The sequence below is a fragment of the Modestobacter italicus genome, assembly GCF_000306785.1.
Lineage (GTDB): Bacteria > Actinomycetota > Actinomycetes > Mycobacteriales > Geodermatophilaceae > Modestobacter > Modestobacter italicus.
This window is the reverse complement of the sequence record NC_017955.1, coordinates 4207469-4263519: the sequence shown is the minus strand read 5'-3', so window position 1 is coordinate 4263519 and position 56051 is coordinate 4207469. Positions and strand designations below refer to the sequence as shown.

General features: G+C 76.5%; 52 protein-coding genes and 2 pseudogenes (1 of these 54 cut by a window edge). 30 read left to right on the top strand and 24 right to left on the bottom strand.

The features are described from left to right. Positions 1-34 carry the end of an SRPBCC family protein gene (locus MODMU_RS20215; protein WP_014742239.1) on the top strand. Its footprint begins 455 nt before the window's first position, so the window shows 34 of its 489 coding nt (coding positions 456-489); its start codon lies off the left edge, out of view; the stop codon is at positions 32-34. Between the two features lie 38 nt (positions 35-72). Here MODMU_RS20215 and MODMU_RS20210 read toward each other — a convergent pair whose 3' ends face one another. Then, positions 73-825, bottom strand: a complete 753-nt coding sequence (locus MODMU_RS20210; protein ID WP_014742238.1) for a DUF4389 domain-containing protein — start codon at positions 823-825, stop codon at positions 73-75. A 231-nt stretch (positions 826-1056) separates the two neighbouring features. Between MODMU_RS20210 and MODMU_RS20205 the strand changes: the two genes are divergently transcribed. After that, positions 1057-1887: a DUF817 domain-containing protein gene (locus tag MODMU_RS20205; protein WP_014742237.1), complete on the top strand. Its 831-nt coding sequence runs from the start codon at positions 1057-1059 to the stop codon at positions 1885-1887. Positions 1888-1893: 6 nt separating this feature from the next. Here the strand turns inward: MODMU_RS20205 and MODMU_RS20200 are convergent, their stop codons facing one another. Next, positions 1894-2283, bottom strand: coding sequence for a VOC family protein (locus MODMU_RS20200; RefSeq protein WP_014742236.1), 390 nt, complete (start codon positions 2281-2283; stop codon positions 1894-1896). A gap of 76 nt (positions 2284-2359) precedes the next feature. On the opposite strand from MODMU_RS20200, the gene MODMU_RS20195 reads away from it, so the two are divergent. Together MODMU_RS20195 and MODMU_RS20190 are read left to right on the top strand one after the other, a co-directional pair. After that, positions 2360-2950, top strand: coding sequence for a hypothetical protein (locus MODMU_RS20195; protein ID WP_014742235.1), 591 nt, complete (start codon positions 2360-2362; stop codon positions 2948-2950). A 109-nt stretch (positions 2951-3059) separates the two neighbouring features. Then, positions 3060-3791: a hypothetical protein gene (locus MODMU_RS20190; protein WP_041795485.1), complete on the top strand. Its 732-nt coding sequence runs from the start codon at positions 3060-3062 to the stop codon at positions 3789-3791. A 3-nt stretch (positions 3792-3794) separates the two neighbouring features. On the opposite strand, the gene MODMU_RS20185 is transcribed toward MODMU_RS20190, so the two are convergent. Together MODMU_RS20185 and MODMU_RS20180 are read right to left on the bottom strand one after the other, a co-directional pair. After that, the gene (locus MODMU_RS20185) at positions 3795-4745 is read right to left on the bottom strand and encodes a S1C family serine protease (protein ID WP_014742233.1); all 951 of its coding nucleotides are present in this window, start codon (positions 4743-4745) and stop codon (positions 3795-3797) included. A 93-nt stretch (positions 4746-4838) separates the two neighbouring features. Next, positions 4839-5363: a DinB family protein gene (locus MODMU_RS20180; protein WP_014742232.1), complete on the bottom strand. Its 525-nt coding sequence runs from the start codon at positions 5361-5363 to the stop codon at positions 4839-4841. A 91-nt stretch (positions 5364-5454) separates the two neighbouring features. Between MODMU_RS20180 and MODMU_RS20175 the strand changes: the two genes are divergently transcribed. Both MODMU_RS20175 and MODMU_RS20170 read left to right on the top strand, forming a co-directional pair. Continuing rightward, positions 5455-6450: a helix-turn-helix transcriptional regulator gene (locus MODMU_RS20175; protein ID WP_014742231.1), complete on the top strand. Its 996-nt coding sequence runs from the start codon at positions 5455-5457 to the stop codon at positions 6448-6450. Positions 6451-6459: 9 nt separating this feature from the next. Beyond that, positions 6460-7269, top strand: coding sequence for an SDR family oxidoreductase (locus MODMU_RS20170; RefSeq protein ID WP_014742230.1), 810 nt, complete (start codon positions 6460-6462; stop codon positions 7267-7269). A 60-nt stretch (positions 7270-7329) separates the two neighbouring features. Here MODMU_RS20170 and MODMU_RS20165 read toward each other — a convergent pair whose 3' ends face one another. Then, positions 7330-7740 carry a hypothetical protein gene (locus tag MODMU_RS20165; RefSeq protein ID WP_041795484.1) on the bottom strand — a complete coding sequence of 137 codons (411 nt, stop codon included), beginning with the start codon at positions 7738-7740 and terminating at the stop codon, positions 7330-7332. 472 nt (positions 7741-8212) lie between these two features. Further along, complete coding sequence (locus MODMU_RS27300; protein ID WP_014742229.1) at positions 8213-9157, bottom strand: GGDEF domain-containing protein; 945 nt, start codon at positions 9155-9157, stop codon at positions 8213-8215. Between the two features lie 158 nt (positions 9158-9315). Between MODMU_RS27300 and MODMU_RS20155 the strand changes: the two genes are divergently transcribed. Next, positions 9316-10776: a benzaldehyde dehydrogenase gene (locus MODMU_RS20155; protein WP_014742228.1), complete on the top strand. Its 1461-nt coding sequence runs from the start codon at positions 9316-9318 to the stop codon at positions 10774-10776. A 67-nt stretch (positions 10777-10843) separates the two neighbouring features. Here the strand turns inward: MODMU_RS20155 and MODMU_RS20150 are convergent, their stop codons facing one another. Further along, positions 10844-12247 carry an NAD(P)/FAD-dependent oxidoreductase gene (locus MODMU_RS20150; RefSeq protein WP_014742227.1) on the bottom strand — a complete coding sequence of 468 codons (1404 nt, stop codon included), beginning with the start codon at positions 12245-12247 and terminating at the stop codon, positions 10844-10846. Positions 12248-12294: 47 nt separating this feature from the next. Between MODMU_RS20150 and MODMU_RS20145 the strand changes: the two genes are divergently transcribed. After that, on the top strand, positions 12295-13023 hold the full coding sequence (locus MODMU_RS20145) for an alpha/beta fold hydrolase (RefSeq protein ID WP_331437087.1): 729 nt from the start codon (positions 12295-12297) through the stop codon (positions 13021-13023). Here MODMU_RS20145 and MODMU_RS20140 read toward each other — a convergent pair. From MODMU_RS20140 to MODMU_RS30150, 3 genes are all read right to left on the bottom strand, one after another. Beyond that, a complete protein-coding gene (locus MODMU_RS20140; RefSeq protein ID WP_014742226.1) occupies positions 13020-13619 on the bottom strand; it encodes a hypothetical protein in 600 nt (199 codons plus the stop codon). The two genes, MODMU_RS20145 and MODMU_RS20140, sit on opposite strands and share 4 nt — an antisense overlap. A gap of 152 nt (positions 13620-13771) precedes the next feature. Continuing rightward, a complete protein-coding gene (locus MODMU_RS20135; protein WP_014742225.1) occupies positions 13772-15481 on the bottom strand; it encodes a DEAD/DEAH box helicase in 1710 nt (569 codons plus the stop codon). Between the two features lie 232 nt (positions 15482-15713). Continuing rightward, complete coding sequence (locus MODMU_RS30150) at positions 15714-16727, bottom strand: GlxA family transcriptional regulator (protein WP_014742224.1); 1014 nt, start codon at positions 16725-16727, stop codon at positions 15714-15716. Positions 16728-16798: 71 nt separating this feature from the next. Here MODMU_RS30150 and MODMU_RS20125 point away from each other — a divergent pair, with 71 nt between their 5' ends. Further along, positions 16799-18115 (top strand): MFS transporter, encoded by a 1317-nt coding sequence (locus tag MODMU_RS20125; protein ID WP_014742223.1) that lies wholly within the window; start codon positions 16799-16801, stop codon positions 18113-18115. Between the two features lie 63 nt (positions 18116-18178). Here the strand turns inward: MODMU_RS20125 and MODMU_RS20120 are convergent, their stop codons facing one another. Continuing rightward, entirely contained in the window at positions 18179-19711 is a 1533-nt protein-coding gene (locus MODMU_RS20120; protein ID WP_014742222.1) for an aldehyde dehydrogenase family protein, read from the bottom strand. Positions 19712-19830: 119 nt separating this feature from the next. Here MODMU_RS20120 and MODMU_RS27295 point away from each other — a divergent pair, with 119 nt between their 5' ends. From MODMU_RS27295 to MODMU_RS20105, 3 genes and pseudogenes are all read left to right on the top strand, one after another. After that, a complete protein-coding gene (locus tag MODMU_RS27295; protein WP_014742221.1) occupies positions 19831-22209 on the top strand; it encodes a SpoIIE family protein phosphatase in 2379 nt (792 codons plus the stop codon). 32 nt (positions 22210-22241) lie between these two features. Next, a complete protein-coding gene (locus MODMU_RS20110) occupies positions 22242-25649 on the top strand; it encodes a sacsin N-terminal ATP-binding-like domain-containing protein (protein WP_014742220.1) in 3408 nt (1135 codons plus the stop codon). A gap of 12 nt (positions 25650-25661) precedes the next feature. Beyond that, positions 25662-26942 (top strand): annotated as a pseudogene (locus MODMU_RS20105) (tannase/feruloyl esterase family alpha/beta hydrolase); the annotation flags it as partial. A 113-nt stretch (positions 26943-27055) separates the two neighbouring features. Here MODMU_RS20105 and MODMU_RS20100 read toward each other — a convergent pair. Both MODMU_RS20100 and MODMU_RS20095 read right to left on the bottom strand, forming a co-directional pair. Next, the gene (locus MODMU_RS20100) at positions 27056-27436 is read right to left on the bottom strand and encodes a hypothetical protein (RefSeq protein ID WP_014742218.1); all 381 of its coding nucleotides are present in this window, start codon (positions 27434-27436) and stop codon (positions 27056-27058) included. A gap of 216 nt (positions 27437-27652) precedes the next feature. Continuing rightward, positions 27653-27973, bottom strand: coding sequence for a hypothetical protein (locus MODMU_RS20095; RefSeq protein WP_014742217.1), 321 nt, complete (start codon positions 27971-27973; stop codon positions 27653-27655). Positions 27974-28062: 89 nt separating this feature from the next. Between MODMU_RS20095 and MODMU_RS20090 the strand changes: the two genes are divergently transcribed. The 3 genes from MODMU_RS20090 to MODMU_RS20080 all read left to right on the top strand — a co-directional run bounded on the left by MODMU_RS20090 (position 28063) and on the right by MODMU_RS20080 (position 30644). Continuing rightward, positions 28063-29187 (top strand): 5-methyltetrahydropteroyltriglutamate--homocysteine S-methyltransferase, encoded by a 1125-nt coding sequence (locus MODMU_RS20090; protein WP_014742216.1) that lies wholly within the window; start codon positions 28063-28065, stop codon positions 29185-29187. Positions 29188-29333: 146 nt separating this feature from the next. Then, a complete protein-coding gene (locus tag MODMU_RS20085; RefSeq protein WP_014742215.1) occupies positions 29334-29681 on the top strand; it encodes an STAS domain-containing protein in 348 nt (115 codons plus the stop codon). Positions 29682-29717: 36 nt separating this feature from the next. Further along, complete coding sequence (locus MODMU_RS20080; RefSeq protein ID WP_014742214.1) at positions 29718-30644, top strand: alpha/beta hydrolase; 927 nt, start codon at positions 29718-29720, stop codon at positions 30642-30644. Positions 30645-30671: 27 nt separating this feature from the next. Here the strand turns inward: MODMU_RS20080 and MODMU_RS20075 are convergent, their stop codons facing one another. The 5 genes and pseudogenes from MODMU_RS20075 to MODMU_RS28710 form a co-directional block, all read right to left on the bottom strand. Further along, complete coding sequence (locus MODMU_RS20075; RefSeq protein ID WP_014742213.1) at positions 30672-31535, bottom strand: DUF1206 domain-containing protein; 864 nt, start codon at positions 31533-31535, stop codon at positions 30672-30674. Positions 31536-31575: 40 nt separating this feature from the next. After that, the gene (locus MODMU_RS20070; RefSeq protein WP_014742212.1) at positions 31576-32412 is read right to left on the bottom strand and encodes a DUF1206 domain-containing protein; all 837 of its coding nucleotides are present in this window, start codon (positions 32410-32412) and stop codon (positions 31576-31578) included. A 114-nt stretch (positions 32413-32526) separates the two neighbouring features. Beyond that, the gene (locus tag MODMU_RS30245) at positions 32527-33000 is read right to left on the bottom strand and encodes a DUF1206 domain-containing protein (protein WP_347343755.1); all 474 of its coding nucleotides are present in this window, start codon (positions 32998-33000) and stop codon (positions 32527-32529) included. 99 nt (positions 33001-33099) lie between these two features. Continuing rightward, a pseudogene (locus tag MODMU_RS30240) lies at positions 33100-33207 on the bottom strand (DUF1206 domain-containing protein); the annotation flags it as partial. A 21-nt stretch (positions 33208-33228) separates the two neighbouring features. Next, positions 33229-33369, bottom strand: coding sequence for a hypothetical protein (locus MODMU_RS28710; RefSeq protein WP_166503559.1), 141 nt, complete (start codon positions 33367-33369; stop codon positions 33229-33231). A gap of 105 nt (positions 33370-33474) precedes the next feature. Here MODMU_RS28710 and MODMU_RS27285 point away from each other — a divergent pair, with 105 nt between their 5' ends. The 7 genes from MODMU_RS27285 (at position 33475) to MODMU_RS20030 (ending at position 42091) form a co-directional block, all read left to right on the top strand. Next, entirely contained in the window at positions 33475-34113 is a 639-nt protein-coding gene (locus MODMU_RS27285) for a hypothetical protein (protein ID WP_014742211.1), read from the top strand. 329 nt (positions 34114-34442) lie between these two features. Continuing rightward, positions 34443-35129 carry a hypothetical protein gene (locus tag MODMU_RS20055; RefSeq protein ID WP_014742210.1) on the top strand — a complete coding sequence of 229 codons (687 nt, stop codon included), beginning with the start codon at positions 34443-34445 and terminating at the stop codon, positions 35127-35129. Beyond that, complete coding sequence (locus tag MODMU_RS20050; RefSeq protein ID WP_014742209.1) at positions 35126-36679, top strand: SIR2 family NAD-dependent protein deacylase; 1554 nt, start codon at positions 35126-35128, stop codon at positions 36677-36679. Before MODMU_RS20055 ends, MODMU_RS20050 begins: the two co-directional genes overlap by 4 nt. Before the next feature lie 37 nt (positions 36680-36716). Beyond that, positions 36717-37967 (top strand): cytochrome P450, encoded by a 1251-nt coding sequence (locus MODMU_RS20045; protein WP_014742208.1) that lies wholly within the window; start codon positions 36717-36719, stop codon positions 37965-37967. Positions 37968-38022: 55 nt separating this feature from the next. Further along, the gene (locus MODMU_RS20040) at positions 38023-38814 is read left to right on the top strand and encodes an alpha/beta fold hydrolase (protein WP_041795483.1); all 792 of its coding nucleotides are present in this window, start codon (positions 38023-38025) and stop codon (positions 38812-38814) included. Continuing rightward, the gene (locus MODMU_RS20035; RefSeq protein WP_014742206.1) at positions 38805-41075 is read left to right on the top strand and encodes a SpoIIE family protein phosphatase; all 2271 of its coding nucleotides are present in this window, start codon (positions 38805-38807) and stop codon (positions 41073-41075) included. The genes MODMU_RS20040 and MODMU_RS20035 overlap by 10 nt, the downstream gene beginning before the upstream one ends. Before the next feature lie 140 nt (positions 41076-41215). Continuing rightward, positions 41216-42091 carry an endonuclease domain-containing protein gene (locus MODMU_RS20030; protein ID WP_014742205.1) on the top strand — a complete coding sequence of 292 codons (876 nt, stop codon included), beginning with the start codon at positions 41216-41218 and terminating at the stop codon, positions 42089-42091. A gap of 65 nt (positions 42092-42156) precedes the next feature. Here MODMU_RS20030 and MODMU_RS20025 read toward each other — a convergent pair whose 3' ends face one another. Further along, the gene (locus tag MODMU_RS20025) at positions 42157-44472 is read right to left on the bottom strand and encodes a HelD family protein (RefSeq protein WP_014742204.1); all 2316 of its coding nucleotides are present in this window, start codon (positions 44470-44472) and stop codon (positions 42157-42159) included. Between the two features lie 141 nt (positions 44473-44613). Here MODMU_RS20025 and MODMU_RS20020 point away from each other — a divergent pair, with 141 nt between their 5' ends. Next, positions 44614-45348, top strand: coding sequence for an alanyl-tRNA editing protein (locus tag MODMU_RS20020; RefSeq protein WP_014742203.1), 735 nt, complete (start codon positions 44614-44616; stop codon positions 45346-45348). A 26-nt stretch (positions 45349-45374) separates the two neighbouring features. Here MODMU_RS20020 and MODMU_RS20015 read toward each other — a convergent pair whose 3' ends face one another. From MODMU_RS20015 to MODMU_RS20005, 3 genes are all read right to left on the bottom strand, one after another. Then, positions 45375-45998, bottom strand: a complete 624-nt coding sequence (locus MODMU_RS20015; protein ID WP_041795482.1) for an antibiotic biosynthesis monooxygenase — start codon at positions 45996-45998, stop codon at positions 45375-45377. Between the two features lie 154 nt (positions 45999-46152). Next, positions 46153-46584: a DUF1810 domain-containing protein gene (locus MODMU_RS20010; protein WP_014742201.1), complete on the bottom strand. Its 432-nt coding sequence runs from the start codon at positions 46582-46584 to the stop codon at positions 46153-46155. Further along, positions 46581-47156, bottom strand: a complete 576-nt coding sequence (locus tag MODMU_RS20005) for a TetR/AcrR family transcriptional regulator (RefSeq protein ID WP_014742200.1) — start codon at positions 47154-47156, stop codon at positions 46581-46583. The genes MODMU_RS20010 and MODMU_RS20005 overlap by 4 nt, the downstream gene beginning before the upstream one ends. Before the next feature lie 165 nt (positions 47157-47321). Here MODMU_RS20005 and MODMU_RS20000 point away from each other — a divergent pair, with 165 nt between their 5' ends. The 6 genes from MODMU_RS20000 (at position 47322) to MODMU_RS19975 (ending at position 53052) form a co-directional block, all read left to right on the top strand. Further along, positions 47322-48755 (top strand): MFS transporter, encoded by a 1434-nt coding sequence (locus tag MODMU_RS20000; RefSeq protein WP_014742199.1) that lies wholly within the window; start codon positions 47322-47324, stop codon positions 48753-48755. Positions 48756-48765: 10 nt separating this feature from the next. Next, positions 48766-49626: an oxidoreductase gene (locus MODMU_RS19995; RefSeq protein WP_014742198.1), complete on the top strand. Its 861-nt coding sequence runs from the start codon at positions 48766-48768 to the stop codon at positions 49624-49626. 94 nt (positions 49627-49720) lie between these two features. Beyond that, on the top strand, positions 49721-50884 hold the full coding sequence (locus tag MODMU_RS19990) for an acyl-CoA dehydrogenase family protein (protein ID WP_014742197.1): 1164 nt from the start codon (positions 49721-49723) through the stop codon (positions 50882-50884). Further along, positions 50881-51396 carry a gamma-glutamylcyclotransferase family protein gene (locus MODMU_RS19985; protein ID WP_014742196.1) on the top strand — a complete coding sequence of 172 codons (516 nt, stop codon included), beginning with the start codon at positions 50881-50883 and terminating at the stop codon, positions 51394-51396. Before MODMU_RS19990 ends, MODMU_RS19985 begins: the two co-directional genes overlap by 4 nt. Next, positions 51383-52450 carry an acyl-CoA dehydrogenase family protein gene (locus MODMU_RS19980; RefSeq protein WP_014742195.1) on the top strand — a complete coding sequence of 356 codons (1068 nt, stop codon included), beginning with the start codon at positions 51383-51385 and terminating at the stop codon, positions 52448-52450. The genes MODMU_RS19985 and MODMU_RS19980 overlap by 14 nt, the downstream gene beginning before the upstream one ends. Further along, entirely contained in the window at positions 52447-53052 is a 606-nt protein-coding gene (locus tag MODMU_RS19975; protein ID WP_014742194.1) for a GNAT family N-acetyltransferase, read from the top strand. The genes MODMU_RS19980 and MODMU_RS19975 overlap by 4 nt, the downstream gene beginning before the upstream one ends. A gap of 62 nt (positions 53053-53114) precedes the next feature. Here the strand turns inward: MODMU_RS19975 and MODMU_RS19970 are convergent, their stop codons facing one another. Together MODMU_RS19970 and MODMU_RS19965 are read right to left on the bottom strand one after the other, a co-directional pair. Next, positions 53115-53738 carry a hypothetical protein gene (locus tag MODMU_RS19970; RefSeq protein WP_014742193.1) on the bottom strand — a complete coding sequence of 208 codons (624 nt, stop codon included), beginning with the start codon at positions 53736-53738 and terminating at the stop codon, positions 53115-53117. Between the two features lie 188 nt (positions 53739-53926). Continuing rightward, positions 53927-55246 carry an alkaline phosphatase gene (locus MODMU_RS19965; protein ID WP_014742192.1) on the bottom strand — a complete coding sequence of 440 codons (1320 nt, stop codon included), beginning with the start codon at positions 55244-55246 and terminating at the stop codon, positions 53927-53929. Between the two features lie 126 nt (positions 55247-55372). On the opposite strand from MODMU_RS19965, the gene MODMU_RS19960 reads away from it, so the two are divergent. Beyond that, positions 55373-55960, top strand: a complete 588-nt coding sequence (locus tag MODMU_RS19960) for a TIGR03086 family metal-binding protein (protein ID WP_014742191.1) — start codon at positions 55373-55375, stop codon at positions 55958-55960. The last annotated feature ends 91 nt before the right edge of the window (positions 55961-56051 follow it).

Sequence of the window (56051 nt, the reverse complement as noted above, 5' to 3'; positions counted from 1 at the left end):
GGCGGCGGCCCAGACGGGCGCTGCGTTCAGCTGACACCCGGGGCGGCGCCGGGACCGGCGCCGCCCCGGAGTTCAGCCCGGGGCGCCGACCGGCGGCGGGGTCACCGGCGTCCCGCGAGGAGCCGGCGGGACCGGGACGGCCGGCGTCCCGCCCGGGTCGTCACCGCCCAGGTCGAGCCGGAACGGTGGGTAGCGGTCGGTCATCAGCCCCGCGTAGGCGGCGACCCGGAGCACCCACCGGTCCATGCCCATCACGAAGTCGTACAGCGGCCGGGGGTAGCGGCCGGTGATCAGCAGCACGATGGCGGCGATCAGCACCAGCAGCCCGACCAGGCCCCCGCCGGCGGTCCAGCTGTCGTCCCACCCGTCGGCACCGCCGGTGCCCAGCCACCACCCACCGCCGATGAAGACGGCGAGGACGAGGTAGTGCGGGATGGCCAGCAGCCACGACTTGACCAGGACGAGCCCCCGGGACAACCGCTCGGGGTAGGGGACGTCGAGGTGCGCCGGGTAGTCGGGCACCTCGGCGAGGGTGAACGGCGGGTAGCGGTCGGTGCCCAGCGCTCCGTAGCCGTAGTAGTGCACCCGCCAGGTCCAGCGCAGCACCCCGACGTTGAAGTCGAACAGGTCCCGGGGGTAGCGACCGGTCACCAGGATCGCGAAGAACGCGACCACGCTGAGCACGAAGAAGCCGAGCCAGAGGAAGAACAGCACGATGGCGTGCGGGATCAGCAGCAGCCACTTGACCAGCCACAGCCACCGCGAGGTCGCGGGGTCCAGCACGGCGTCCACACGGACGGGGTAGGGGCTTCGGTTCTCGGTCACTCCGGCCTCCTCGAGGCCGAGGTCCGCACCGGGGCGGACGGAGAGCGGGGAGTCGACCCGGGGCGGCGTCCCCGTCCAGCGTCCCGGGACCCCCGCGCCAGGACGGATGTCCTCGCGGAGGACGACGCTTCTCCCGGTGCCCGGGGGCGTCAAGGGGGCCGTGCGCCCCGTGATCCTGACGTGCGGTCGGGCCTGCCGGGCGCGGGGGCCGCCGTCCCCTAGCCTCGGCGCGTGCGTCAGCTGCTCCGGTTCGCCTGGCTCGAGGCGCAGTGCTGCCTGTTCGCCGTCCTCTTCTTCCTCGGCCTGGCGCTCGTCCGGGTCCTGCCGCTCCCGGTCGACCCGGCCGACGCGCTGCTGGCCTGGTGCCTGGCGGTGACGCTGGGGCTGTGGCTCGTGGGCTGGGAGACCGGCCGGGAGGTCGCCGTCATCTTCGGCTTCCACCTGGTCGGGCTGGCCCTCGAGCTGTTCAAGGTCCGGCAGGGCTCCTGGTCCTACCCCGACACCGGGCACGCGGCGATCGGCGGCGTCCCGCTGTACAGCGGGTTCATGTACGCCGCTGTCGGCAGCTACGTCTGCCAGGCCTGGCGCCGGTTCGACCTGCGCATCACCGGCTACCGGCCGCGTGCGACGGCCGGGGTGGCCGGCCTGGTCTACCTGAACTTCTTCACCTCGCACGTCACCTGGGACGTGCGGCTGCCGCTGGCCCTCGCGCTGCTGGTCGTCACCCGGCGCACCTGGGTGCACTTCACCGTCGGCCGCCGTCGCTACGCGATGCCGCTCGCGCTGTCCTTCGGCCTGATCGGCTTCTTCCTGTGGGTCGCCGAGAACGCCGCCACCTGGCTGCGCGCCTGGCAGTACCCGTCGCAGGAGTCGGTGTGGACGCTGGTGCACGCGGCCAAGCTCGGCTCGTGGTCGCTGCTCGTCGTGGTGAGCATCGTGCTGGTGGCCGGGGTGAAGTCCCGTGAGGGCCGGCTCTACGGGGACGCCGGCGACCTCACCGTCCAGCGTGCCTACGACGCACCGCCGCGGCCGGCCGAGCGGGAGCGGGCGCCGGCGCGCTGAGCCGGCTCAGACCTGGGTGGCGCAGAACGGGTGGCCCACCGGGTCGGCGTAGACCCGGAACAGGTCCTCGGGGTGGCCCTCCTCCGCCGGCGACCCGGTCAGCGCCCGGGCACCGCAGGCCAGCAGGTGCGCGTGCCCCGCGGCCAGGTCCGGGACGGCGACGTCCAGGTGCACCCGGGCGCCGGTGCGCCAGGGCGGCACGGCCGCGGGGGAGCGCTGGAAGGCCAGCCGGGTGCCGCCGCCCGGCGGGAGCAGCACCAGCCACTCGTCGCCGTCCGGGTCGTCCTGCTCGTGGCCCGGCGCGTAGGCCCAGCCGAGCGCCCGGCGGTAGAACTCGGCCAGCGCCCGGGGCTCCGGGCAGTCCAGCGTGACCTCGAACAGCGCCAGGGGTCCCATGGCGCGCGACCGTAGCGCCGGCCGGTCTGCGCCGGGACCTCGACGGCGGGCGCCCGGTGGGTGTAGATCATCCTCGATGACGATCTCGCTGGCCGGCCTGGACATGCCGGTGCTGGTGCCGGCGGGCGTGCCTCCCCGGTCCCTCTCCCTGCTCGCCGCCGCCCGCGGCACCGCCGCGCCGGGCGCACCCTCCTGGTGGGAGGACGTCAGCGTCGGCCCCGTCCCGCCGCCGGGCACCCCGCCGGACGCGCCACCGGCCTGGTCGGTGCGCACCATCGCCCGGCGCGGGTGCCGCCCCGACGCGGACGGCGGCTGGACCGTCGACGGCAGCCTGCGCGGCGTCGCCGAGACGGCGGTGACCAGCATGCTGCTCAAGCTGATCCCGCACGCCGCGTCGGCCGAGGACACGCTGCGCTGGACCCAGCAGGCCGGGGTGACCGGCCGGACCGTCGCTGCCCGGCTGGACGACGTCCGCAGCTGGCCGCGCACCACCATGGACGTCGACGGCCACCCGTTCCTGCTCTGGCTGCACCAGCGCGCCGAGGGGTTCGCCGGCGTCGCCGACCTCGGCGCCTGCCGGGTGGTGCTGCACGGCCGGCGTCCGCCACCGGCCTGGCGGTTCACCCTGCTGCCCGCCGCGACGGCGCGGAGCGCGCTGAGCACCTGACCCGACCGTGGCACGGCGGGACCATGCCGCGCCTCTTCCGCCCGTGGCCGGGGAATGGGACGCTCTCGGCCCACAACTCGTCCCGAGGAGCCCGGTGCCGTCTGCCCGCGTGCGTCGACCAGGGCGGCGCAGCACCGGCGTCGCGGCCCTCGTCGCCGCTGTCCTGTCCACCTCCGGGTGCGGCTTCCTCGACGCGGTGGCCCACCCCGAGGCGGCCCCGGTGCCTCCCGTGAGCAGCGCGGACGGCACCGTCGCCCCGGCGGCGCCGCCGGTCCGGTACCCGGTCCCGCTGGCGGCCGCCACCCTCACCGGGGGTCGTGCCGCCGGGTCGCTGACCGTCTCGGTCGACCGGGTGCGGACCGGGATCGGGCCGTCGATCCCGCAGCTGGCCGACGACTGCGGGCTGGACACCACGGCGGTGCAGACGGTGCCGGTCGTGCTCACCTTCGAGACGTCGTCTCCGCTCGCCGGCGGTCTCGCAGCGCACCTGACGGTGACCCCGGGACCGGGGACCCCGGCCGGCACCGGTCCGATCGGGGTCTTCTTCGAACCGGCCACGGCGGACGAGACCTACTGCCCGGACGCCCCGCTGCTGCCGACGACCGACTCCTTCCACGCGCGCGGCACGCCCCGGGTGACCGGGTACGTCGTGCTCGACCGGGCGGTCACCGCGGCGACCCCGCAGGGCCGCGACGACGTCCTGCGGACGCTGCAGGCGCGCATCTCCGACCTCCGGCTGCGGACCGACGCCGACGTCGAGCAGCCGCTGTCGGTGGGCGCGGTGACCCAGGGTGAGGTGTGCCCCGACGACCCGGACGCGCTCTGCGTGCCGCTGGGCTGACGGTCAGCCGGTGAGCTCGCTCGGGACGGTGATGACGTCGACCATGGCCCCGTGCCGGACGACGGTCACCGGCAGCGGCTCGCCGATCGCCTCGGCGAACAGCAGCCGCTGCAGGCTCTGCGCCGAGGCCACCGGCGCCCGGCCGGCCTCCAGCACCAGGTCGCCGGGCTTGAGCCCGGCCCGGTCGGCCGGGGAGCCGGCGATCACGTCGAGCACCTGCAGCCCGCGCCGCTGGCCGGTCCGCGCCGCGAGGTCGGCCGGCAGCGGCACCGGGCTGCTGACCAGCCCCAGGTAGGCCCGCCGCACCCGGCCGTCGCGCAGCAGCGTCTCCACGATCCGCCGGCTGGTGTCGTTGACCGGCACGGCCAGGCCCAGACCCCAGCCGGCCACCGCGGTGTTGATCCCGACGACCCGGCCGCGGGCGTCGGCCAGGGCGCCGCCGGAGTTGCCCGGGTTCAGCGCGGCGTCGGTCTGGATGACGTCCTCGACCACCCGGGCCGTGCGCCCGTCGCGGGTGGGCAGCGAGCGGCCCAGCGCGCTCACCACCCCAGCGGTGACCGAGCCGGCCAGCCCGAACGGGTTGCCCACCGCGACCACCAGCTGACCGACCTGCAGCGTGGCGGCGTCGCCGAGCACCGCCGGTGGGGGAGTGGCGCCGCGGGCGCGGACCACGGCCAGGTCCGACAGCGGGTCCGCGCCCACGACCTCGACCGGTGCCTCCGAGCCGTCGCTGAACACCGCCCGCCCGCCGGTGGACCGGGCGACGACGTGCGCGTTGGTCAGCAGCAGCCCGTCGTCGCTGACGACGACGCCGGAGCCCGCGCCGCCCCGGCCGCCGGGCCCGCTCACCTCCAGCGCGGCCACGTGCGGCGCCATCTCCGCGGCCACCGTGGTCACCACCCGCGAGTAGGCGTCCAGCGCCGGCTCGGTGTCGTGCTCGTCCGCCAGGCCCATCCGTGCCCCCTGATTACTCACTTACGTGTGATCAGTAGACGCCCGATGGTGGCGTGGTGGGGTCCTGCCGGTCACGCCAGGAGCGAACAGCGGTCAGCCCATCGTCTTCTGGCCGTCGATCGACTCCCGCAGGATGTCCGCGTGCCCGGCGTGCTGGGCGGTCTCGGCGATCACGTGCAGGAACACCCGGCGGGCCGAGCGGGTGGCGCCCGGGGTGAACCACGGCGCCTCGGGCAGCGGGTGCGTCACGTCGAGGTCCAGGGTGCGCACCAGCTCGTCGGTGCGCTCCGCCACCTCGGCGTACGCGGCCAGCAGCCCGCCCAGGGTCTCGGTCGGCAGCATCACGAACTCCGCGGCCCAGTCGGCGGCCGTCGACTCGTCGAAGGTGGGGAACGTCGCGGGGCCGGCGACGGCGAACTCGGCCCACATCTTCTCGGTGGCGGTGACGTGCTTGACCAGCCCGCCGAGCGTCAACTCGCTGGCGGTCGGCCGGAGCCGGGCCTGCTCCTCGGTCAGCCCCTGGACGGTGCGGGTCAGAAACCAGCGGTGGCTGCCCAGTGCGTCGAGCAGGTCGGCCCGCTCGCCGGTGGCGGTGGTGGTGGCCTCGGTCGTGGTCATCGGTCTGCCTCTCGTCGGTTCGAACTCGTACGGACGACGCTAGGGGCCATCGGTGCCAGATCCTGGCCGCGATCCGGGAGACTCTCGTGCCATGACCGATCCGACGTCCCGCGCCCTCCGGTTGCTCACCCTGCTCCAGGGACGCCGGGACTGGGCCGGCGCCGACCTCGCCGGCCGGCTGGACGTCTCGCTCCGCACGCTGCGCCGCGACGTCGAGCGGCTGCGCGAGCTCGGCTACCCGGTGGAGGCCCGGCCCGGGGTCGAGGGCGGCTACCGGCTGGCCGCCGGGGCCGCGCTGCCGCCGCTGGTGCTCGACGACGACGAGGCGGTGGCGCTCGTCGTCGGCCTGCAGGCAGCGGCGGCCGGGGTGGTCGCCGGGATGGCCGAGCCCTCGGTGCGGGCGCTGACCAAGGTGGTGCCGGTGCTCCCCGCCCGGCTGCGCCGCCGGGTGGACGCGCTGCGGGCCGTCACGGTGCCGGCGCCGCCGTGGTCCGACGGCGGGCCGGAGGTCGACCCGCAGGCGCTCGTGGAGGTGGCGCAGGCGTGCCGGGAGACCCGGCGGCTGGAGTTCGCCTACACCCGGGCGTCCGGGGAGGCGGGTGCCCGGCTGGTCGAACCGCACCGCCTGGTGCCGCTCGGCCGGCGCTGGTACCTGGTCGCCTACGACCCCGCCCGCGGGGACTGGCGGAGCTTCCGGCTGGACCGGATGACCGGCGTGGCCGGCACCGGGGCCCGGTTCGCGCCCCGGCCGCTGCCCGCCGCGGACGCCGCCGCCTTCGTCCGCGCCGGCCTGGACCAGTTCCGGGTGAGCCGCGCGGTGGAGGCGGTGGTCGAGGCGCCGGCGGCGGTGGTGCGGGACCGGGTGGGCCGCTGGGCGCAGGTCTCCGACGAGGGCCCGGACCGCTGCCGGCTGCGGATGGACACCGACTCGCTGGACTGGCCGGTGCTGGTGCTCGGCGCCGTGCGGGCGGAGTTCACCGTGGTCGCCCCGGACGAGCTGCGCGAGCGGCTGGGGGAGTGGTCGCAGCGCTTCGCCCGGGCGCTCACCCGCGACGCCGCGGGCTTCCGGCCGGACCCGGTGGGGTAGCGGCGGGCCATGACCGAGAGCCCCCAGCCAAGCACCGCCGTCGTCACCGGCTCCGAGTCCGGCATCGGCCGGGCCACCGCCGTCGCCCTCGCCGAGGCCGGCTGCGACGTCGGCGTCACCTGGTACCAGGAGGAGGCCGCCGCGCAGGCGACCGCCGAGGAGGTCCGCCGCACCGGCCGCCGCGCCGAGGTGCGCCACCTCGACCTCACCCGGCTGCCGGACGCCGCGGACGTCGTCGACGAGCTGGCCGAGGCGCTCGGCGGCCTGGACGTGCTGGTCAACTGCGCCGGGACCGGGCACAGCACCGCCCTGCTCGACACCGGCTACGACACCTGGCGCACCGTGCTCGCCACCGACCTCGACGGCGCCTTCCTGTGCCTGCAGCGCGCGGCGCGGCGGATGGTCGCCGCCGGGCGCGGCGGCCGGATCGTCAACATCACCAGCGTCCACGAGCACCAGCCGCGGGTGGGGGCGGCCGCCTACTGCGCCGCCAAGGGCGGGCTCGGCCTGCTCACCCGGGTGGCCGCCCTGGAGCTCGCCGAGCACGGCATCACGGTCAACGCCGTCGCCCCCGGCGAGATCGCCACCCCGATGACCGGGCAGGAGGACGAGAACCCGACCGCGCCGGGGAAGCACCGCCCGGGCGTCCCGCTCGGCCGCCCCGGCGACGCCCGGGAGGTCGCCGCGGTGGTCGCCTTCCTCGCCTCACCGGCCGCGGCCTACGTCACCGGGGCCTCCTGGGCGGTCGACGGCGGCATGCTGCAGATGGGGCCGACGGCCGGCTCGCACATGACCGCCGACGACTGGCGCCGTCCCTGACCGGCGGCGAGGAGGAGCAGCGGTGGACGACGACGCGCTGGACGAGGTCGCCGAGGAGCTCTACGGCGTCCCGCCCGAGGAGTTCGTCGCGGCCCGCACCGCCGCCCGCGACCGGGCCAAGGGGCAGGACAAGGAGCTGGCCAAGGCGGTCGCCGCGCTGCCCAAGCCGACGACCGCGGCCTGGGTCTGCAACCTGCTCGTCCGCCGCCGGCCCGAGGAGGTCAGCCAGCTCCGCGAGGTCGGCGAGATGCTGCGCCAGGCCCAGCAGGCGCTGTCCGGGCCCGAGCTCCGCCAGCTCGGCCAGCAGCGCAACCAGGTGGTGGCCGCGCTGGCCAGGCAGGCCCGCGGGCTGGCCCACGCGGAGGGCCACGACGTCAGCAGCGCCGTCGCCGAGCAGGTGGAGAGCACGCTGCGGGCGGCCGTCGTCGACCCGGACGCCGGGGAGGCGCTGGCCGCTGGCCGGCTGACCACCGCGCTGACCTACAGCGGCCTCGGGCCGGTCGACCTCAGCGGTGCCCTGGCGACGCCGGTGCGCTCCGCGCCCGCCCCCGGCGCGCCGCGGAGCCGGAGGAGCCGGCGGAGGACGGCGCGGACCGGCGCCGCCGCGAGGCCGAGGAGCGCCGGCAGCGCGAGCTCGAGCAGGCCCGCCGCGATGCCGAGGAGGCCGCCGGGGTCGCCCGCGATGCGGCGGCGACGGCGGCGGCGGCCGAGCAGGAGCTCACCGAGGCGCAGCAGCGGCGCGAGGAGCTGCGCCGGCGGGCCGACGAGCTCGAGAAGGAGCTGCGCCGGGCCGAGCGGGAGGCCACCGAGGCGGCCACCCGCGCCCAGCAGACCGAGCGGCGGCGGGACGCCGCCGTCCGCCGGTCGGAGACGGCCGCGGCGATCCGGGACCGGTCGGCCGCCCGGGTGGCGGACCTGGAGGCAGGGGGGCGCTGAGCGCCGGTCAGCGGCTCCGGCGGGCGCGCTTGCCCTCGTACAGCCGGACGTCGGCGCGCTGCAGCAGCTCGGTCAGCGAGTCCCCGCGGTCCGCGGTCGCCGTGCCGACCGACCACCCGACCGGCAGGCCGCCGTCCAGGCGCTGCAGCACGTCGACGGCGGTGCGGGCGTCCGTGCCCGGCAGGCAGAGCACGAACTCGTCCCCGCCGTACCGGCCCAGCAGGTCCGAGGTCCGCAGCCGGGTCCGCCAGGCGGTCGCGACCTGGCGCAGCAGCCGGTCGCCGGCGCCGTGCCCGTCGCGGTCGTTGACCTCCTTGAACCCGTCGAGGTCGAGGATCGCGACGGTCAGCGGCTCGCCGGTGCGCGCCGCCCGGGCCAGGTCGCGGGTCGCCTCCGCCTCCCAGGCGCGCCGGTTGGCCACGCCGGTGAGCGGGTCGACGGAGGCCTGGGTGCGCAGCCGGCCGATCAGCCGGCCGTGCGACTCGGTGACCACCAGCGCGGTGATCACGGCGATCGACCACGGCAGCAGGAAGCCCGAGGGGCGGGCGGCGAGCGCGCCGGCGGTGGCCGCCCCGACCGCGAGCAGCACCTGCGCCCGCGCCGCTGGGAGGGGGAGGAAGTGGGCCGCGTACAGGCCGGTGCACAGCAGCACCGGCCCGAGGCCGATGACCCCCTCGGCGGTGGCCGACCGGGCGGCGAGCAGGCCCAGCAGCAGCGAGAACAGGGCCAGCGCGGCCTGCTGGGCCGGTGCGGGCAACCGCTCGCCGGCGGTCACCAGCAGCGCGGCCACGGTCAGGCCGACCCCGGCCAGCACCCAGGCGAGCCCCACCGGGGTGTCCGGGCTCATCGGCCACAGCGCGCCGACCGCGCAGAGCAGCCCGCCGGCACCGTGCAGCAGCGCGAGCAGCCCCACGTGCGGCGGCAGCCTGCTGCCTGTCGTGTCCTCGTCCATGTCAGCGGGAGGATCGGCCGGACCGGTGGTCGGCGAGACCCGGCGCGGGGCTGCGGCGACCCGTCCGGGTGAGGTCGGCTGCGGGCCCCTGGCACCCTGGACCCCGGCCGGCGGGGTCGCCGGAGCAGCTCAGGACAGGGACGAGGCGAGGGGCACAGATGGCACTGCTCGAGGACGGCGCATGGCGGGGCAAGGTCTGGACGGGGGCCTGGACCGACGGCAGCGGCGGCACCTACACCGCGGTCGAGCCGGCCACCGGGGACGAGCTGGGGGAGGTCGGCCAGGCCACCCCCGCCGACGTGGAGAAGGCCGGCGCGCGGGCGGTGCAGGCGCAGCGGGCGTGGGCGGCCCTGCCGTTCGAGCAGCGCGCCGCCGTCCTGCGCCGGGCCGGCGACCTGCTCACGGCCAACGCCGAGGAGATCAAGGGCTGGCTGGCGCGGGAGTCCGGGTCGATCCTGCCCTTCGGCGACTTCCAGGTGCACACCAGCGCGCAGGAGTGCTACGAGGCCTCGGCGCTGCCCAGCCACCCCTACGGTGAGCTGCTGCGCACCGGGTCGCCGCGGCTGTCCTTCGCCCGCCGGGTGCCGGCCGGGGTCGTCGGCGTCATCGCCCCGTTCAACGTGCCGACGATCCTGGCGATCCGCGCCATCGCCCCGGCGCTGGCGCTGGGCAACGCGGTGGTCCTCAAGCCCGACCCGCGGACGGCGATCTCCGGCGGCGCGGTGTTCGCCCGGGTGTTCGAGGAGGCCGGCGTGCCGGCCGGGGTGTTCCAGGTGCTGCCCGGCGGCGCCGACGTCGGCGAGGCGCTGGTGGTCGACCCGGCGGTCCGGGTCATCGCGTTCACCGGTTCCACGAAGGCCGGCCGGGCGGTGGGTGCGCTGGCCGGTCAGCACCTCAAGCGGGCGCACCTGGAGCTCGGCGGGAACTCCGCGCTGATCGTGATGCCCGACGTCGACGTCACGGCGGCGGCGTCGGTCGGCGCGTGGGGGACCTTCGCCCACTCCGGGCAGATCTGCATGGCGACGTCCCGGCACCTGGTGCACGCCTCGATCGCCGAGGAGTACACGGCGGTGCTCGCCAGCAAGGTGGAGCACCTGCCGGTGGGCGACCCGTTCCGGGAGCAGGTCGCGCTCGGGCCGATCATCGACGCCGGCCAGCGGGACCGGGTGCACGGCCTGGTCACCGCCAGCGTCGAGGCCGGCGCCACCGTGCGCACCGGGGGCACCTACGAGGGGCTGTTCTACCGGCCGACGGTGCTCGGCGACGTGCCGGTCGACGCGCCCGCCTACCAGCAGGAGATCTTCGGCCCGGTCGCCCCGGTGACGCCGTTCTCCTCGGTCGACGAGGTCGCGGCGCTGGCCGCCGGCACCGAGTACGGGCTCTCACTGGGCATCCTGACCCGCGACGTCTACGCCGGGCTGCAGCTGGCCGAGCGCATCCCGGCCGGGCTGGTGCACATCAACGACCAGACGGTCAACGACGAGGCGGTCGCCCCGTTCGGCGGCGTCGGCGCCTCGGGCACCGGCTCCCGGCACGGCGGTCCGCAGGCCAACATCGAGGCGTTCACCGAGACCCAGTGGGTCACGCTGCGCGGGGACCTGCCGAGCTACCCGTTCTGACCCCGGCACGACCGAGGCCCGGCCCCCGCGTGCTGCGGGGGGCCGGGCCTCGGCCGTACGGGCTGGGTCAGGCGGACTCGCGCCCGGTCGCGTCGACCGCCACCAGGGCGTCCTTGCGGCCGCCGGTCTTGGAGACCTCGAAGGACGAGCCGAGCTCCTCCAGGGCCAGCCGGCCGTAGACCTGCTGCTGGGTGGCCGTGCGCTGCCCGCGGCCGCGGCCCAGGAAGCTGACCGCCCAGCCGAGCGCGGTGGTGAAGCGGCTCTTGAAGCCCACGACGTAGAAGATGTGCACGACCAACCACATCACCCAGGCGATGAAGCCGGTGAACTTGAGCTTGCCCAGGTCGGCGACCGCGGCGAACCGCGCGACCGTCGCCATGCTGCCCTTGTCGTGGTAGTGGAACTCCGGCGCGGTCGGGCGGCCGGCGGCACGGGCCTTGACGGCGTCCGCGGCGAAGCGCCCGCCCTGGATGGCCACCTGGGCCACGCCGGGGAGCCGGTTCAGCGAGATCATGTCGCCGACGACGTGCACCTCGGGGTGCCCGGGGAGGGTGAGGTCGGGCTGCACGGAGACCCGGCCGGCCCGGTCGACCGCCGCGCCGGACTGTTCGCCGAGCAGCTTGCCCAGCGCACTGGCCTGCACGCCGGCGGCCCAGATCTTGGTCGCGGAGTGGATGCGGCGCTCGTGCCCGTCGCCGTCCTTGACCACGATGCCGTCGGCGTCGACGTTGGTGACCATCGCGCCGAGCTGGACCTCGACGCCGATCTCGTTGAGCCGCTTGTGCGCGTTCTGGCCGAGGGAGTCGGCGAACGGCGGCAGCACCTTGGGCGCGGCGTCGAGCAGGATCACCCGGGCGCTGGTCGGGTCGATGTTGCGGAAGTCGCGGCGCAGCGTGCGGCGGGCCAGCTCGGCGATCTGGCCGGCCATCTCCACCCCGGTCGGGCCGGCGCCGACCACGACGAAGGTCAGCAGGCGGTCGATCTCGGCCGGGTCGGTGGCCAGCTCGGCCAGCTCGAAGGCGCCGAAGATCCGGCCGCGCAGCTCGAGGGCGTCGTCGATGCTCTTCATGCCGGGGGCGTACTCGGCGAACTGGTCGTTGCCGAAGTAGGACTGCCCGGCGCCGGCGGCGACGATCAGCTCGTCGTACTCGTGCACCGTGGTGCGGCCGAGCACGACCGAGGTGACGGTGCGGGCGGCGAGGTCGATGTCGGTGACCTCACCGAGGACGACGCGCGCGTTGTCCTGCCGGGAGAGGATCTCCCGGGTGGCCGGGGCGATCTCGCCCTCGGAGAGGATGCCGGTGGCCACCTGGTAGAGCAGCGGCTGGAAGAGGTGGTGGGTCGTCTTGCCGATGAGCGTGACGTCGACAGGGGCCTTCTTGAGCCGCTGGGCGGCGAAGAGACCGCCGAACCCCGACCCGACGATGACGACCCGGGGTCGCTGTCCGGTGGGCTGGGTCGCGGTGGTCACGGTGCCTCCTGATATGTCGTCATGATGACTCATCATCCCACCGCGCTGTGGGCTGCTGCGCTCGACCTCCGCCGGGTGGCGTGGTGAGCTCCACCTGGGTCAGCGCTGCCGGGTCGGCAGGTGTTCCCAGGATCGTGTGCGTGCCAGGCCTGGGCCTGGACGGGCGCTCCTCCGCTCGACTGCGACGGCGCAGCAGCGGGACGGTGGCCATTCTGCCCGGTATGGGGCTGCGCCGCTCCGTCGGCACGCTGCCCGAGCTGGCCGAGGGGCTCCGCGCGCAGCTCGGCAGCGGGCCGGTGGTGCTGGTCGGGCACTCGCAGAGCTGCCAGGTGGTGGTCGCGGCCGCCGAGGCGGACCCGCGGGTGGCCGGCCTGCTGCTGCTCGGCCCGACCACCGACCCGCGGCTGCGCCGGCCCACCGTGCTGGCGGCCCGCTGGGTGCGCACCGCGCTCCGCGAGCCCTGGTGGCAGCTGCCGCTGGTGCTGGCCCAGTGGCTGCACACCGGCCCGGTGGCGATGGCCGCGCTGTGGCGGCGGGCCTCCCGCGACCGGGTCGACGAGCGGCTGCGCCGGGTCGGCGTCCCGGTCGTCGTCGTCCGCGGGGAGCGGGACGCGCTGTGCCCGCACGACTGGGCCGCCCACCTGGCCCGGTGCGCGCCCCGGGGCCGGCTCGTCGAGCTCCCCGGGGCGGCGCACATGACCCCGCAGACCCACCCCGCCGCCGTCGCCGAACTGGTCGGCGAGCTGGTGGGGTGCCTCCGCGGGGCGGCCGACTAGGAGACGGCGACGGCCTCGCGGCGCGCCTCGGCGGCGATCCCGGCCTGCTTGGCAGCCTTCCGGCTGGCCCGCTTGCTCACCTTGGCGGCCTTGCGGGCCTGCGCCTGGCGGGCCTGCTTGGCCTTGGCCCGGGCGGCCCGGCGGTCGACGACGGTGTCACCGGCCGTGCGCGACTGCCGGTCGAGGAGCCCCTGGGTGAGAAGGCCGATCCCGATGCCCAGCATCCAGACGTCCTTGGCGATGGGCAGGCCCTCCTGGGTGGGGGCCACGCTCCGGCCGGGCTTGGTCATCCCCGGGGTGCGCAGGTAGAGGCCCAGCAGGCCCGAGGAGAAGCCGGTCAGGGCCGCGCCGGCGACCGCGGTCGGCACGAACGGGGTCAGCAGCAGCGCACCGACGCTGATCTCGGCCGTGGACAGCACCTTGGCGAAGGTGGCCGGGGGGACGTCCTTGAGGAACGGGTAGGTGCCGGCGGCGAAGCCGTGCAGCCCGGCCGCGGTGCCCTCGTCGGCGCCGCGCTTGCCGAGGCCGGAGTTGAGGATGAACGCGCCGGTCGCGACGCGGGGCGCGATCTCGGCGGGGGTGATGGGCAGGCGCATGGTGGACCTCACTGGCGACGGGGATGGTGCAGTGCTCAAGCACCATCGTCGTCGCCCGGTCCGCCACCCGCGACCGGGGGGTGGGACGGGACCGGGCCGGCGGCGACCCTCTGCGAGGAGGGCCACCGCCGGCCCGGGTGGTCGGGGTGGGGTCAGCGACCGGAGCGGCCGCGCCCCCGGCCGGCGCCGCTGGGTGCCTGGCCGGCGCGCGCGGCGAGCTCGGCGCGGGTGCGCGCCGGGCCGGCCGACCGGGTCTGCCCGCCGCGCCCGCCACCGGAGGACGACGCGGTCGAGGCCGACGACGTGCCGGCACCGCCGGACCGGCGGCGGCGGCCGCCGTTGGCGCCACCGCCGCTGCCCTGCGGCTGCGGTGCGGCCACCGGGGCGGGCTCGACGAACGGCGCGGCCGGGCCGGTCAGCGCGGTGATCTCCCGGGCGCCCGGCTTGATCGCCGAGACCTCCGGGGTGATGCCGGCCTGGCGGGCCAGGGTGCGCACCTCGGCGGCCTGGTCGGGCGTGGCGATGGTGACCACGGTGCCGCCGGCACCGGCGCGGGCGGTCCGGCCCGAGCGGTGCAGGTAGGCCTTGTGCTCGGCCGGCGGATCGACGTGCACCACGATCGCGACGTCGTCGACGTGGATGCCGCGGGCGGCGATGTCGGTCGCGCAGAGCACCCGGGTCTCGCCGGTGCTGAACGCCTCGAGGTTGCGCTCGCGGGCGTTCTGGCTCAGGTTGCCGTGCAGGTCGACGGCGGGCACGCCGGCCGCGGTCAGCTGCTTGGCCAGCTTCTTCGCCTGGTGCTTGGTCCGGGTGAACAGCACGCTGCGGCCCAGGCCCGAGGCGAGCTCCTTGACGATCTGGGACTTGTCCAGCGGGTCGACCCGGAACACGTGGTGGGTCATCGTGGAGACCGGGGCGACGGCCGGGTCGACCGAGTGCGTGGTCGGCCGGTCCAGGTAGCGCTTGATCAGCACGTCGACGCCGTTGTCCAGCGTGGCGGAGAACAGCAGCCGCTGACCGACCTTCGGGGTGCGGTCCAGCAGGCGCTTGACGCCGGGCAGGAAGCCCAGGTCGGCCATGTGGTCGGCCTCGTCGAGGATGGTGATCTCGACGGCGCCCAGGTCGGCGTGGCCCTGACCGATGAGGTCCTCGAGCCGGCCGGGGCAGGCGATGAGCACGTCGACGCCGGCGGCCAGCGCCTGCACCTGCGGGTTCTGCCCGACCCCGCCGAACACGACGGTCGAGCGCATGCCCAGCGCGCGGGCCAGCGGGTCGACGACCGCGTTGACCTGGTTGGCCAGCTCGCGGGTCGGCACCAGGATCAGCGAGCGCGGGCGCTTGGGCTGCCGCTTGCTGGTGGAGGCGGCGAGCCGGGCGACCAGCGGGAGGGAGAACGCCAGCGTCTTGCCCGAGCCGGTGCGGCCGCGGCCGAGCACGTCGCGGCCGGCCAGCGTGTCGGGCAGCGTGGCGACCTGGATCGGGAACGGCGCGTCGATGCCGCTGGCGGTGAGCACCTCGACCAGCGGGGCCGGGACGCCGAGGGCGGCGAAGGTGGTGTCGGTGGCGACGACGGTGGCCTCGTCGCCGACCGGGACGACCGGGGCGACGGGGACCTGCTCGTCGGCGCGGGCCGGGGTGCGCGGCGCGGGCTGCTGGCCCTCGGGGCGGGGTCCGGTGCCGCGGCCGCGGCCACCGCGGCGGCGGCGCGCGCCCTCGGTGTCACCGGTGGGCCCGGCGGCGGGGGCGCCGCGGAAGGCGGGGGAGGCGCCGGTCGCGCCGGGCGCGGCGGCGGGGCGGGTGGCGCGACGGCGCGGGCGGTCAGCGCCGTCGTTCTGGGCAGGGGTGTGCTGGCTGGAAGTCATACGTGGTTCCTCAACAGTCCGGTGGCCACCGTTCATCCACCGGGTGCGGGGCCGCCTCGGTGGGGCCGCATCGCTCGTCCGGGTCGGACGTCGGGTCGCCGGCGCGCCTCCGTGGCGCAGCCTCGCGCCGACGTCGAGTCCACCCGCTCTCGGATTGAGCGGGGGGCGGCGCCGGTGACGCCCACTCTGCCAGAGACACCCGTCCTGCGCGGGGACGTCGGGGAGTCGCTCGTCACACGGGGGTGGGCGCCGTCGGGGTCGGCGCGGCGCCGCGGAAGGTGCGCCGGTAGGTCAGCGGCGCCACCCCGATGGCCGCGTGCAGGTGCTGGCGGAGCGACGCGGTGGTGCCGAACCCCGCCTCGGCGGCGACCCGCTCGACCGGGGTGTCGGTCGACTCCAGCAGGTGCCGGGCCAGCGCCACCCGCTGCTGGGTCAGCCACCGCTGCGGGCTCAGTCCGGTCTCCTGGCGGAACCGCCGGGTGAAGGTGCGCACGCTCATCCGGGCGTGGCCGGCCAGCCCGGCCAGGGTCAGCGGCTCGCCCAGCCGGGCCGTCGCCCAGGCCCGGGTGTCCGCGGTGCCGGTGCCGTCGGGGTCGGGCAGCGGCCGCTCGATGAACTGCGACTGGCCGCCGTCCCGCCACGGCGAGGCCACCCGCCGGCGGGCGACGCTGTTGGCCACCTCGCTGCCGTGGTCACGGCGCACGACGTGCAGCAGCAGGTCGATGCCGGCGGCGTTGCCGGCCGAGGTGAGCACGTCGCCGTCGTCGACGAACAGCACGTCGGGGTCCAGGTGGACCTGCGGGAAGAAGCCGGAGAACGCGGCGGCGTGCATCCAGTGCGTGGTGGCCGGGCGGCCGTCGAGCAGCCCGGCGGCCGCGAGCACGAACGCACCCGTGCAGATGGAGACGATCCGGGCGTGCGTGGCCGCGCGGGTCAGCGCCTCGGTGAGGGCGGGGGAGAGCACGCCGTCGGCCTGCGGACCGCCGTAGACGCCCGGGACGACGACGGTGTCCGCGGTCTCCAGCAGCCGGAGGTCGTGGTCGGGGAGCACCGCGTACCCGGCGCTGGTGCGCACCGGGCCGCCGTCGACCGTGGCGACCCGGACCCGGTACAGCGGGCGCCCCCCGGCGTCCAGGGCGCCGCCGAGGAAGGCGTGCGGCAGCCCGAGCTCGAAGGCGACGGTCGTGTCCATCGCCAGGACGGCGACCTCGTGCAGGACGGGCTCGGGCACAGCCTCCTCAGACATGGCCGGATCCTTGCACAGGCTGGCTTCCGGGCCACTGGTTGCGCGGCGCCCCCGTCGGCAGGATCTGCGCCGTGACCACCGCGCCGCCGACCCGCACCTCCCGGATCCACCCCGCGTGGTGGGTGGCCGCGGTGACCTTCCTCGCGCTGATCGGCGCCGCCGCGTTCCGCGCGGTGCCCGGCGTGCTCATCGACCCGCTGCACGAGGAGTTCGGCTGGTCGCTGTCGACCATCTCGCTGGCCATCGCCATCAACCTGGCGCTCTACGGGCTCACCGCGCCCTTCGCCGCCGCGCTGATGGAGCGCTTCGGCATCCGCCGGGTCGTCGTCGCCGCGCTGCTGGTGGTCGCCGTCGGCAGCGGGCTCACCGTGTTCATGACGGCGAGCTGGCAGCTGGTCCTCTGCTGGGGCGTGCTGGTCGGGCTGGGCACCGGCTCGATGGCGATGTCGCTGGTTGCCACCGTCACCGGGCGCTGGTTCGTGGCCCGCCGCGGGCTGGTGTCCGGCGTGCTGACCGCGGCGGGTGCCACCGGGCAGCTCATCTTCCTGCCGTTCGTGGCCGCCGTCTCCACCCGCTGGGGCTGGCGTCCCGCGGCGCTGGGCACCGCGGCCGCCGCGCTCGCCGTCGCCCCGTTCGTGGCCTGGCTGCTGCGCGACCGGCCCCGCGACCTGGGGGTGGCGCCCTACGGCGGCACCGTCGAGGACGACGTCGAGCCCTCCCGCGGCAACCCGGCCCGCACCGCGCTGCGCGGGCTGGCCGACGCGGTGCGCACCCGGCCGTTCTGGCTGCTCGCCGGCGGCTTCCTGATCTGCGGCGCCTCGACCAACGGCCTGGTGCAGCCGCACTTCATCCCCGCGGCGCACGACCACGGCATGCCCGTCACCACCGCGGCCGGGCTGCTGGCCGTCGTCGGCGTCTTCGACGTCGCCGGCACCATCTTCTCCGGCTGGCTCACCGACCGCGCCGACCCGCGGGTGCTGCTGCTGGCCTACTACGGGCTGCGCGGGATGTCGCTGTTCCTGCTGCCGCAGCTGTTCGGCACCGACCTCCAGGCCTCGATGATCGCGTTCATCGTCTTCTACGGCCTGGACTGGGTGGCCACCGTGCCGCCCACGCTGGCGCTGTGCCGGCAGTACTTCGGTGCCCGGGCGCCCGTCGTCTTCGGCTGGGTCTTCGCCTCCCACCAGGTGGGCGCGGCGCTGGCCGCCTTCGGCGCCGGCGTCGTCCGCGACGTCACCGGCTCCTACGACGGCGCCTGGTACGGCGCTGCCGCCCTCTGCCTGGTCGCCGCGGCGCTGTCGATCTCGATCCGCCGCCGGCCGTCGTCCCCGGCCACCACGCTGCCGGTCGAACCCCTCCCCGCGGCCGCCGACCAGGCCCACGGCTGACGCCGATCCGGTTTCGGCGCCGAAACCGGTGCAGGTTCCGGCGCCGAACCCGGAGGTGACCGGTCAGCGGTGGCGGCCGTGGACGACGCCCATGACCCGGGCGAGCGTGTCGGCCGCGGCGGCGGGGCGCCGGAAGCTCATCAGGTCCACCGGCAGCGGGAAGCGCTGCCGGGTGATCGCCTTGGCCCGGGTGAACTCGCGGAGCCCGTCCGCGCCGTGGATCCGGCCGAAGCCGCTGTCGCCGACGCCGCCGAAGGGCAGCGCGGGCACCGAGGCGAAGGTCAGCACCGAGTTGATCGAGGTCATGCCGCTGCGCATCCGGCGGGCGAGGTCGACCGCCTTCGCCGTCGAGCCGCTGAACACCGAGCTCAGGCCCAGCGAGGTGGCGTTGGCCCGCCGCAGGCCCTCCTCCGCGTCGGCCACCCGGGCGATGGTGAGCGTCGGCCCGAAGGTCTCCTCGGTGACCGCGGTCGACGTCTCGGGCACGTCGACCAGCACCGTCGGCGCGACGTAGCCGCCCTCCACGGTGCCCCCGGTGGCGACCCGGCCCCCCGCGGCGCGGGCGTCGTCGAGGTGCCGGCGGACGACGTCGGTCTGGCTCGCCATGGTCATCGGCCCGTAGGTCGCCTGCTCGTCCGACCCCGGTCGCAGGTCGGCCACCTGCCGGGTGACCTCGGCGACGAACCGGTCGTAGACGGCGCTGGTGGCGTACACCCGCTCGATGCCGATGCAGGTCTGCCCGGCGTTGCTCATCCCGCCCCACACGGCGGCACCGGCGGCGGCGACCACGTCGGCGTCGTCGTCGACGATCATGGCGTCCTTGCCGCCGCACTCCATGAGCACCGGGGTCAGCGTCTCGGCGCAGGCGGCCATCACCTTCCGGCCGGTCGCCGCCGAGCCGGTGAAGGCGAGCTTGCCGACACCCGCCCGGCACAGCGCCGCACCGGTCCCGCCGGACCCGGTGACCACCTGGAGGACGTCGGGCAGCTCGGGGACGGCGGCCCGCCACGCCTCGGCCAGCCAGGAGCCGACCGCCGGGGTGAACTCGCTGGGCTTGAACACGACGGCGTTGCCGGCGGCCAGCGCGTAGGCGATCGAGCCCATCGGGGTGAACACCGGGTAGTTCCACGGCCCGATCACGCCCACGACGCCGAGCGGCTGGTACTCCAGCGAGGCGGCGTGGTTGGCGGCGAGCAGGCCCGGGTTCACCCGGCGCGGGCCGAGCGTCCGCCGTGCGTGGGCGCCGGCCCAGGCCAGGTGGTCGACGGCCAGGGTGATCTCCAGCAGCGCGTCGGCGTGCGGCTTGCCGTTCTCCCGGTGCACGAGGTCGGCCAGCTCGTGCACGTGCCGGGCCAGGTGCCCGCGGTAGGCGGCCAGCCGGGTGCGCCGGCCGGCGAAGCCGAGCGCCGCCCACTGCTCCGCGGCGGCGCGGGCCCGGGTCACGGCCTCCCCGACGGCGGCGGCGTCGTGCACCGGGAACACCCCGAGGACGGCGCCGGAGGCCGGGTCGGTGGACTCGAAGGTCTCCTGGGTGGGGTGGTCGAGGGTCCCGGTGGTGGTGGCCGGGACGCTGTCCCACTCCTCGCTGAGCGGCATGGCACCGCAGGCTACGTGCGCCGCCGGGGTCGCGCCGAGCGCCGGGGCAGGTCAGCGGCCCCGGATACCCTCGACGCGCACGCCCGGGCCACCGGGTCACGGGGGACGACGGGAGGCGCGTGGAGCAGGCCGGGGCAGCGCACGGCGGGATCGACGTCGCCGCGGTCTTCGCTGCCCTGCCGACGCCGTTCCTGGTGATGACCCCCGACCTGGTCATCGTCGAGGCGAACGAGGCCTACCTGACCACCACCGGGCGCACCCGCGCCGAGCTGGTCGGCCGGCCGGTCTTCGAGGCGTTCCCGGGCAACCCGTCCGACAGCGAGGCCGACGGCGGGGTCAGCAAGGTCCAGGCGTCCTTCGAGCGGGCCCGCGACACCCGGCAGCCGGACACCATGCCGGTGCAGGAGTACGACATCCCCGACGGCGCGGGTGGGTACAGCAAGCGGTTCTGGAGCCTGATCAGCACGCCTGTGCTGGACGACGCCGGCCGGTGCACGTACGTCGTGCAGCGTGCCGAGGACATCACCGACTACGTGGTCGAGCGGCGCCGCGCCGGCGTCGTCGACCCCACCGAGCTGCAGCGGCGCGTCGTGGAGGTGGAGTCCGACCTCTACGCCCGCGGGCTCGAGCTGGCCGACGCCCGGGCGGCCGAGGCGGTCAGCGCCGGCCGGCTCACCGCGCTCGCCGGGGTCGCGCTGCGGCTGGCCGGGGCCGAGACGGTGGCCGACCTGGTGTCGGTGGTCACCGAGGGCGGGCTGGCCGTGGTGGGCGCCCCCGGTGGTGCCGTGGCGGTCCGCGAGGGCGACGTCCTGCGGTCGGTGATCTCGGCGGAGCTGGGCGGCCCGCAGACCCAGCAGACCTACGAGCTGCAGCCCCTCGACGGGCCGCTCCCGGTGAGCGTCGCCGCGCGCACCGGTCGTCCGGTCCTGCTGCCCGACCTCGATGCGTCCCTGGCGTTCGCCCCCGAGATGGCCGGCGTCGTGGCGGCCACCGGCGGGGTGGCCTACGCCAGCCTGCCGCTGCGCACCCCGAACCGGGAGATCGGCGTGCTGACCGTCGTCTGGGACGAGCCGCAGGCCTTCGTCCCGGCCGAGGTGGAGGTGCTGGTCGCGTTCGCCGCGCAGTGCAGCCAGACCCTGGACCGCATCCAGACCCGCGAGGCGGAGCTCCGCGGCGCGCGGCAGCTGACCGCGCTCGCCGAGCTGGCCCTGGCGCTGGGGCGCGCGGAGTCGGTGCACGAGCTGGCGGCGACCGTGGTGGACCGCGGCCTCGCGGCGCTCGGTGCCCAGGGTGGCGCGGTCGCCGTGACCGACCCGGACGACCCGGCGGTGCTGCGGCTGGCGATCACCGACGGGCTGGGCGAGGAGACCCAGCAGACCTACGCGCTGCTCCCGCTGGCCGGCCCGCTGCCCGCCAGCATCGCCGCCCGCACCCGCCGGCCCGTGGTGCTGCACGACGCGGCGGAGTGCCGGGCGCTGACCCCCGACATGGACCGGGTCGTCGCCGACACCGGCTGCCAGGCGTGGACGGCGGTCCCGCTGGAGAGCGGCGGCCGGCTGCTCGGGTCGCTGACCGTGGGATGGGCCGAACCGCAGGCGTTCGGCCCGGCCGACCTCGAGCTGGTCGTCGCCTTCGCCGCCCAGGCCGCCCAGGCGCTCGACCGGCTGCAGACCCGGGTGGCCGAGCGCACCGCGCTCACCGCCCTGGCCGGCACGGTCGAGGCGCTGCAGCGCAGCCTGCTGTCCGAGCCGCCCGAGCCGGACCACCTGCAGGTCGCCGTCCGGTACCTGCCCGCGGCGCGGCAGGCCCAGGTCGGCGGCGACTGGTACGACAGCTTCCTGCTGGCCGACGGGCGCACCGTGCTCGTCATCGGCGACGTCACCGGCCACGACAGCCACGCCGCCGCCGCGATGGCGCAGGTGCGCAACGTGCTCCGCGGGGTCGCCCACCACAGCGGCGGCACCCCGGCGGAGGTGCTCACCGGCCTGGACCGCGCGATGCGCGACCTCGCCATCGGCACGCTGGCCACCGCGGTGCTCGCCACCGTCGAGCAGACCGACGCCGACGCCGCCCGCGGCGCCCGGGTGCTGCGGTGGTCCAACGCCGGCCACCCGCCACCGCTGCTGGTGCGGCCCGACGGCGGGGTGGAGGTGCTGGAGCGCCCGGCGGACCTGCTGCTCGGCGTCGACCCGGACCGCGCCCGGTACGACCACGCGCAAGAGCTCGAGCCGGGCTCCACCGTGCTGCTCTACACCGACGGCCTCATCGAGCGCCGCGGCGTCCCGCTCGACGACGGCGTGGCGTGGCTGGGCGGCCTGCTCCGCGAGCTGCGGCACCTGACCCTCGAGGAGCTGTGCGACCGGGTGCTCGGCGAGCTCGCCGGCCGGGTCGAGGACGACGTCGCGCTGCTGGCGATCCGGGCGCACCCGGAGGACCGGCCCCGCCCGCCGTCGGCCGGCCCGGTGCGGCTGCCGGAGGGCCACAGCGCGCTGCGCTGAGCCGCCGCCGGCCGGTCGGGCATGCTGCGCAGGTGCCTGACCCCGCCGAGCTGCGCCGCCGGGTGCTGACCACCTGGACCGACTCCCCGGCCCGCTTCCGGGAGGACGCGAACGCCGAGGAGGACCTCGTCCTCGGCGGCTACCGCGACCGGCTGCTCGTCGAGCTCGCCCAGAACGCGGCCGACGCGGCCACCCGCGCAGGCGACCGGGGGCACCTCCGCCTCGAGCTGACCGGCGACGTGCTGCGGGCGGCCAACACCGGCGCCCCGCTGGACGACGACGGCGTCCAGGCGCTGGCCAGCCTGCGGGCCTCGGCGAAGCGGGACGCGGGCGCCACCGTCGGCCGGTTCGGCGTCGGCTTCGCCGCCGTGCTGGCCGTCAGCGACGAGCCGGCCGTCGTCTCCACCGACCGCTCGGTCCGGTTCAGCGCCGCCGAGACCCGGGCCGCCGTCGCCGCCGTGCCCGCCCTCGCCGACGAGCTGGCCCGCCGGGGCGGCGCCGTCCCGGTCCTCCGGCTGCCGTTCCCGGCCGACGGCGCCCCGCCGGCCGGGTTCGCCACCGAGGTCGTCCTCCCGCTCCGGCCCGGCGCCACCGGTCAGGTCCGCGCCGCCCTGGCGGGGCTGGACGCCGGGCTGCTGCTCGCCCTGCCGGCGCTGGCCCGGGTCGACGTCGTCGTCGACGGCGCCGTCCGCACCCTCAGCTCGCTCCCCGCGCAGGGCGCCGACCGGGTGCTCACCGACGGGGAGCGGGCGACGACGTGGCGGGTCGTCCAGCGGGCCGGCGAGCTGCCCGCGGAGCTGCTCGCCGACCGGCCGGTGGAGGAGCGGGACCGCCGCGGCTACACCGTCACCTGGGCTCTCCCGGTGGCCGACGGCGTCCCGGTCCCGCTGACCGGCCGGCAGGTCGTGCACGCCCCGACCCCCAGCGACGAGCCGCTGTCGCTGCCGGCCCGGTTGATCGCCCCCTTCCCGCTCGGCCCCGACCGGCGGCACGTCGCGCCCGGCCCGGTCACCGACGCCCTGGTGGCTGTGGCCGCCGACGGCTATGCCGAGCTGCTCGCGGCCCTGCCGGCCGACCCGGTCCTGCTGCAGATCGTGCCCCGGACCGGTCTCGCCGCCGCCGAACTCGACGCCGTGCTGGGCGGCGCCGTCCTGGACCGGCTCCGCGGCTCCGCCTGGCTGCCGCCCGCCGACCCGGAGGAGGCGCTGCTCCGGCCGGACCGCGCCGTCGCCCTCGACGACCCGACCGACGAGCGGGTCGCCGCCCTCGTCGGCGTGCTGCCCGGTCTGCTGCCGGCCGCCTGGTCGCGGCGGTCGGACGCCGCGGTGCTCGGCGCGCTCGGCGTCCGCCGCGCCGGGCTGGCCGAGGTCGTGGAGGCCGTCCGGGGCGTGCAGCGGCCGGGCGCCTGGTGGGCCGGCCTCTACGCCGCGCTGGAGACCGCCGACCGGGAGGAGCTCGCGGCCCTGCCGGTGCCGCTGGCCGACGGCCGGACGGCGCACGGCCCGGCCGGGGTGCTGCTGGCCGACGCGTCGCTGCCCGCCGACCGGCTCGGGCCGCTCGGCCTGCGCATCGCCGACCCGGCAGCGGCGGCCGGGCCGGCCCGCCGGGTGCTGGAGCGGCTGGGAGCCCGCCCGGCGACCGCCGCCGCGGTGCTCGCCGACCCCGGCGTGCGGGCCGCGGTGGAGAGCTCGCTGGACGAGGCCGACGACGGCGCGGACGTCGGACCGCTGGCCGTCGCCGTGCTCACGCTGGTCGCCGCCGCCGGGACCGCACCGGGTGAGCTGCCGTGGCTGGCGGAGCTCGCGCTGCCCGACGACGACGGCGGCTGGGCACCGGCGGGGGAGCTGGTGCGCCCGGGGTCACCGCTGGCCGACGTCCTCGCCCCCGGCTCGCTCGGCGTGCTGGACCCGGGCTTCGCCGCCGGCCAGGACGGCGCCGCGCTGCGCGCCGTGGGCGTGCTGGACACCTTCGCGCTGCTGACCGCCGAGGACCCCGACGACCTCGACGTCGACCGGGCCGAGGAGTGGGTCGACGCCGTGCTGGACCGGCTGCCCGCCGACGCCCCGCCGCCGGTCTGGCCGCCGCTGACCGCGGTGCGCGACCTGGAGCTGGTCCGCGACTGGGACCGGGCGCTGCCGCTGCTGGCCGCCCTGCCGGTCGCCGCGCTCGCCGACGTCGACCTCGGCGGCACCGCCGTCCCGGGCTACCTGCGCTGGTGGCTGCGCACGTCGCCGGTGCTGCACGGTGCCCGGCCCGACCGGCTGCGCGCCCCGGACGCCGTGGAGCTGCAGGGGCTGTACGACCCGGTGCCGGAGCTGCCGGCCGACGTCCTGGCGCTGCTCCGGCCGCCGGCGGCGGTGGCCGACGTATTGGCCGACGTCGAGGACGCCCTCGACCTGCTCGACCGGCTCGGCGACCCCGGGCGGACGGTCGGCCCGGCGGCGCTGCGCACCGTCTACGCCGACCTGGCCGCCGCGCTGGCCGACGTCGACGTCGAGCCACCGCGCCGGGTCCGGGTGGCGCCGGACCGCGTCAGCGACGAGGCGGTGGTCCTCGACGCGCCGTGGTTGCAGCCACTGGTCGGTCCGGACGTCGTCCCGGCGGGCGGGGCGCCGGGACCGGTCGCCGACCTGCTCGACCTGCCGCTGGCCAGCGAGCAGGCCGGCCGCGCGCGGGTCACCAGCCGGGCGGCGCGCACCGTGCGATGGGCGGAGGTCCCCGGTGCCGGGCTGGCCGCGGCCCGGCTCGGCGTTCCGGAGCTCCCCGGGTCGGTCGCCGTCCACCCGACGCTCACCGTGACCGGCGGCCGGACCGTCGCCTGGTGGCCGGGGGAGCCGGACGCGGTCGACGGTTCGCCCGCGGCGCTGGGCCGGGCGCTGGCCTGGCGGTCGGGGGTCTGGTCGCTGCACCACCCAAAAGGGGGAGGCGTTCGCCCACCCCCAGCGGGCCGTCGAGCTGGCTGCCGAGGACGCCGTGCAGCAGCCGCAGCAGGGGTCCTGACCGCGCTGTGGTGCACGTCACAACCACGTGCCACACTCGCTCAGCTGGTCCCTGGTCGGCGCACAGCGGCACCTGCCCTCTGCTCCCGCCGGGTCCCCGAGGACCGACCGAGAGGTGGCAGGCGGATGAGGCACGGGACCCGCTGGACGGCGCGCGCGCTGGGAGTGGCGGCGGCACTGGCCCTGGGCGCGGCGGTGGTGGTGGCGCCCGCGGCGAGCGCCACGCCACCGGGCGGCGGGACCGGGGGGTCTGCGCCACCCGTCGGCTGCGCCGAGCTGACCACCGCCCGGCTGGCGCTGCCCGGCACCACCGTCACCTCGGCGGTGAGCGACCCGGGTGACGCGACGACGCCGGCGTCCTGCCGGGTCACGCTGACGGTCACCCACCCGCCGGCCGGGGACGCCGTCACCGTGTGGGTCCACCTGCCCACCGACACCTGAAACGGCCGGTTCCAGGCGGTGGGCGGCGGCGGGTTCAGCGGCGGCTCGGCGGCCTCGCTGCTGGCCCCGCTGCGCAACGGCTACGCCGCCGCGGCCACCGACGCCGGGCACCCCGGCGCCACGGCCGACTTCGCGCTGCGCGCCGACGGCACGCTGAACTGGCCGGCGATCGAGGACTTCGGCTACCGCGGCGTGCACGACATGACCGTCACCGCCAAGGCCGTCATCGCCGCGTTCTACGGCACCGGCCCGGAGTACTCCTACTGGAACGGCTGCTCCACCGGCGGCCGGCAGGGCCTGATGGAGGCCCAGCGGTACCCCGACGACTACGACGGCGTGCTCGCCGGCGCCCCGGTCGTCAACTTCTCCCGCATGCAGATCGGCCAGATGTGGGGTCAGGTGGTGATGCTGGAGGAGGCCAACCCGGTCGCCCCCTGCAAGTTCGAGGCGGCGCTGGCCGCCACGGTCGCGGCCTGTGACACGGTCGGTGACGGCGTCGTCGACGGCGTGATCGGCGACCCGCTGGGCTGCTCCTTCGACCTCGGCACGCTGGTCGGCACCCCGACCCCGTGCGGGGACATCACCGCCGGCGACGTCGAGGTGATGCGCCGCATCGCCGAGGGGCCGCGCACCCAGGACGGGGAGTTCCTCTGGTACGGCCAGGCGCCCGGCACGCCGTACGCGGGGCTCAACGACACCGAGGTGGTCGACGGCCAGCTGGTCGGGAAGCCGTTCCAGTACGACCTGTGGTGGATCGGCCTGTTCCTGGCGCAGGACCGGGCCTGGGACTGGCGGACGCTGACCTACGCCGGCTACGAGCAGTTCTTCCAGCAGTCGATCGAGATGTACACGGCGGTGCTCTCGGCCGACGACCCCGACCTGTCGGCGTTCGCCGACTCCGGCGGCAAGGCGCTGCTGTGGCACGGGGCGGCCGACTTCGGCGTCCCGTTCCAGGGCACGGTCGACTACGTCGAGCGGGTCGAGGACACCCTGGGCCCGGGGAGGACGAAGGACTTCCTCCGGCTGTTCCTCGCCCCGGGCGTCGGTCACTGCGGCGGGGGCGCCGGGCCGCAGCCGGTCGGTCAGTTCGAGGCGCTCGTCGACTGGGTGGAGAACGGGAACGCGCCGCGGACCCTCACCGCGCAGCGGGTCGACGCCGAGGGGGCGGTCGTGGCGACCCGCCCGCTGTGCGCCTACCCGAAGGTGGCCCGGCTGGTCGGTCACGGCGACCCCGCCGACGCCGGCAGCTACCGCTGCGTCCGCGCCACGGAGCTGGCCCCCGCCCCCCGCTGACCCGGCCGCCGGGGGCGTCGTCCCTGACGACGCCCCCAGCGCCCGGCCCTCCTCTTCGGCCCCGTCCAGAGGCTCGCCCCGAGCGTGCGAGGGGTGAAGAGGACGGGGTCCTCTCAGAACCAGCGCGGGGCGGCCTGGGCGCCCGGTGCGTGGCCGTGCCGGCTGTCCGCGCGCGGACCGTGGCCGCCGGACCGGCCGGCGGACCGCGGTGCCTGCTCGTGCGCCCGCCAGGCGGTGAAGAGCGACACCCAGTGCTCGGCGGTCAGCGCGGACGCCCGGGACATCGGCGACAGGCCCTCGCCGTGCAGCCACCGGACCCCGGCGGTGCCCGGGAGCTGGCTGCGCAGGACCGCACCGAGCGCCGGCTGCCGGGTCGCACCCGGGGCGGACAGGACGGCGTGCGCGAGCCGGTCGAAGTCGGCCCGGTCGTCCTCGGGGAGCTGGGCGCGGGCGGCGACGGCGGGGCCGTCGAGGGCAGGGGTGGGTCGTGACACGGGAGACCTCCAGCAGGGGTGAGCGGTGCCCGCGACGTCCGGCGGGCACGCCGGGGAACGGGGGAGAGCGGTTCCGGCCGGCCGCGCGGGCCGGCGGACGGCGGACAGCAGCCCGCGGGTCAGCTCAGGAGGTGCTCAGCCGCAGCCGCAGCCGCAGCAGTGTGTCGCCCATGGCCGGGACGCCAGCGGCGGCCCGGTGCGGCCGTCGAGGCGTTTTCAGGAGGCGCGCTCGTCGACGCCGGGCTCCGGCGCCGACCGGGCCTTCTGCGCCTGGCGCGCCTGGTGCGCGGCGTACCGGGCGGCGTCCTTCTCCCGCTTGCCGGCGTCCCTGTCCCACTTCTGCTTGCGCTTGCGGGCCCGCACGAGCTCGCGGGCCTCGAAGTCGGGGTGCTCGTCCCAGGTGCTCGCCAGCTGGACGACGACCACGCCGATGGCGCCGAAGACCAGCACGCAGGCGCCCAGGATCGGGTCGACGAGGAACGCCAGCACGGAGAGGAGGGCCCAGACAGCTCCGGCGACGCCGGTCCGCTTCGACATGGCCGCCAGTATCCGCGCCCCGGCTGTGCGGCTCCGGTCCCGGCCGGGCAGGCGTCCGCCCGTCGCCGGTGTCGGGCATGCTCGGGCGCATGCCCGACACCTCCGGCCCCCCGTTCCGCGCCGACCACGTCGGCAGCCTGCTGCGCCCGCAGGCGCTGCTCGACGCGCGCGCCCGGCGCGCCGCGGGGGAGATCGACGCCGCGGAGCTGCGCAGCATCGAGGACGCCGCGATCGCCGCCGCGGTGCGCATGCAGGGCGACCTCGGTCTGGCGACGGCGACCGACGGGGAGTTCCGCCGCAGCACCTGGCACATGGACTTCATCTACGCGATCACCGGCATCACCCCCGTGGCGGGCGAGGGCCGGCCGGTGCACTTCCGGAACGCCGACGGGTCGATCGACTGGTCGCCCGCCGGGCTGCACGTCGACGGGCCGCTGTCGATCGACGAGCCGGTCTTCGGCGCGGACTTCGCGTTCCTGCAGTCGCGGGTGCAGCCGGGGCAGACCGCGAAGCTGACGATCCCCTCGCCGTCGATGGTCCACTACCGGGGCGGTGCGGCGGCGATCGACCCGGCCGTCTACCCCGACGAGGACTCCTTCTGGGACGCGCTGTCGGCGGCCTACCGGCAGCAGGTGCAGGGCATCGCCGCGCAGGGCTGCAGCTACCTGCAGCTCGACGACACCAGCCTGGCGTACCTCAACGACCCGGCGCAGCGCGCCGAGCTCGCCGGCCAGGGCCGGGACGCCGAGCACCAGCACGAGCGCTACATCCGGCAGATCAACGCCGCGCTGGCCGACCGCCCCGCGGGGCTGACCGTCACCACCCACCTGTGCCGCGGCAACTTCCGCTCCTCCTGGGCCGCCGAGGGCGGCTACGACTTCGTCGCGGAGGCGCTGTTCGGGGAGCTGGAGGTCGACGGCTTCTTCCTCGAGTTCGACGACGCCCGCTCGGGGACCTTCGAGCCGCTGCGGTTCGTGCCACCGGGCAAGCGGGTCGTCCTCGGGCTGGTCACCACCAAGCGCCCAATGCTGGAGAGCAAGGACGAGCTCAAGCGGCGCATCGACGAGGCCGCCCGCTTCGTGCCGCTGGACCAGCTGGCGCTGTCACCCCAGTGCGGCTTCAGCTCCACGGTGGAGGGCAACGCGCTGACCAGGGACGAGCAGATGGCCAAGTTGGCGCTGGTGGTCGAGGTCGCGCAGGAGGTCTGGGGCTGACACGCCGAGGACCACTTGTGCACGACCGAGGTCGTCTCTAACGTCCTCTGCGCGGTTCAACCACCAGCCGCGACCGGGTGCACGCTGCCCGGCGCACGAGACCGGTGGCAGGAGCCACCGGCCACGACGGTCTGCCGGAGGTTCCCATGACCGCAGCACCCATCGACATCGACCCCACCCGCATCGACGTCCGCGCCGCGACGAGCTCCAGCGGGACCGTCGTCTGCGTCAGCGGCGAGGTCGACTCCACCACCGCACCCGGCCTGCGCAACTGCCTGCTGGAGGTCGTGGCCCGACCGGGCTCCGCGCCGATCGAGGTCGACCTGCAGGGCGTCACGTTCCTCGACTCCGCGGGGCTCTCCGCGCTGGCCACCGCGCACCGGGCCGCCGCCGCGGCCGGGCGGGTGCTGCAGATGCGCTGCGGCACCACGCGCGCCGTGGTCCGCCCGCTGCAGATCACCGGCCTGTGGAGCGTCTTCACCGTCGTCGAGTGAGCGAGGGGCGCCGGGCTCCTCGGCCATGATGGGCGGATGGACGACGGCGTTCCTCCCCAGCTCCACCCCCAGCTCGCGGCGCTGCTGCCGGGGTTGCCCACCGCCCCGGCCCGTGAGGTCGGCCTGGACGCCGCCCGCGGCAGGTTCAGCGAGCTGCTGACCGCCGGGCTCGCCGGGGCGCCGGCGGTCGAGGCCGAGGACGTCGCCCTGGACGACGGGCTCACCGCCCGGGTCTACCGGCCCGCCACCGAGCAGGGTGCCACCGTCGTCTTCCTGCACGGCGGCGGCTGGACCCTGGGCAGCGTCGACGACTACGACGGGCTGGCCCGCCGGCTGGCCACCGGCCTGTCCGCGGTGGTGCTCGCCGTGGAGCACCGGCGGGCGCCCGAGCACCCGTTCCCCGCCGCCGTGGACGACGCCGTCGCCGGCACCCGGTGGGCGCTGGCGCACGCCGCGGAGCTCGGCGGGGACCCGCGGCGGGTGGCCGTCGCCGGGGACAGCGGCGGCGGCAACCTCGCCGCGGTCGCCTGCCAGCAGCTCCGCGACGCCGGCGGCCCGCAGCCGGTGGCGCAGCTGCTGCTGTACCCGAACGTCTCCCGCGGTGCCGACCACCCCTCGGTGCAGGCCTTCGGGCACCTGCCGTTCCTGACCCTGTCCGACATGGGCTGGTACACCCGCAACTACGTGCCGCGGGGCACCGACCTGGGCGATCCGCGGATCAGCCCGGCGGAGGGCGACCTCGCCGGGCTGCCGCCCGCGCTGGTCGTCACCGCCGGGGCGGACCCCCTGCACGACTCGGGGCGGGCCTACGCCGAGGCGCTCACCGCGGCCGGCACCCGCGCCGAGTGGCTGGACCTGCCGGACATGCCGCACGGCTTCGCGCACCTGGTCGCGCTCGCCCCGGCGGCGGAGGCGGCGCTGGCCCGGGCGCTCGCCCGCGCCGCCGACCTGCTGGAGCCGTGAGCAGTTCGGCCCTGCAGGGTCCTCCGTCTAGGTCGAGGGGTCGCGGTCGGGGAAGCGGGCCCGGGCCAGGGCGTAGACCCCGAAGGCGGCGAACCCGACCGCGACCGCGGTGAGCAGCCACTGCCCGGTCGGGACGCCGGCGATCGCGCGCATCGCGCCGTCCAGCCCGGTCGCCGTCGACACGTCCTCGGTGGCCGCGGCGTAGACCAGCAGGCCACCGGAGAGGGCGAAGGCCACCCCCTTGGCCACGTAGCCCGCCGAGCCGATCCGCTCGATCAGCGGCTCCCACCGGTCGGGGGCGGCGGCGAGGTCGACGTCCTTCATGAACCCGCCGGTCAGCCCGCGCACCAGCGTGTAGGCGCCGACCGCCGCCACCCCGACGCCGACCGCGACCACCCCGGCCGTGCCGCCGGGGATCTCCAGCGCGTCGTCGGTCAGCTCCCGGAACCGGTCGGCGGCGTCGTACTCCGCGCCCACGGCGAAGAACAGCGCGGTGACCCCCAGGACGGCGTAGACAGCGCCCTTGGCCGTGCACTTCGCGCAGGTCACGGCGGTGCGCAGCCGGCGGGCCGGCCGGAGGAGGCCGGTCCAGACGCGCAGCACCTCACCGGCCTGCCAGAGCGCGAGCGCCAGCATGCCCAGCCCGATGACCCACAGCAGCACCCGGCCGCCGGGGGAGCCGGCCACCGTCTGCAGTGCACCGGTCTGGTCGGCGTCCTCGGCCCGGGGGCCGACGGACCAGGCGATCCGGAACGCCAGCCAGCCGATGAGCACGTGCAGCACGCCGTAGGCCACCAGCCCGACCCGGGCCAGGTGGGTGAGCACCGGGTGGTCGGTCACCTCGCGGGCGCGGGCGACGGCGTCGTGCACCCGTTGCCGGACGGCGGTCACCCCCGGATCGTGCCCGACCCCGGGCGCCCCTGCTCGGCGGTCAGGTGCGCTGCGGGAAGCGGGCGCGGAAGAACAGGAACACCCCGTACGCCGCGATGCCGAGAGCGACGAGGGTGAGCAGCCACTTCCCGAACGGGGCGTCCAGCACGGTGCGCAGGGCACCGTCGAGACCGGTCGCCTTGGCCGGGTCGAAGGTGATCGCCGCCCAGCCCAGCAGGCCGCCGACCAGTGCGATGGCGACGCCCTTCGCCGGGTAGCCGACCTGACCCAGCCGCTCGATGAGCCGCTGCTGGTTGGCCGGCGCCTGCGCGGTGTCGATCTCCTTGAGGAAGCTCTTCGTGATGCCCTTGCGCACCAGGTAGACGCCCACGCCGATGATGACCAGTGCGACGACGCCGACGATGAAGCGGCCGCCCGGCCAGCTGAACACCCCGGACACCGTCTGCTGCTGCTGGCCGGAGCTGGACTTGCCGCCGCCGGTGGCGAACCGGAAGGCCAGCACGGCCAGCGCCAGGAACACGACCGTCTTGGCGACCGCCTTGACGGTCTTGGTCACCGCCTTCTTCCGGGCCTCACCCGTGCTGCGCAGCCCGGCGCGCTGCCGCAGCACCTCGGCCAGCTGCCAGAGGGCCAGGGCCACCATGCCGAGGGCGAGGACCCAGAGCAGGGGCTTGCCGAACGGCTGCTCGGCCAGCGTCGCGAGCGCGCCGGACTGGTCGGCGGACTGGCCGCTCCCGCCCCAGGCGAGCTGCAGGGCGATCCAGGCGATGAGCAGGTGCACGACGCCGTAGGCGATCAGCCCGACGCGGGCCAGGTTCTCCAGCGCGTCGCTGTTGCCCGCCCGGTCGGCACTGGACGCGGTGCCCGATCTGGTCACGGTGGTTCCCTTCGGTTCGCGGGGAGCGGACGGCGCCCGGATCCGGTGCCCCCTCCCCGTGGGTGATCAGGTTGGCACAACCGCAGGTCGGATGCGCCCCGGACGGGCGCGGCGTCAGCTGACCGGGTGACGCGCGCGGGCGAAGCAGTAGACGCTGAACAGCCCGATGCCGACCGCGATCGCCGACAGCAGCTCGGGGCCGTACCGGGCCGTCGCGATGGCGCGCACCGCGCCGTCCAGCCCGGTCGCCTGCCCGGCGTCGACGGTGACGCCGGCCCAGGCCAGCACCCCGCCGACGAGCACGAACGCGACCCCCTTGGTGACGAAGGCGACCTGGCAGGCCCAGCGGAGCGCGCGGCGCACCCGCGGGTCGAACGGCGCGAGGTCCAGCTCGCTGGCGAAGGCCGCCCGCCAGCCCTTCTGCACCTGGTAGCCGCCGATCACCAGGGTGACGACCCCGGCCGCCACGACCAGCAGCTGGCCGAACGGCAGCCCGAGCACGCCGCGGGCGGACTCCTGCTCGTCGGTGCGCATCCCGGCGCCGGCCACCGCGGCCCGCGCGGTGAGCACGGCCAGGTAGCCGTACACCAGCGCGGTGCCGCCGCTGCGCAGCAGCTGCAGCAGGGCCCGGCGCCGGTCGGGTCCCGGCGGCGGGACGGACCGGCGGTGCCGCAGCACCTCGACCGCCTGCCACACGGCCAGCGCGGTGAAGCCGAGCGTGAGCGCCCCCAGCAGGACCGGGCCGGCGGGGGAGCCGGCCAGCACGGCGAGCGCGCCGGTGGCGTCGGCGGTCCGGCCCGACCCGCCGGTCTGCCCTCAGGCCAGCTGGAACGCCAGCCAGGCGACCAGCAGGTGGACGACGCCGTAGCCGGCCAGGCCCACCGCCGCCAGCCGGCGCAGCGTGCTGCTCCGCGCGGCGTCGTGGGCGGCCTGGTGCGCCGCCTGCCCCGTCCCCACCCCGCGTGCTCCGCTCCGGACCGGTCCTGGGTCCGTGACCAGGGTCCCACCCGCCCGGACGGTGCGCCCGAGTGCGGTGTGCACCGGTGGGGGAGACTGGGAGCCGTGACGAACGCCGTGACCGCCGGCCGGCTGGCCGGAGCCCCCGCCGCCCCGCCCACGCCGCAGCAGGCCAGGTCGACCTGGCCGCGGATGGCCGCCCTCGGGGCCGCCCTCCTGGTCCTCGGCGTGCTGGCGCTGACCTGGTCCGGGGTGGGGCCGCGGCTGCTGCTGGCGGCGCTGGGCGTGTTCGCCGTCGTCCGCGGGATCGCGTTGCTCCGCAGCGCCCGCGCCGGGGAGGTCGAGCGGACCGGTGCGGTCCTCGGCGCCGCTGCGGTGTGGATCGGCGTCGTTCTGGCCGCGCTGGCGCTGGTGTCGGCGACCACCGCCGGCTGGGCCCTCGTCGCCGCCGTCGTCCTGCTGCCGGTGCTGGCCGCCGCGGCGGCCGCCCGCCGCGCCGCGCTCACCGCTGCCGCGGTGGTCGTGGCCGGCGCCGCTGTCGCGCTCGGGCTGCTCGGCCGCACCGACGCGCTGCTCTCGACCGGGCGGGTCGTCGTCGGGGTGGTCGTGGCGGTCCTCGGGCTGGCCAACCTCGCCGGTGCCGTCGGCATGGCCCGGATCGCCCGCCGGCCGGCGCCCGCGCCGGCGGCTGCCGGCTGCGGTGGCTGCGCCTGCGGCGCCGGGGGCTGCGGCGCGCTCGGCTGAGCTGCGGCGTCCCCCAGTCGTTCCGCGCCGGACACCTCCCCGTCATCCGACCGACCTAGCGTCGGTCGTGCGGTGGGTCGGCGATCCCGGCCCGCCGGAACAGCGGCCGCGACCGTCGGCCGGCACGGAGGAGGGGGACATGCGCACCATCGAACGCACGGTGTGGACCTGCGAGAACTGCAGGCACACCAACGCCGCTGACCGCAAGCGGTGCACCGACTGCGGCACCACCCGGCACTGAGCACCGAGGCCCGCGACCGCGCGCGACGAGGCGCCGGTACGTGGGCCCGCAGGCGTGACCCGACCGCCGGGGGGTAACTCCCGCCGGCATGGCTGACCTCGCAGACGCTGCCGGCCGGCTGGTCGCCGGGCCCGTGGCCGCGCTCACCCGGGTCCGCGGCGCCAAGCCGATGCACCCCCGGGGGACCCTGTTCACCGCAGTGCTCGAGCGGACCGGGCTGGCCGCCGGCATCCCCTGGCTGGACGCCGCCGGCCGGGACGACGTCCTGGTCCGGATCTCCCGCGGCGCCGGGCTGCCCCCCGCGCTGCCCGACCTGCTCGGCCTCGCCCTCCGGGTGCCGGGGGAGCGGCCGGTCGACCTGCTGCTCTCCTCCACCGGCCGCGGGCGGTGGACCCGCCGGGTGCCGGTGCTGCGCCGGGACGCGGCGACGACCTACGGCTCGATCATGGCCTACCGCAGCGCCCGCGGGCCGGTGCTGCTGGCCGCCGACCCCGCCGGCGGCCCGCTGCCCACCGACGGCGACCGGCTGGCCGCAGCCGCGCCCGGCCGGGTCGTCAGGCTCTCCGCCGCGGTCGGCCGTGGGCCCTGGCAGCTGTTCGGCACCGTGACGCTGGGGGAGCCGAGCACCCCGCCGGACCCGGAGCTCCCCTTCGACGCGGTCCAGCACCCGCCACCGGGGCTGGTCGCCGACGGCCCGATGGCCCGGTTCCGCCGCCCGGCGTACGCCGCGGCCCGCGCCGCCCGTGGCGTCGGGTCGGAGACCGGCCTGCGGTGAGCGGGCACGTCTTCGTCGTCGGCGCGGACCTGACCCGGCTGTCCTGCGACGACGTCGTCGTCCCCACCGACCGGTCCCGGCGGGTGACCGCGAGCTGGGTCCCGCTGCTGCCGGTCGACGCCGTCGGGCAGCAGGACGGCGACGGCGCCCGCGTGGCCGGCGCCTGGCGCGGCGGGGAGCGGGTGCACGAGGTGCCCGGCTGCGGCGACCGGCGTGCCTGGCTGGTCGACACCGTGGACCCCGACGGCTCCCGGGACGCCGAGCGGGGGCTCAGCTGGCTGCTCGACGGCGCCCGCGAGGTGCTGGCCGCCGTCGCCGGGCGCGAGGTCACCGCCCCGGCGCACGGCCGGGCCCGCCGGCTGGTCGGGCTCCCGGCGCTGGGCACCGGCTGGGGCGGCGCCGCCGGGCAGCGCGGGGCGCTGCTGCAGCAGCTGCTGCCGGTGCTCCGCGAGGCCGCCGAGGAGCACGGCTACGACATCGCGCTGGTGCTCCGCCGACCCAGCGACCTGGCCGCGGCCCAGCGGGTCCGGCGGGGTGAGGGCGGCGGCTGGGCGCTGCCCGAGGCGCTGGGCGCGCTCGCCGAGGACCTGGGCCGGCGCGCCCGGGAGGGGGAGCTGGCCGTCTTCCTCGGCGCCGGGGTCAGCGCCGCCGCCGGGCTGCCCACCTGGGAGCAGCTGCTCGCGGAGCTCGCCGTCCGCGCCGGCCTGGACGGCGGCTCGCGGGCCGGGCTGGCCGGCCTCCCGCCGCAGGACGCCGCCGCGCTGCTGGCCCGGGTGCTCGGCCGCGACGCGCTGACCGCCTACGTGCAGGAGCGGTTCGGCCCGGGCCCCTACTCGCTGGCGCACGCGCTGGTCGCCGCCCTGCCGGTGCGCGAGTTCGTGACCACCAACTACGACCCGCTGGTGGAGCTGGCCGCCGCCGACATCGGCCGGCCGGTTCGGGTGCTGCCCTTCGACGAGGCGGCGCCGGGCGAGCCGTGGCTGCTCAAGCTGCACGGCGACGCCGCGCACCCGGACAGCGTCGTGCTCACCCGGGAGCAGTACCTGGAGTTCGGCGACCACCGCAGCGCCCTGGCCGGCGTCCTCCAGTCGCTGCTGCTCACCCGGCACGTGCTCTTCGTCGGCACCTCGATGCTCGACGACGACCTGATCCGGATCGCCCACCAGGTGCGCAACGTGCTGCACGAGCCGGACGACGCGCCGCGCCGGCGCAGCGGGACGGTGCTGGCGCTGGCCGAGGACCCGGTGCGGGCGCGGCTGTGGGAGCGGGACGTGGCCACCGTGGCGATGACCTCCACGGCGGAGGCGGTGCCCGCTGCCGAGGCCGCCCGCCGGCTGGAGGTGCTGCTGGACCTGCTCGGCTGCCTGGCCAGCCGGCCGACGGGCTACCTGCTCGACCCGGCCTACCGCGGGCTGCTCGACGAGGAGGAGACCGCGCTGGCCGACGCGCTCGCCGACGCCGCGGCCGCGCTCGGCGGCGGGACGGGCCGGAGCTGGGCCGCCCAGGAGGTGCTGCGGCTGCTCCGCGACCTCGGCCACGGGAACGGCTGACCGTTTCCCGCACCGCCCGCCGGGCAGTGCACCTGCCATGCGCCGGCCCCGCTTCGACCAGTCCCTCCCGCTGCTCGCCCAGGGCTACGCCTGGCTGCCCGACCGGAGGCGCGCCGCGAACCGGGGCACCGTGCAGACGCGGCTGATGGGGGTGCGCCGGACGCTGGGCGTCGCGGGCCCGGCCGGCGCCCGGTTCCTGTACGACGAGGACCACGTCCGGCGCAGCGGAGCCCTGCCCGAGCCGGTGGTGAGCACCCTGTTCGGCCACGGCGCGGTGCACACGCTGGACGGCGAGCCGCACCGGGTGCGCAAGGCCATGTTCGTGCACCTGCTGACCGGCAGCGGCGTGGCCGACCTCGTCGACCGGGTCGGCGCTGCCTGGGACGACGCGGTGCCGCGGTGGGCCGAGCAGCCGCGGGTCGTGCTGATGGACGAGGCGGCCGTGGTGCTCACCCGCGGCGTGTGCGACTGGGCCGGCGTCCCGGTGCCCGAGGACGAGCTCCGCGGCCTGGCCGCCGACCTGACCGCGCTCGTCGACGGCTTCGCCACCGGCGCCCCGCGGCACTGGCGGGCCCGCCGGGTGCGGCAGCGGCGGGAGGCCTGGTTGGCCGGCATCGTCGACGCGGTGCGCGCCGGGGAGCGGACGGCGCCGGCCGGCTCGGTCCTCGACGTCGTCGCCACCCACCGCGACTCCGAGGGCGAGCTGCTCGAGCCGCGGGTCGCCGCCGTCGAGGTGCTCAACGTCATCCGGCCCACCGTCGCGGTCAGCTGGTTCGTCGGCTTCGCCGCGCACGCCCTGCACCGCTGGCCGGACGACCGGGAGCGGCTGCGCGCCGGTGGGGCCTTCGCCACCGCCTTCGCGCACGAGGTGCGCCGGTACTACCCGTTCGCGCCGTTCATCGGCGGCCGGGCGCCCCGGGACGTCGAGTTCGACGGCGAGCGGGTGCCGGCCGGCTCGATGGTGCTGCTGGACCTGTTCGGCCAGGACCACGACCCGGAGCTGTTCCCCGAGCCCTACACCTTCCGCCCCGAGCGGTTCCTCACCGACGACGGCGAGCGGGTCCGCGACATCGGCCCGTGGGAGCTCGTGCCGCAGGGCGCCGGCGACCCGCGCACCGGGCACCGCTGCCCCGGGGAGGACGTCACCGTCGCGCTGCTGGCCTCGCTCGCCGTCCGGCTGGCCCGCCTGGGGTACCGGCTGCCCGACCAGGACCTGACCATCTCGCTGCGCCGGATCCCGGCCCGGCCGGCCAGCGGGGTGGTGCTCACCGACGTGCGGCCGGGCTGACCGGCAGGCCCCCGGAGGCTGGAAACGGAACCGCGCGGTCGCGTACCTTCCGAGCATGAACGTCCGCGCACGGAACGACGTCCGTGTGGGTGGTGCGGCGGGTGCCCGCCCCATGGTGTTCGTCCACGGCTACGGCTGCGACCAGAACATGTGGCGGTTCATCACCCCGGACTTCGCGGTCGACCACCAGGTGGTCACCTTCGACCTCGTCGGCTTCGGCAACTCCGACCTGTCGGCCTGGGACCCGGCCCGGTACGGCTCCCTGCACGGGTACGCCGACGACGTCGTCGAGGTGATGCGTGACCTGGAGCTGACCGACGTCGTCTTCGTCGGCCACTCGGTCAGCGCCATGATCGGTGTGCTCGCGCACGCCCGGGCGCCGGAGCTGTTCGGCGCGATGGTGATGGTCGGACCCAGCGCCCGGTACGTCGACGACGGCGACTACCGCGGCGGGTTCAGCCGCGAGCAGATCAGGGACCTGCTGGACAACCTCGACGCCAACCACCTCGGGTGGTCCGCCGCGATGGCCCCGGTCATCATGGCCAACCCGGACCGGCCGGAGCTGACCCAGGAGCTGACCAACAGCTTCTGCCGCACCGACCCCGACGTCGCGCGGCAGTTCGCCCGGGTGTCCTTCCTCTCCGACAACCGCGCCGACCTGCCCGGTGTCGACGTCCCGAGCCTGGTGCTGCAGTGCTCCGAGGACGTCATCGCGCCCCAGTCGGCCGGCCGCTACGTGGCCGACCACCTCCCCGACGCCACGTTCACCCAGCTGGCGGCCACCGGGCACTGCCCGCACCTCAGCGCCCCGGAGGAGACCACCGCCGCCATCCGGGCGTGGTTGTGAACCCGACCCCCACCACCGACCGCCGCAGCGACGACGACGCCCGCGGCCGGCTGCAGCAGCTGCTCGAGGACGACCCGGCCGACCTCTTCGAGAACGCACCGTGCGGCTACCTGTCCACGCTCCCGGACGGGACGATCATCAAGGTCAACCGCACGCTGTGCACCTGGATCGGCCACCCCGCCGAGAAGGTCCTGCGGGTGCGGCTGCGCGACCTGCTCAGCGTCGGCGGCCAGGTGTTCCACGACACCCACCTCACGCCGCTGCTGCGGATGCAGGGGGCGGTGCGCGAGGTGGCGCTCGACGTGGTCCGCGCCGACGGCTCGCTGCTGCCGTGCCTGGTGAACGCCGTCGAGGTCCACGGCCCCTCGGGCGAGCCGGTGCTGGTGCGGGTCACCCTCTTCGAGGCGACCGCCCGCCGCCGGTACGAGCGCGAGACCCTCGCCGCACGGCGGGCCGCCGAGGAGTCCGAGGCCCGCTCGCGCACCCTGCAGCAGTTCACCTCCGAGCTGGCCGCCGCGGTCACCACCGCGGACGCGGCGGCGGTGGTGGTGCACCGCAGCCGCCGGGCGGCCCAGGCCGCCGGCGCCGCGCTGTGGGTGCTGGGCACCGGTGCCCAGCCCGGGGCGGAGCCGGCGGTCGAGCTCGCCGCCGCCGAGGGCATGACGCCGGAGCTGCTGCACGCGCTCAGCGGGGCCGCTCCCGGCCGGGTGCTGCCGGTGCTCGGCTCCGGGGTGCGCACCGTGCCTGTCGGCGACGCGCTGCGCGCGGCCTGGCCGGAGCTGGCCGCCGCCGCGGACGAGGCCGGCTGCACCGACCTCGTCGTCGTCCCGGTGAGCGCCGACGACGACCACCTCGGCGCGCTGGTGCTCGCCCGGCCCCGGGCCGACGAGAGCGAGCTCATCTCGCTCACCGAGCCCGGCGAGCACCACGTGCTGACGGAGGCCGACGCCGACCTGCTCGCCACGCTGGGCCAGCAGGCGGGGCAGGCCATCGAGCGGGCCCGGCTGCACGAGGAGACCGCCCGCCAGGCCGAGCGGTCGGCGTTCCTGCTCGACGCCGCCCGGCTGCTGGCCCGCGCCACCGGCGTCACCGAGTCCGTCGAGCGGCTCGCCGAGATGGTGGTGCCCCGGCTGGCCGACATGTGCCTGCTCGACCTGGTCCTGGAGCACGGGATGAGCCGGGTGGTCGCCCGGCACGGCGACCCGGCCCGGCAGGAGCACGTCGAGGAGCTGCGCGCGTGGGCGCCGCCGTTCCGGGACCTGCCCGCACCGGCCCGGGCCGCCATGGAGGAGGGGCGGACCCGCTGGTACCCCTCATTGCCCGACGAGTGGCTGTCCGAGGTCGTCCGGGACCCGGCCGAGCTGGCCGCCGTGCGGGCCCTGGAGCTGGCCAGCGTGATCAGCGTGCCGCTGGTCGCCGAGGGCAGGGCGCTGGGCGTGATGACGCTGTCGGCCGACCGGCGGCGCGCGCCGTTCACCGCCGCCGACGTCGAGCTGGCCGAGCAGCTCGCCTTGCAGGTGTCGCTGATGATGGCCAAGGCGCAGCGCTTCGAGCTGGAGGCGCGGACCTCGCACACCCTGCAGGCCACCCTGCTGCCGCCGTCCCCGCCGCGGGTGCCCGGGGTGGCAGTGGCGGTCCGGTACCTGGCCGCGACGTACGGGGTGGAGATCGGCGGCGACTTCTACGACGTCGCCCCGCTGCCCGGTGACCACGTGGCCATCGCGGTCGGGGACGTCGTCGGGCACGACATCACCGCCGCGGCCACCATGGGCCAGCTGCGCAGCGTCTACCGGTCGCTGCTGGTGGAGGCCCCGGCGCCGACCGCGGTCATCGACCGGCTGCAGGCCAGCTGGCCGCTGCTCGGGCTGCAGCGGATGGCCACCGCGCTGTTCGCCACCCTCGACCTGCCCACCGGCGTGCTGCACGTCGCCTCGGCCGGGCACCCGCCGCCGCTGCTGGTGGTCGACGGGCACGCGGAGTTCCTGCCGGTGGTGCCCAGCCGGATGCTCGGCGCCCCGCCGGCGCCCGCCGTGGAGTGGACCGGGGTGCTGCCCCCGGGGGCGACGCTGGTGCTGTTCACCGACGGGCTGGTGGAGAGCCGCACCAGCGACATCGACGCCGGCCTGGCGAGGCTGCAGGCCGCGGCCGGCCGCCGGCCGACGACCGACCCGGACGAGCTGTGCGACCGGCTGCTCGGCGACCTGGCCGGCACCCACCGCGCCGACGACATCGCCCTGCTGGCCCTCACCCGCGACCCCTGACCCGCCGCCCGACCCGGCGCGCGGCGCTGAGTGTGCAGCTACCGGGCGCTCGAGCGCGCTGAGCGCCCGGCGGCTGCACTCTCGACGGGGCCTGTGGACGGCGGCAGCGGGGGTCGTCCCTCAGCGGGCACCCTCCTCCGGTGGCCGTCCGCCCTCGCGTCCCCGAAGAGCTGCGCACCCGGGTGTTCCGCGGGTCCACAGCGGTGCAGCGCGGGCTCCTGACGCCCGACGAGCTCCGCGGACCGGCGTGGACGGCGGTGTTCCGCGACGTCTACGTCGCCGCGGACCAGCCGGTCACCCACGCACTCCGCGCGCGGGCCGCCGCAGGCGTCCTGCGCCCCGGGGCGGTCGTCATCGGCCGCAGCGCCGCGGTCCTCTGGGGCGTCGACCTCGCCGCCGCGCAGGACGACGTGGAGCTGGCCCTGCCGCCGGGGGCGCACCCGATGCGGATGCCCGGGGTGCGAGCCCGGCGCGTGCTCCTCGACCCCCGCCACGTGTGCACGCGGCGGGGGGTGCTGGTGACGGATCCGGACACGACGGCGGTGGCCGTGGCCGGCACCCTGCCGCTGGACGCCGCCGTCGTCGCCGTCGATCAGCTGACCTCCCGTGGACCCGCTGACCTCTCGCGGGTCCGGGCGCTGGCGGAGGTGGGGACCGGACGCGGCTGCCGCCGAGCGCGGCTGGCCTGCTCGCTGGCCGACGGCAAGGCCGAGTCCCCACAGGAGACCCGCATCCGGCTGCTCCTGCTGCGCAGCGGGCTGCCGGCACCCATCGCCCAGTTCGAGGTGCCGCGGGCCGGCCGGCGGCCACTGCGGCTGGACTTCGCCTGGCCGGCGCACCGGCTCGCCCTGGAGTACGACGGGCAGTGGCACGGCGGTCCAGGGCAGCTGGGCAAGGACCGCCGGCGGTGGAACGAGCTGGGGGACGCCGGTTGGCGGATCGTGTTCGCCACGGCGGTCGACGTGCACCGTCCGACCGAGCTCATCGCCCGGCTGGGTGCCCTCCTGCTCCCCTGAGCAGCGAGTGTGCAGGCAGCGGGCACTGCGGACCGTCGAGGGCCCGCTGCCCGCACACTCGGAGGTCAGGCGTCGTCGGTGAGGCGGTGGAGCTCGGCGGGGAGGGCACCGGGGGAGAGCACGGTGAGGCGCTGGGTCGGGCGGGTGAGCGCGACGTAGAGGTCGCTGTGCCCGCGGACGCCCTCGTCGAGCAGGCCCTGCGGGTCGACCAGCAGCACCGAGTCGAACTCCAGCCCCTTGGCCTCGGCCGGCACCAGCACCACCGGGCCCGCCGAGGAGTCCGCGGCCGGGCCGGCGGAGACGACGGGGAACGCCCCGGCCAGGCAGTCGACGACGGCCGGCACCCGGCTCGGCGGCACGATGACCGCGACCGTGCCGCCGGCCGCGACCAGCTCGGCGGTCACCTCGGCGGCCCGGGGGAGCAGCGCGTCCTCGGGCAGCTGCTCGGCGACCGGCGGCACCCCGGTGCTGCGCACCGAGCGGGGAGCGGCGGTGGCCGCGCCGCCGGCGGCGAGCACGTCGGCGGCGACCGCCATGATCTCGGCCGGCGTCCGGTAGTTGACGGTGAGCTGGGCCAGCCGCCACTGCTCGCCGACGTGCGGCTGCAGCACCGTGCCCCAGTCGGTCGCGCCGGCCAGGCTGCCGGTCTGCGCCAGGTCGCCGACGACGGTCATCGAGCGGGTGGGGCACTTGCGGGCGAGCAGCCGCCAGGTCATCGCGGAGAGCTCCTGCGCCTCGTCGACGACGACGTGGCCGAACACCCAGGTGCGGTCGGTGGCGGCCCGCTCGGCGGCGGTCCGGGTGTCCAGGTCGGCGTCCCGCTCGGCCAGCCGCTCGGCGTCGAGCAGGTCGCCGGCGGTGAGCTCCTCGCCCTCCTCGTCGTCCTCGAGGTCGGTGGACCGGGACCCGTGCAGCAGGTCCAGGGTGTCCTGCGCCTCCTCCTGCGCCCGCCGGCGGCGGCGCGCCTCCCGGGCCCGCTCGGCGCTGTCGTCGAAGCCGAGCAGCTCGTCGGCCTCCTCCAGCAGCGGGACGTCGGCCGGGGTCCACGGGGCGTCCGCGGGGCGCGCGAGCAGCGCGCGGTCCTCCTCGGTCCAGCCCTTGGTGGCCCGGCGGATGCGCGCCGGGTCGGCCAGCAGGTCGCGCAGCAGCCCCTCGGGGGTGAGCACCGGCCACATCTCGTCGACCAGCTGCCGGACGGCGGGCTCGCCGACGACCTCGGCCTGCAGGGCCTCGACGTCCCGGCGGTCGAGCAGGTCGGCGCCGCCGCGGACGTCGCCGCCGATCCGGTCGGCGTACCGCTGGGCGACGAGCTCGGCCAGCGCACGGACGAACGCCGGCCGGCCCAGGTTGTGCTGCCGCGAGGCCCGCCGGGCGGTGGTGCGGCACCGGGTGAGGTCGACCGGGCGCAGCGGGATCCGGACGCCGTCGATCACCAGCTCGCGCACGCCCCGCGGCACCGTCTCCCGGTCGCGGACGGCGGCCTTGAGCACGTCGACCATCGCCAGCCGGCCCTTCACCTCGGCGACCTCGGGGGCCTCGCTGCCGCGTGCGTCCAGGCCGGGTCGCAGCTGGCCGAGCCCGGCGAGCAGCACGCCGGTCTCGCCGAGGGCGGGCAGGACGTCGGCGATGTAGCGCAGGAAGGTCGGGGTGGGGCCGACGACCAGCAGCCCGCTGCGGGCCAGCCGGTCCCGGTGGGTGTAGAGCAGGTAGGCGGCGCGGTGCAGCGCGACCGCCGTCTTCCCGGTGCCCGGGCCGCCCTGGACGACGAGGACCCCGCGGGCGTCGCTGCGGATGATCGCGTCCTGCTCGGCCTGGATGGTGGCCACGATGTCGGTCATCCGGCCGGTGCGCTCGGCGGTCAGCGCGGCCATCAGCGCCGCCTCACCGGTCAGCGGCGGGCCGTCGGTCTCGGTCGCGTCGATGGTCAGCACCTCGTCGTGGACGGCGGTGACCTCGCGGCTGCGGGTGCGGATGTGCCGGCGGCGGACGACGCCCTCGGGCCGGAACGGCGTCGCGGTGTAGAACGGCCGTGAGGCCGGCGCCCGCCAGTCGACCAGCGCCGGGTCGCCGGCCGGGTCGTCGGCGGGGAGCCCGACCCGGCCGATGTACAGCGGCTGCGGGGAGACCTCGCGGTCCAGCCGGCCGATGACCAGCCCGTGGTCCGCGGCGTCCAGCGCGGTGATCCGCTGGCCCTGGAACCGGGCGGCCGCCTCCCGCTCACCCAGCGACTGCGGGTTGATGATCGGCATCGCCAGCGCCTGCCGGAACCGGGTCACGGCCAGCTCGCGGGCGGCGTCCAGCCGGCGGTAGAGGTCGGTGACCGCGGTCTGCTCGGCGGCCAGGTCGGGGTCGGGGGCGACGCCCTGGGACGAGCTCGACAACGGGGGCTGCTCCTCGGGTGGCGTGCGGACGTCGTGGCGACCTGCAACCGTACGTGCCCGCCGGCGCTGCGGGCGCGCATCCCGAGGTGGCCCGCCGGTGGACTGCTCCGCGCCGGGCCGGACGGCGGGCAGGATGCCGGCATGGCCACCGCACACATCGGGCACACGCACCGCCTCGACCTGGCCGACGCCACGGTCCGCGAGTGGGACGCCACGGTCGTTGCCGCCGACCCCGAGCAGGGGATCGTGCTGGACCGCTCGGCGTTCTACCCGGGCGGCGGCGGGCAGCCGCCGGACGAGGGCGTGCTCCTGTGGGGCGGCGTCCGCACCAGGATCGCCGGCACCCGCACCGGCGACGAGCTGTACCTGGTGCCGGTCGAGGGCGACCCGCTGCCCCCGGTCGGCACGGCGGTGCGCGGCGCGCTGGACGACGAGCGGCGGACCGCGCTGATGCGCACCCACTCCGGCCTGCACGTGCTCACCGGCGTCGTCTTCCGCGACTACGGCGCGCTGGTCACCGGCGGCAACATGGAGCCGCTGACCGCGCGGATGGACTTCGACCTGGCCGAGGTGCCCGCCGACTTCAAGGACCGGGTCGCCGAGGCGGTCAACGCCGAGCTCGCCGCCGACCGCCCGATCCAGGTGCAGGTGCTGCCGCGGGAGGAGGCGTTCGCGATCCCGGACATCATCCGCACCGCCACCAACCTGCTGCCGCCGGACCTGGAGGAGGTGCGGATCGTGGACATCGTCGGGCTGGACACCCAGGCCGACGGCGGCACCCACGTCGCCTCGACGGCGATGGTCGGCCGGGTCGAGGTGGTCAAGATGGAGAACAAGGGCCGCGGCTTCCGGCGGCTGCGGGTCCGCATCGTCTGACGGAACCCCGCAGCCGCCGGCGGCGCTCAGACGAGTTCGGGCACCCGGAGGTGGGCGATCGCCAGCTCGAACGGTGCGACCTCGGTGATCTCCATGCCGGCCGCCTCGGCGAACTCCGCGCGCAGCATCGTGCCGCGCTCGTTCGCCCGGTCCAGCGCGGCCCGGCTCTCGTAGGTGACCGCCGTCGAGGTCCGGCCCGACGCCGCGTCCACCAGCACGCTCACGCTGCAGAAGCCGGGCAGCTGCTCCACCTGCGGCAGGATCCGGCTCCGCATCACGTCGATGACGTCCTGCATCGCACCGGCGTCGCGCCGGGCCCAGATGACCCGGGTGCAGGCCCCGGCGTCCGCCGGCCGGACGCGGTGCACGAGGGCCATCTCCCACTCGGCGACCTCCGGCTGGTCGCCGCCGAGCACCTCCGCGGCCCGGGCCCGGACGTCCACGACGCCCGCGGCGCTCGCCCGCATGGCGTTCTCGGACTCCCAGGCCGTCGTGACGATGCACCGGCCGGAGTCCCGGTCGGCGAGCATGGACAACCCGATGCAGCCGTCCATCTGCTCGACCGTGGGCATCACCTGGTCCCGGACGTAGCCGATCCCCTCGTCGACCTTCTGGGGACTGCCGTGCACCGTGGTGGTTCGGGCGTACATGGCCACCACTCCTCTCCGAGTGGGCAGGGCCCTGGCGGCCCGGCAGCGTCGACCAGGGTCCTCGCCGCACTCGCCCAGCGGGACGGTCTGAGCCGCCGTCGTACAGATCGGCGACACGGGGCCTCGCCCACGGCGTGCCTCCGGACGCCGCGGATCAGCCGGCGCTGAGCAGGGACGTCGTCCCGTCGTCCCGCGCGCCGCTGAAGTACTGGTCGAGCACCTGGGTGAACACCGGGTCGTCGGAGACGGCGGCGAACAGCGTCATCGACGACTGCAGCTTCTGCGCGTCGACGCTGCCGAGCACGCGGACCGGGTCGGTGGTGTCCAGCCCGGTCAGCGCGCGGGCGGACTCCAGCAGCCGGGGGCCGAGCACCGGGTGGGCCAGGTAGGCGCGCGCCTCGGCGGCGCCGCTGATCGCGTAGCGCTGCGCCGTCGCGCTGCGGCCGAGCCCGGCGACCTGGGGGAGGACGAACCACATCCAGTGGCTGCGCTTGGCCCCGGCGCGCAGCTCGGCGAGCGCCTGCCGGTAGGTGCCGCCGGCGTCCTGCGCGTCGACGAAGCGCTGCAGGTCGAACGGGTCGCTCACCGGGCGGCCCGGATGCCGTCCAGCGCGATCCGGAAGACCCGCTCGCGCTGGGCGTCGTCGGTGAACGTGCCGGAGGTGAGACCGGAGACCATCTTCACCAGGTCGTCGAAGGTCAGGTCGTCGCGGACCTCGCCGGCGGCCTGGGCGCGCTCGAACAGCGGCGTCCCGGCGGCGTACATCTCCGCGCGGCAGACGGCGAACACCGGCGAGCCGGTGCTGAGGGCCTCCAGCAGCGCCCGCTTGGTGGCGATGTAGCTGACGAACCGGCGCAGCCAGGCGGTCAGCGCCTCCCACGGGGGCAGGTCGGCGAGGTCCCGGGCCGCGGTGCAGAGGTCCTCCACCTCGCCGATGTAGACCCGCTCGAACAGGTCCTGCCGGGTGGGGAAGTTGCGGTACAGCGTGCCGATGCCCACGCCCGCGCGGCGGGCGACGTCCTCCAGCGAGGCGCCGGCGCCCTGCTCGGCGAAGACCTCGCGGGCGGCGGTGAGGAGGGCGTCGAAGTTGCGCCGCGCGTCGGCCCGCTGCGGACGGCGGACGCCCAGCTCCGCCAGCCCGGACACCTGCTCGGCCACGCCCCGCCCGCCTCTCGTCGTCCCCGCTTGCAACCGGAGGTTGGCCTCCGCTAATCTGGAGGTGCGCCTCCACTTGGACCGATGATAGCCCCGACCCGCTCGCGACGGGTCCCGGTTCCGGCCTGAGCGTGCGTCCCCCCACCCGCTCCGTCCCGAGGACGCTCCATGCCTGCTGCCCGCACGTCCCCACGCCTGGTGCTCACGGTGCTCGCCGTGAGCACCGGCTCCTTCGCGATGCTCCAGTCCCTGCTCGCCCCGGTGCTGTCGACGCTGCAGTCCGAACTGCGCACCGACGCCGCCTCGGTCACCTGGGTGCTCACCGCCTGGCTGCTGTCCGCGGCCGTGGCGACCCCGCTGCTCGGCCGGGTCGGCGACATGCTCGGCAAGGAGCGCACGCTGCTCGTCGCCCTGTCCGCCGTCGCCCTCGGCTCGCTCATCGCCGCGGTGGCGCCCTCGCTGCCGCTGGTCCTGGTCGGCCGGGTCGTGCAGGGCCTGGGCGGGGCGGCGTTCCCGCTCTCCTTCGGCATCCTGCGCGACGAGTTCGCCGCCCACCGGGTGCCCTCGGCGGTCGGCTTCCTGTCCGCCGTCATCGCCGCCGGCGGTGGCGTGGGCATGGTGCTGGCCGGTCCGATCGAGACCGCCTTCGGCTGGCGGGCGCTGTTCTGGATCCCGATGGTCGTCGTCCTCGTCGCGCTGGCGCTGGCCTGGCGCTTCGTCCCGGAGTCGCCGGTGCGCACCCCCGGCCGGGTCAACGCGCTCGCCGCGGTGCTGCTGGCCGGCTGGCTGGTGGCCCTGCTGGTGCCGCTCTCCCAGGCCAACGCCTGGGGCTGGGGGTCGGCGCGCACCCTGGGCCTGCTCGCCGTCGCCGCCGTCGGGCTCGCCGCGTGGGTGGCCGTCGAGGTGCGCTCGGCCACCCCGCTCATCGACATGCGGATGATGCGGCTGCCGGCGGTCTGGACGACGAACCTGGTCGCGCTGCTGTTCGGCGCGCAGATGTTCGGCATCTACGCCTTCGTGCCGCAATTCGTGGAGCTGCCCACCTCCACCGGGTACGGCTTCGGCGAGAGCGTCACCGTCGCCGGCCTGCTGATGGTCCCGATGCTGGTCACGATGTCGGTCACCGGCGTGCTCTCCGGCCGGATCGCCGCCGTGCTGGCCTACAAGCCGCAGCTGGTGCTGGCCTCGCTGGTCAGCGCGCTCGGCTCGGCGTCACTGGCCGTGCTGCACGCCGCGCCGTGGCAGCTCGCCGTGGCCGGCGGGGTGCTGGGCGTCGGCTTCGGCCTGGCCTACTCGGCGCTGACCAGCCTCATCGTGCAGGCCGTGCCGGCCGCCCAGACCGGCGCCGCGAGCGGGATGAACGTCAACATCCGCACGATCGGAGGGGCGCTGGGCACCGCGGTCGTGAGCAGCCTGGTCACCGCCTCGGCCGGAGCCGACGGGCTGCCCGCCGAGCGCGGCTTCACCACCGCCTTCCTCGTGCTGGCCGGCGCCTCGGTGGTCGCCGCCGGTCTCGCCCTGCTCGTGCCCACCACCCGCCGTCCGCTCGCCGTCCCCGAGCCCGTCGCCGTCCCCGCGCCGGTGCCGGCCGCAGCCCACTGAGGAGATCACCATGACCCGCACCTGGCTCGTCACCGGCAGTTCCCGCGGCCTGGGCCGCGCCCTGGCCACCGCCGCCCTCGAGGCCGGCGACACCGTGCTCGCCACCGCCCGCGACCCCGAGCAGCTCAGCGAGCTCACCCACCGCTTCGGCGACCGGGTGCGCGCCGTGGCGCTCGACGTCACCGACCCGGCCGCGGTGGACGCGGCGGTGCAGGCGGCGGTGGACACCTTCGGCCGGCTCGACGTCGTGGCCAACAACGCCGGCCACGCCGACAGCGCACCGATCGAGCAGACCACCGAGGAGGCGTTCCGGGACCAGCTGGAGACCAACCTGCACGGCGTCATCCGGGTGACCCGGGCGGCGCTGCCGGTGTTCCGCCGGCAGCGCTCCGGGCACTTCCTGCAGTTCTCCTCGATCGGCGGCCGGGTCGGCGGGACGCCGGGGCTGGCGGCCTACCAGACCGCCAAGGCGGGCGTCGAGGCCTTCTCCGAGGTGCTGCACGCCGAGGTCGCGCCGCTGGGCATCGCGGTGACCATCGTCGAGCCCGGCGCCTTCCGCACCGACTGGGGTGGGGCCTCGATGCGGCTGGCGGAGGTGGCGCCGGACTACGCGGCCACCGTCGGCCGGGTGCACGCCCAGCGCCGGCAGCTCGACGGCCGGCAGCCCGGTGACCCCGCGCGAGCGGCGCAGGTGCTGCTGGACGTCGTCGCCGCCGAGGAGCCGCCGCTGCGGCTGCTGCTCGGCTCGGACGCCGTCCAGCTGGCCGAGCGCTCCTCGCGGGCACGGGCGCGGGAGGCCGCGGTGTGGGCCGGCGTCAGCCGCTCGACCGACTTCGACGGCATCACGTCGCTGGCGGGGCTCACCGCCTGACCCGTGGGGGGTCGCCCCGGCCCCCCACGGGCCGGGGACGGCGGCGCCCTGTAGAACCGGTGCCGACGGACCACACCGACGTGGGGAGCACCGGATGGGCAGCAACTCGTTGACCTTGGCGCCCGTGCCGCGCTCGGCCGCGGCGGAGCAGGTGCGCGAGGAGGTCCGGGCCTTCCTCGCCGAGGAGCTGGCCGCCGGCAGCTTCACCACCTCCGTCGACACCTGGCTGTCCGGCGTCGACCCGGCCTTCTCCCGCAAGCTGGGCGAGCGCGGCTGGCTGGGGATGACCTGGCCGAAGCAGTACGGCGGGCACGAGCGGACGGCGATGGAGCGCTACGCCGTCACCGAGGAGCTGCTCGCCGCCGGCGCGCCGGTCGCCGCGCACTGGATCGCCGACCGCCAGTCCGGCCCGAACCTGCTCCGCTACGGCACCGAGGCGCAGCGGACCGAGATCCTGCCGCGGATCGCCGCCGGCGAGTGCTTCTTCGTGATCGGGATGAGCGAGCCGGACAGCGGTTCCGACCTCGCCTCGATCCGCACCCGCGCCACCCGCAACGGCGACGGCGACTGGGTGGTCGAGGGCGCCAAGGTGTGGACGTCGAACGCGCACACCAGCCACTACGCGATCACCCTGGTCCGCACCTCGCCGGCCGACCCGGCCCACCGGCACGCCGGCCTTTCCCAGCTGCTGGTCGACCTGTCGCTGCCGGGCATCACGGTCAACCCGATCCGCATCCTCGACGGCGGCCACCACTTCAACGAGGTCGTGTTCGACGGCGTCGTCGTCCCCGGCGACATGCTGCTGGGGGAGGAGGGCAACGGCTGGCACCAGGTCACCGCGGAGCTCGCCTTCGAGCGGTCCGGCCCGGAGCGGTTCCTCTCGACCTACCCGCTGGTCGCCGAGTTCGCCCGGCGGGTGGCCGCCGCGCCCGACCCGGCCGGGCTGGCCGCGCTGGGCCGGCTCTCGGCCCGGTTGCTGGCGCTGCGCCAGATGTCGCTGCGGATCGCCGGCGCGCTGGACCGCGGCGAGCTGCCGGACATCCCGGCCGCGCTGGTCAAGGACGTCGGGACGACGTTCGAGGCCGACGTGATCGACGAGGTGCGCCGCGCGGTCGACGTGGTGGCCTCGCTGGACTCACCCGACCCGCTGGGCCGGGCGCTGGCCGAGGCGCAGCTGCACGCGCCGGGCTACACGCTGCGCGGCGGGACCAACGAGATCCTGCGCGGGATCGTCGCCCGCGGGCTCGGCCTCCGGTGAGGTACTTCGGCTACGGCAGCAACATGGCCAACCCCGTGCTGCGGGCGCTGCCGGGCGTGCGCAGCCTCGGCGCCGCCGCCGTCGACGGGTACCGGCTGCGCTTCGGACGCGACTCGGTCCGGTGGCGGGCGGGTGCCGCGGACGTCGTCCCGGCGCCCGGCTGCACGGTGTGGGGCGAGCTGCTCGAGGTCGACGACGAGGCGCTCGCCGTGCTGGACACCAAGGAGGGCGTCGCGCTCGGCTGGTACCGCCGGGCCGGGGTCGAGGTGCGGGACGTCGGCCCGGCGCTGACCTACACGGTGGTGCAGCCCGCCGACCCCGAGCTGGCGCCGCGCGCGGACTACCTCGCCGGCATGGCCGCCGCCGCCCGGACGCTGGGCTTCCCCGCCGGCTACCAGCAGTTCCTCGCCGACCTGGCCACCGAGGCCGCAGAACACCCCGAGCCCGGCCGGTTCCGCTCCCTGCAGCCCGCCGTCGCCGCCCGGACAGGAGCCGATCGTGAGCAGTACTGACACCGACCTGGTCGTTGAGACCGTCCGGGACCTCCTCCGCGCGCACGAGCCGTTCGTGCTCACCGCGGACCGCCCGTGGGACGCCGGGCTGTGGGCGGCGCTGGTCGAGGCCGGGATGACCGGTGTCGGCCTGCCCGAGGCGGCCGGCGGCTCCGGCGGCGAGCTGGCCGACGCGGTTGCGGTCGTCGCCACCCTGGCGCGGGGCGCGGCGGCGGTGCCGGTCGCCGAGCAGCTGCTGGTCGCCGCCCCCGCCGTCCTGGCCGCCGACCTCGACCTGCCCGCGCCCGACGAGCCGCTGTCCATCGCCGTGGACGGCGCGGTCACCGCTGAGCCGCGGGACGACGGCGACGGGCCGGGCAGCTGGACCCTCACCGGGACGGCGACCGACGTCGCGTGGGCCGGGGTCGCCCGGCACCTGGTCGTGCTGGCGACCAGCCCGGTCGGCCCGGTGCTCGCGCTGGTCGACGTCACCGGCCGGGAGACCACGCACGCGGCCAACCTGGCCGGGGAGCCCCGCGGCTCGCTGGTGTTCGACGGGGTGATCTGTGCGGGTGCGCTGCTCACCGACCGGCAGGCCGCCGAGCTGCGCGCCCGGTACGCCCTGGCCCGGGCGGTGCAGCTGTCCGCGGCGCTGGAGCAGGTGCTCGCCTGGACGGTGCAGTACGCGGGGGAGCGGGTGCAGTTCGGCCGCCCGCTGGGCCGGTTCCAGGCCGTCCAGATGGAGCTGGCCGAGATGGCCGGCGAGGTGACCGCCGTCGCCGCGCTGGTCGACGCAGCGGTGCAGGCCACCGAGCGGGGGGAGTCGCTGGTGCCGGCGGCCGCGGCGGCCAAGGTCCGCGCCGGGGCTGCGGTCGAGGTGGTCGCCCGGCTCGCGCACCAGGTGCACGGCGCGATCGGCTTCACCCAGGAGCACCGGCTGCACCACCTCACCCGGCGGTGCTGGTCGTGGCGGGACGAGGCCGGCACCGAGCTGGCGTGGTCGCGGGTGCTCGGCGAGCAGCTGCTGGCCGACGGCCCCGACGCGCTCTGGCCGGCGCTCACCCGGGTCGTGTGACGGCGCGGATCCGCCCGTACCGGGCGGCGGACCGGGCCGCGGTCTACGACGTCTGCGTGCGCACGGCGGCCGCCGGGGAGGACGCCCGCGGCCGGTGGTCGACCGACGACCTCATGCCCGACCTGTTCGCCGGCCCGTACGTCGACCTCGAGCCGGCGCTCGCCTTCGTGCTCGACGACGGCGACCGGGCCGTCGGCTACGTGGTCGGCACCGCGGACACGGCTGCCTTCGTCCGCCGCTGGCGGCGGGAGTGGCTGCCGCGCCTCGCCGCCCGGTACCCGGCGCCGCCGGACCCGCCGCGGACGGCCGAGGAGGCGATGGTCGCGCTGCTGCACCGGCCCGAGCGGATGCTCCGCCCCGAGCTCGCGGCCCACCCGGCGCACCTGCACGTCGACCTGCTGCCCGCCCACCAGGGCGCCGGGCACGGACGCGCGCTGATCGACACGTTCCGGTCGGCCGCAGCCCGCGCCGGAGCGGCCGCGCTGCACCTCGGCGTCGACCCGGCCAACCGCCGCGCGCGGGGGTTCTACGACCACCTCGGGTTCACCGAGATCGCCGTCCCCGACCCGGGCGTCACCTACCTCGGCCTCCCGACCACCTGACCCCGCACGTCCGCGCGCGAAAGCGCCCGCGCTTTCGCGCGCGAAAGCGCGGGAGGGTTCCGCTAGACCGTCTCGGGGATGCGCAGCTGGGCGATGACCAGGTCGAGCTCGGCGACCTCGGTGATCCGGCCGCCCATCGAGCGGGAGTACTCGGCCTGCAGCTGGTCGGCCCGCTGCGCGGCGCCCATCATGGCGTCCCGGTCGACGTAGTTGACCGCGGCCACGGCACGGCCGCTGAGCCGGTCGACCATCAGGCTGACGCTGGAGAAGCCGGGCAGCTCCTCGATCCGGGGGAGCAGCGCCATCCGGAAGGTCGCGACGTCCTCGTCGACGGTGCTCGGGTCGCGCAGCGCGCACCAGGTCACCCGGCAGCACGCGTGGTCCCCGGCCTGCTGGGCCCGGTGCATGACGGCGACCTCCCACTGCGCGACCAGCGGCACCGCGCCGAGCAGCTTGCCGACCTGCGCGCGGTTGGGCCGCATGGCCTGCTCGCTGGCCCGGAGCGCCTCCTCGGTCTCCCAGCCGGTGGTGACGATGCAGCGGCCCGAGCGCGGCCCGACCAGCATCGACATGCCGGTGCAGCCGTCCAGCCCGGTCGTCGCCGGCAGCCACTGGTCCCGGACGAACCGGATCGCCTCGTCGAGCGCTGCGGGCTTCCCGCGCAGCGTGGCGGTTCGGGCGTACATCCGCAGCTCCCCTCGGCCGGCCGTGCCCCGGCAGCACCGTCGCAGGGAGAACTCTGCCCGCCCACCTCTCGCCGGGGGTACCGGCTCGCGATACCGACCCGTTCCGGATGCGGCGGTTCGCAACTGTCCGGCACTGACACGCCACGCCGGGGCGGGGCCGCCCGCTGGGAGCGGTCCCGCCACCGGGATCAGCCGAGCAGCACCTCCCGCAGGACCTCGTGCAGGTGGGTGTTCGGGTAGTAGCCGGTCAGCTGCTCGCTGCCCGGCCCCGCCGCGGTCACCACGGTGGGCGCTCCGGTGTGCCCGGTCGTCGTCCAGTCGAGGGCGAAGTCGTAGTCCTCGCTGCCGGCGACGAGGAAGGGACCGTCCTCACCGGACTCGGTGCCGCCCGTGGCGGCGGTCTCCTGCGGCAGGGTCCCGCCGGGGCCGCTCTCGTCCTCCGGGTCGACGTCCTCGATGGTCAGCCCGCCGCACTCGTGGTCGCCGGTGACGATCAGCAGCGTGTCCGGGTGCTCGGCGACGTAGGCCTCCGCGACCTCGACCGCGGCGTCCAGCGAGCGCATCGCCTGGAGCATCCGGGTGCCGTTGTTGGCGTGGCTCATCTCGTCCACCGCCTCCTCCTCGACCAGCAGGAAGAAGCCGTCCTCGTCCTCGGACAGGACGTCCAGGGCCTTGGTCGTCATGTCCGCCAGCGGGACGACGGGGGCGAACTCGTCGCCCTGGCCCTCAGGGCGCTGCTGGAACATCTCCTCGTTGGCGAACAGCCCCAGCAGCTGGTCGGAGTCGGCGGCGGCGAACTCGGCGGCGGTGCTCACGTACTCGTAGCCCAGCCCCTCCGCCTGCGCGACCAGGTCGCCCTGGGTGCTCCGGGAGACCTCCGGGTCCTCGGTGTCGCCGGCGCGCGGGGCGTAGGTGCCCTCGTCGCCGGCCGGCAGCCACCAGTCCTCGCCGCCGCCCAGGATGACCTGCGGCTGGCTGACCTGCAGGTACTGGCGGGCGATGTCGTCCTGCGCACTGCGGTCGACCGAGTTGCTGAAGAACGCCGCCGGGCTCGCGTCGGTGACCTGCGCCGTCGTCACGATGCCGGTGGCCAACCCGGCCTGCTGCGCCTCCTGGCCGATGGTCGGCAGCGGGGCCCCGTCGACGTCGACGCTGATCGCACCGTTGTAGGTCTTCACCCCGGTCGCCCAGGCGCTCGCGGACGCCGCCGAGTCGGTGATCGTGTCCTCCGGGTCCCGGGCGTCGGTGGTCTGCAGGCCGGCGATCGGCAGGGAGTCCATGGCCAGCTGGCCGTCGAACCCCTCCTGGTCCAGCCGGGCGGCCTCCCGGTGCGCGGCGGCCATGCCGTCGCCGTTGACGAAGATGACGCTGCGCGGGTGGCCGCGCCCGTCCCCGCCGGCGGACGCCGCGCCGGGCAGCAGGACGACGACGCCACCGCCGACGAGCGTCGCGGCGAGGCAGAGCGGCAGGGTGCGGCGCTGCAGGCGCCGCCTTCTCGAGGTGGACATGACTCTCCCTGGTGCGGGCCGGGCCCGCGGTCGGTGTGGTCGAGCTGAGAGCAGCCTGCGAGCCTTCTGTGACCTGTGCCACTCGACCTGTCGATGAGTTCAGCGGATCCCGGCGGTCTCCCCCGCATGACGACGACTGCACCGCTGGACCTGACGCCGTCGGTCACCGAGGTCTCCCGCGTGGTCACCACGGTGTCCGACGACCAGCTGACCGCCCCGACCCCGTGCGCCGACACCTCGGTGGCCGCGCTGCTGGACCACCTGCACGGACTGGCCGTCGGGCTGCGGCTGGCGGCGGAGAAGCAGCCGACCGGGGCGCCGAACGCCTCCGCCGGGACGCTGCCGGCCGACTGGCGTACTCGCATCCCGCGCGAGCTCGACGAGCTGGCCGTGGCCTGGCGCGACCCGGCTGCCTGGGAGGGCACCGCCGAGCCCGGGGGCGTCCCGCTGCCGGCGGCCTGGGCCGGGCGGGTGGCGCTCAACGAGGTGCTGGTGCACGGCTGGGACCTCGCCGTGGCCACCGGCCGGTCGTACGCGCCGGACCCGGCGGCGGTGCGCGCCTGTATCGACTACGCGCGGGAGTTCGCGGCGGCGGTGCCGGAGGGCCGGGACTCGATCTACGGGCCGGAGGTCCCGGTTCCGGCGGACGCGCCGGAGCTGGACCAGCTGCTCGGGCTCACCGGGCGCGACCCCGGCTGGCGGCCCGCGGGCTGACCACCGTCCGGCAGCTCCGGTCCCGAGGCGTACTCCGGGCGGAGTACCCCGGCCCCGCGGCAGCGGCAGAGGCACACCCGCAGCACGACGC

Excerpts from the sequence above, each read along its gene's own strand:
- MODMU_RS19965 (WP_014742192.1), bottom strand. The coding sequence starts at position 55,246 with ATGTCCACCTCGAGAAGGCGGCGCCTGCAGCGCCGCACCCTGCCGCTC.
- MODMU_RS30150 (WP_014742224.1), bottom strand. The coding sequence starts at position 16,727 with ATGTCTGAGGAGGCTGTGCCCGAGCCCGTCCTGCACGAGGTCGCCGTC.
- MODMU_RS19995 (WP_014742198.1), top strand. The coding sequence starts at position 48,766 with ATGACCCGCACCTGGCTCGTCACCGGCAGTTCCCGCGGCCTGGGCCGC.
- MODMU_RS20170 (WP_014742230.1), top strand. The coding sequence starts at position 6,460 with ATGACCGAGAGCCCCCAGCCAAGCACCGCCGTCGTCACCGGCTCCGAG.
- MODMU_RS19970 (WP_014742193.1), bottom strand. The coding sequence starts at position 53,738 with ATGTACGCCCGAACCGCCACGCTGCGCGGGAAGCCCGCAGCGCTCGAC.
- MODMU_RS20000 (WP_014742199.1), top strand. The coding sequence starts at position 47,322 with ATGCCTGCTGCCCGCACGTCCCCACGCCTGGTGCTCACGGTGCTCGCC.
- MODMU_RS20020 (WP_014742203.1), top strand. The coding sequence starts at position 44,614 with ATGGCCACCGCACACATCGGGCACACGCACCGCCTCGACCTGGCCGAC.
- MODMU_RS20080 (WP_014742214.1), top strand. The coding sequence starts at position 29,718 with ATGGACGACGGCGTTCCTCCCCAGCTCCACCCCCAGCTCGCGGCGCTG.
- MODMU_RS20135 (WP_014742225.1), bottom strand. The coding sequence starts at position 15,481 with ATGACTTCCAGCCAGCACACCCCTGCCCAGAACGACGGCGCTGACCGC.
- MODMU_RS20140 (WP_014742226.1), bottom strand. The coding sequence starts at position 13,619 with ATGCGCCTGCCCATCACCCCCGCCGAGATCGCGCCCCGCGTCGCGACC.
- MODMU_RS20195 (WP_014742235.1), top strand. The coding sequence starts at position 2,360 with ATGACGATCTCGCTGGCCGGCCTGGACATGCCGGTGCTGGTGCCGGCG.
- MODMU_RS19990 (WP_014742197.1), top strand. The coding sequence starts at position 49,721 with ATGGGCAGCAACTCGTTGACCTTGGCGCCCGTGCCGCGCTCGGCCGCG.
- MODMU_RS20175 (WP_014742231.1), top strand. The coding sequence starts at position 5,455 with ATGACCGATCCGACGTCCCGCGCCCTCCGGTTGCTCACCCTGCTCCAG.
- MODMU_RS27300 (WP_014742229.1), bottom strand. The coding sequence starts at position 9,157 with ATGGACGAGGACACGACAGGCAGCAGGCTGCCGCCGCACGTGGGGCTG.
- MODMU_RS19960 (WP_014742191.1), top strand. The coding sequence starts at position 55,373 with ATGACGACGACTGCACCGCTGGACCTGACGCCGTCGGTCACCGAGGTC.
- MODMU_RS20185 (WP_014742233.1), bottom strand. The coding sequence starts at position 4,745 with ATGGGCCTGGCGGACGAGCACGACACCGAGCCGGCGCTGGACGCCTAC.
- MODMU_RS20015 (WP_041795482.1), bottom strand. The coding sequence starts at position 45,998 with ATGTACGCCCGAACCACCACGGTGCACGGCAGTCCCCAGAAGGTCGAC.
- MODMU_RS20095 (WP_014742217.1), bottom strand. The coding sequence starts at position 27,973 with ATGTCGAAGCGGACCGGCGTCGCCGGAGCTGTCTGGGCCCTCCTCTCC.
- MODMU_RS20045 (WP_014742208.1), top strand. The coding sequence starts at position 36,717 with ATGCGCCGGCCCCGCTTCGACCAGTCCCTCCCGCTGCTCGCCCAGGGC.
- MODMU_RS20040 (WP_041795483.1), top strand. The coding sequence starts at position 38,023 with ATGAACGTCCGCGCACGGAACGACGTCCGTGTGGGTGGTGCGGCGGGT.
- MODMU_RS20120 (WP_014742222.1), bottom strand. The coding sequence starts at position 19,711 with ATGCCGCTCAGCGAGGAGTGGGACAGCGTCCCGGCCACCACCACCGGG.
- MODMU_RS20085 (WP_014742215.1), top strand. The coding sequence starts at position 29,334 with ATGACCGCAGCACCCATCGACATCGACCCCACCCGCATCGACGTCCGC.
- MODMU_RS20055 (WP_014742210.1), top strand. The coding sequence starts at position 34,443 with ATGGCTGACCTCGCAGACGCTGCCGGCCGGCTGGTCGCCGGGCCCGTG.
- MODMU_RS20180 (WP_014742232.1), bottom strand. The coding sequence starts at position 5,363 with ATGACCACGACCGAGGCCACCACCACCGCCACCGGCGAGCGGGCCGAC.
- MODMU_RS20200 (WP_014742236.1), bottom strand. The coding sequence starts at position 2,283 with ATGGGACCCCTGGCGCTGTTCGAGGTCACGCTGGACTGCCCGGAGCCC.
- MODMU_RS20155 (WP_014742228.1), top strand. The coding sequence starts at position 9,316 with ATGGCACTGCTCGAGGACGGCGCATGGCGGGGCAAGGTCTGGACGGGG.
- MODMU_RS20090 (WP_014742216.1), top strand. The coding sequence starts at position 28,063 with ATGCCCGACACCTCCGGCCCCCCGTTCCGCGCCGACCACGTCGGCAGC.